Source organism: Methanoculleus taiwanensis (genome assembly GCF_004102725.1).
GTDB lineage: Archaea > Halobacteriota > Methanomicrobia > Methanomicrobiales > Methanoculleaceae > Methanoculleus_A > Methanoculleus_A taiwanensis.
In genome coordinates this window covers 804,034-860,861 of the sequence record NZ_LHQS01000001.1, presented here as the reverse complement: position 1 = coordinate 860,861, position 56,828 = coordinate 804,034, and the positions used below count along the sequence as shown (strand labels likewise).

Annotated in this window: 57 protein-coding genes (1 of these 57 running past the window's edge); 29 read left to right on the top strand and 28 right to left on the bottom strand. The window is 60.6% G+C overall.

Going from position 1 to position 56,828, the window contains the following annotated elements; all coding sequences use genetic code 11:
• Positions 1–54 precede the first annotated feature (54 nt).
• The 5 genes from ABH15_RS04390 to ABH15_RS04370 form a co-directional block, all read right to left on the bottom strand.
• Positions 55–861 carry an amino acid kinase family protein gene (locus ABH15_RS04390; RefSeq protein ID WP_128693130.1) on the bottom strand — a complete coding sequence of 269 codons (807 nt, stop codon included), beginning with the start codon at positions 859–861 and terminating at the stop codon, positions 55–57.
• Between the two features lie 34 nt (positions 862–895).
• Positions 896–2,014 (bottom strand): ABC transporter ATP-binding protein, encoded by a 1,119-nt coding sequence (locus ABH15_RS04385; RefSeq protein WP_128693129.1) that lies wholly within the window; start codon positions 2,012–2,014, stop codon positions 896–898.
• Between the two features lie 5 nt (positions 2,015–2,019).
• Complete coding sequence (locus ABH15_RS04380) at positions 2,020–2,724, bottom strand: ABC transporter permease (protein WP_128693128.1); 705 nt, start codon at positions 2,722–2,724, stop codon at positions 2,020–2,022.
• Positions 2,725–2,793: 69 nt separating this feature from the next.
• Complete coding sequence (locus ABH15_RS04375; protein WP_128693127.1) at positions 2,794–3,780, bottom strand: substrate-binding domain-containing protein; 987 nt, start codon at positions 3,778–3,780, stop codon at positions 2,794–2,796.
• Positions 3,781–4,079: 299 nt separating this feature from the next.
• Positions 4,080–5,030 carry a substrate-binding domain-containing protein gene (locus ABH15_RS04370; protein WP_241647999.1) on the bottom strand — a complete coding sequence of 317 codons (951 nt, stop codon included), beginning with the start codon at positions 5,028–5,030 and terminating at the stop codon, positions 4,080–4,082.
• A gap of 246 nt (positions 5,031–5,276) precedes the next feature.
• Here ABH15_RS04370 and hisD point away from each other — a divergent pair, with 246 nt between their 5' ends.
• Positions 5,277–6,524, top strand: a complete 1,248-nt coding sequence (gene hisD, locus ABH15_RS04365; protein WP_128693126.1) for a histidinol dehydrogenase — start codon at positions 5,277–5,279, stop codon at positions 6,522–6,524.
• A gap of 27 nt (positions 6,525–6,551) precedes the next feature.
• On the opposite strand, the gene ABH15_RS04360 is transcribed toward hisD, so the two are convergent.
• Entirely contained in the window at positions 6,552–7,847 is a 1,296-nt protein-coding gene (locus tag ABH15_RS04360; protein WP_128693125.1) for a HEAT repeat domain-containing protein, read from the bottom strand.
• A 177-nt stretch (positions 7,848–8,024) separates the two neighbouring features.
• On the opposite strand from ABH15_RS04360, the gene ABH15_RS04355 reads away from it, so the two are divergent.
• Positions 8,025–10,478, top strand: coding sequence for a heavy metal translocating P-type ATPase (locus ABH15_RS04355; protein ID WP_128693124.1), 2,454 nt, complete (start codon positions 8,025–8,027; stop codon positions 10,476–10,478).
• Positions 10,479–10,485: 7 nt separating this feature from the next.
• Entirely contained in the window at positions 10,486–10,632 is a 147-nt protein-coding gene (locus ABH15_RS04350) for a YHS domain-containing protein (protein ID WP_128693123.1), read from the top strand.
• A gap of 126 nt (positions 10,633–10,758) precedes the next feature.
• Here ABH15_RS04350 and ABH15_RS04345 read toward each other — a convergent pair whose 3' ends face one another.
• Both ABH15_RS04345 and ABH15_RS04340 read right to left on the bottom strand, forming a co-directional pair.
• Positions 10,759–11,466 (bottom strand): dolichyl-phosphate beta-glucosyltransferase, encoded by a 708-nt coding sequence (locus ABH15_RS04345; protein WP_128693122.1) that lies wholly within the window; start codon positions 11,464–11,466, stop codon positions 10,759–10,761.
• On the bottom strand, positions 11,460–11,975 hold the full coding sequence (locus ABH15_RS04340; RefSeq protein ID WP_128693121.1) for a DJ-1/PfpI family protein: 516 nt from the start codon (positions 11,973–11,975) through the stop codon (positions 11,460–11,462). Before ABH15_RS04340 ends, ABH15_RS04345 begins: the two co-directional genes overlap by 7 nt.
• A gap of 405 nt (positions 11,976–12,380) precedes the next feature.
• Between ABH15_RS04340 and ABH15_RS04335 the strand changes: the two genes are divergently transcribed.
• Entirely contained in the window at positions 12,381–15,353 is a 2,973-nt protein-coding gene (locus ABH15_RS04335) for a DUF7507 domain-containing protein (RefSeq protein WP_128693120.1), read from the top strand.
• 111 nt (positions 15,354–15,464) lie between these two features.
• Here ABH15_RS04335 and ABH15_RS04330 read toward each other — a convergent pair whose 3' ends face one another.
• Positions 15,465–15,695 (bottom strand): hypothetical protein, encoded by a 231-nt coding sequence (locus ABH15_RS04330; protein ID WP_128693119.1) that lies wholly within the window; start codon positions 15,693–15,695, stop codon positions 15,465–15,467.
• A gap of 105 nt (positions 15,696–15,800) precedes the next feature.
• Between ABH15_RS04330 and ABH15_RS04325 the strand changes: the two genes are divergently transcribed.
• From ABH15_RS04325 to ABH15_RS04295, 7 genes are all read left to right on the top strand, one after another.
• A complete protein-coding gene (locus tag ABH15_RS04325; RefSeq protein ID WP_128693118.1) occupies positions 15,801–16,208 on the top strand; it encodes a PaaI family thioesterase in 408 nt (135 codons plus the stop codon).
• 117 nt (positions 16,209–16,325) lie between these two features.
• Positions 16,326–17,915 carry a glutamine hydrolyzing CTP synthase gene (gene pyrG / locus ABH15_RS04320; protein ID WP_128693117.1) on the top strand — a complete coding sequence of 530 codons (1,590 nt, stop codon included), beginning with the start codon at positions 16,326–16,328 and terminating at the stop codon, positions 17,913–17,915.
• Positions 17,916–17,920: 5 nt separating this feature from the next.
• Positions 17,921–18,838, top strand: a complete 918-nt coding sequence (gene guaA / locus ABH15_RS04315; protein WP_128693116.1) for a glutamine-hydrolyzing GMP synthase — start codon at positions 17,921–17,923, stop codon at positions 18,836–18,838.
• 19 nt (positions 18,839–18,857) lie between these two features.
• Positions 18,858–19,976 carry an aspartate aminotransferase family protein gene (locus ABH15_RS04310; RefSeq protein ID WP_394342489.1) on the top strand — a complete coding sequence of 373 codons (1,119 nt, stop codon included), beginning with the start codon at positions 18,858–18,860 and terminating at the stop codon, positions 19,974–19,976.
• Complete coding sequence (locus ABH15_RS04305; protein ID WP_128693114.1) at positions 19,960–21,015, top strand: pyridoxal phosphate-dependent aminotransferase; 1,056 nt, start codon at positions 19,960–19,962, stop codon at positions 21,013–21,015. Before ABH15_RS04310 ends, ABH15_RS04305 begins: the two co-directional genes overlap by 17 nt.
• Complete coding sequence (locus ABH15_RS04300) at positions 21,012–21,524, top strand: adenylate kinase family protein (RefSeq protein ID WP_128693113.1); 513 nt, start codon at positions 21,012–21,014, stop codon at positions 21,522–21,524. Before ABH15_RS04305 ends, ABH15_RS04300 begins: the two co-directional genes overlap by 4 nt.
• Positions 21,521–22,123: a CDP-alcohol phosphatidyltransferase family protein gene (locus ABH15_RS04295; protein WP_128693112.1), complete on the top strand. Its 603-nt coding sequence runs from the start codon at positions 21,521–21,523 to the stop codon at positions 22,121–22,123. The genes ABH15_RS04300 and ABH15_RS04295 overlap by 4 nt, the downstream gene beginning before the upstream one ends.
• A gap of 318 nt (positions 22,124–22,441) precedes the next feature.
• Here ABH15_RS04295 and ABH15_RS04290 read toward each other — a convergent pair whose 3' ends face one another.
• The 8 genes from ABH15_RS04290 to cutA all read right to left on the bottom strand — a co-directional run bounded on the left by ABH15_RS04290 (position 22,442) and on the right by cutA (position 31,554).
• Positions 22,442–22,927, bottom strand: coding sequence for a TspO/MBR family protein (locus ABH15_RS04290; protein WP_128693111.1), 486 nt, complete (start codon positions 22,925–22,927; stop codon positions 22,442–22,444).
• Between the two features lie 47 nt (positions 22,928–22,974).
• Positions 22,975–26,196, bottom strand: coding sequence for a PAS domain S-box protein (locus ABH15_RS04285; protein ID WP_164913629.1), 3,222 nt, complete (start codon positions 26,194–26,196; stop codon positions 22,975–22,977).
• 366 nt (positions 26,197–26,562) lie between these two features.
• Complete coding sequence (locus ABH15_RS04280; protein WP_164913628.1) at positions 26,563–29,256, bottom strand: hybrid sensor histidine kinase/response regulator; 2,694 nt, start codon at positions 29,254–29,256, stop codon at positions 26,563–26,565.
• Between the two features lie 296 nt (positions 29,257–29,552).
• Positions 29,553–29,792, bottom strand: coding sequence for a hypothetical protein (locus ABH15_RS04275; RefSeq protein ID WP_128693108.1), 240 nt, complete (start codon positions 29,790–29,792; stop codon positions 29,553–29,555).
• On the bottom strand, positions 29,758–30,015 hold the full coding sequence (locus ABH15_RS04270; RefSeq protein WP_241647998.1) for a DUF1894 domain-containing protein: 258 nt from the start codon (positions 30,013–30,015) through the stop codon (positions 29,758–29,760). The genes ABH15_RS04275 and ABH15_RS04270 overlap by 35 nt, the downstream gene beginning before the upstream one ends.
• Entirely contained in the window at positions 30,012–30,491 is a 480-nt protein-coding gene (locus ABH15_RS04265; RefSeq protein ID WP_128693106.1) for a DUF1890 domain-containing protein, read from the bottom strand. Before ABH15_RS04265 ends, ABH15_RS04270 begins: the two co-directional genes overlap by 4 nt.
• Positions 30,488–31,237 carry a formate dehydrogenase accessory sulfurtransferase FdhD gene (gene fdhD, locus ABH15_RS04260; RefSeq protein ID WP_128693105.1) on the bottom strand — a complete coding sequence of 250 codons (750 nt, stop codon included), beginning with the start codon at positions 31,235–31,237 and terminating at the stop codon, positions 30,488–30,490. The genes ABH15_RS04265 and fdhD overlap by 4 nt, the downstream gene beginning before the upstream one ends.
• Positions 31,237–31,554, bottom strand: a complete 318-nt coding sequence (cutA, locus tag ABH15_RS04255) for a divalent-cation tolerance protein CutA (RefSeq protein WP_128693104.1) — start codon at positions 31,552–31,554, stop codon at positions 31,237–31,239. The genes fdhD and cutA overlap by 1 nt, the downstream gene beginning before the upstream one ends.
• A gap of 282 nt (positions 31,555–31,836) precedes the next feature.
• On the opposite strand from cutA, the gene ABH15_RS04250 reads away from it, so the two are divergent.
• The 5 genes from ABH15_RS04250 to ABH15_RS04230 all read left to right on the top strand — a co-directional run bounded on the left by ABH15_RS04250 (position 31,837) and on the right by ABH15_RS04230 (position 37,363).
• Positions 31,837–32,985: an LL-diaminopimelate aminotransferase gene (locus ABH15_RS04250; protein WP_128693103.1), complete on the top strand. Its 1,149-nt coding sequence runs from the start codon at positions 31,837–31,839 to the stop codon at positions 32,983–32,985.
• A complete protein-coding gene (gene lysA / locus ABH15_RS04245) occupies positions 32,982–34,274 on the top strand; it encodes a diaminopimelate decarboxylase (protein WP_128693102.1) in 1,293 nt (430 codons plus the stop codon). Before ABH15_RS04250 ends, lysA begins: the two co-directional genes overlap by 4 nt.
• A 16-nt stretch (positions 34,275–34,290) precedes the next feature.
• Positions 34,291–35,574 (top strand): OB-fold nucleic acid binding domain-containing protein, encoded by a 1,284-nt coding sequence (locus tag ABH15_RS04240; RefSeq protein WP_128693101.1) that lies wholly within the window; start codon positions 34,291–34,293, stop codon positions 35,572–35,574.
• Positions 35,575–35,690: 116 nt separating this feature from the next.
• Positions 35,691–36,665: a DNA repair and recombination protein RadA gene (radA, locus tag ABH15_RS04235; RefSeq protein WP_128693100.1), complete on the top strand. Its 975-nt coding sequence runs from the start codon at positions 35,691–35,693 to the stop codon at positions 36,663–36,665.
• Positions 36,659–37,363, top strand: a complete 705-nt coding sequence (locus ABH15_RS04230) for a phosphoglycolate phosphatase (RefSeq protein ID WP_128693099.1) — start codon at positions 36,659–36,661, stop codon at positions 37,361–37,363. Before radA ends, ABH15_RS04230 begins: the two co-directional genes overlap by 7 nt.
• On the opposite strand, the gene ABH15_RS04225 is transcribed toward ABH15_RS04230, so the two are convergent.
• The 3 genes from ABH15_RS04225 to ABH15_RS04215 form a co-directional block, all read right to left on the bottom strand.
• Entirely contained in the window at positions 37,339–37,596 is a 258-nt protein-coding gene (locus tag ABH15_RS04225) for a PRC-barrel domain-containing protein (protein ID WP_128693098.1), read from the bottom strand. The genes ABH15_RS04230 and ABH15_RS04225 overlap by 25 nt on opposite strands.
• A 77-nt stretch (positions 37,597–37,673) precedes the next feature.
• Complete coding sequence (locus tag ABH15_RS04220) at positions 37,674–37,883, bottom strand: histone family protein (protein ID WP_128693097.1); 210 nt, start codon at positions 37,881–37,883, stop codon at positions 37,674–37,676.
• Positions 37,884–38,028: 145 nt separating this feature from the next.
• Positions 38,029–38,907 carry a CBS domain-containing protein gene (locus ABH15_RS04215; RefSeq protein WP_128693096.1) on the bottom strand — a complete coding sequence of 293 codons (879 nt, stop codon included), beginning with the start codon at positions 38,905–38,907 and terminating at the stop codon, positions 38,029–38,031.
• Between the two features lie 47 nt (positions 38,908–38,954).
• On the opposite strand from ABH15_RS04215, the gene ABH15_RS04210 reads away from it, so the two are divergent.
• A complete protein-coding gene (locus ABH15_RS04210; RefSeq protein WP_128693095.1) occupies positions 38,955–39,920 on the top strand; it encodes an NOG1 family protein in 966 nt (321 codons plus the stop codon).
• On the opposite strand, the gene ABH15_RS04205 is transcribed toward ABH15_RS04210, so the two are convergent.
• Entirely contained in the window at positions 39,868–40,779 is a 912-nt protein-coding gene (locus ABH15_RS04205; protein ID WP_128693240.1) for a presenilin family intramembrane aspartyl protease PSH, read from the bottom strand. The genes ABH15_RS04210 and ABH15_RS04205 overlap by 53 nt on opposite strands.
• A 57-nt stretch (positions 40,780–40,836) precedes the next feature.
• On the opposite strand from ABH15_RS04205, the gene ABH15_RS04200 reads away from it, so the two are divergent.
• The 3 genes from ABH15_RS04200 (at position 40,837) to ABH15_RS04190 (ending at position 42,633) form a co-directional block, all read left to right on the top strand.
• Complete coding sequence (locus ABH15_RS04200) at positions 40,837–41,151, top strand: hypothetical protein (protein ID WP_128693094.1); 315 nt, start codon at positions 40,837–40,839, stop codon at positions 41,149–41,151.
• Positions 41,152–41,200: 49 nt separating this feature from the next.
• Entirely contained in the window at positions 41,201–42,202 is a 1,002-nt protein-coding gene (gene fen / locus ABH15_RS04195; RefSeq protein ID WP_128693093.1) for a flap endonuclease-1, read from the top strand.
• A 218-nt stretch (positions 42,203–42,420) separates the two neighbouring features.
• On the top strand, positions 42,421–42,633 hold the full coding sequence (locus tag ABH15_RS04190) for a DUF2180 family protein (protein ID WP_128693092.1): 213 nt from the start codon (positions 42,421–42,423) through the stop codon (positions 42,631–42,633).
• A 257-nt stretch (positions 42,634–42,890) separates the two neighbouring features.
• Here ABH15_RS04190 and ABH15_RS04185 read toward each other — a convergent pair whose 3' ends face one another.
• The 4 genes from ABH15_RS04185 to ABH15_RS04170 all read right to left on the bottom strand — a co-directional run bounded on the left by ABH15_RS04185 (position 42,891) and on the right by ABH15_RS04170 (position 45,428).
• Positions 42,891–43,205 (bottom strand): DUF2769 domain-containing protein, encoded by a 315-nt coding sequence (locus ABH15_RS04185; RefSeq protein WP_128693091.1) that lies wholly within the window; start codon positions 43,203–43,205, stop codon positions 42,891–42,893.
• 36 nt (positions 43,206–43,241) lie between these two features.
• Positions 43,242–43,577, bottom strand: a complete 336-nt coding sequence (locus ABH15_RS04180; protein WP_128693090.1) for a DUF2769 domain-containing protein — start codon at positions 43,575–43,577, stop codon at positions 43,242–43,244.
• Between the two features lie 62 nt (positions 43,578–43,639).
• Positions 43,640–45,247 (bottom strand): thiamine pyrophosphate-binding protein, encoded by a 1,608-nt coding sequence (locus tag ABH15_RS04175; protein WP_394342487.1) that lies wholly within the window; start codon positions 45,245–45,247, stop codon positions 43,640–43,642.
• Positions 45,234–45,428 carry a rubredoxin gene (locus ABH15_RS04170; protein WP_128693088.1) on the bottom strand — a complete coding sequence of 65 codons (195 nt, stop codon included), beginning with the start codon at positions 45,426–45,428 and terminating at the stop codon, positions 45,234–45,236. Before ABH15_RS04170 ends, ABH15_RS04175 begins: the two co-directional genes overlap by 14 nt.
• Positions 45,429–45,599: 171 nt before the next feature.
• Between ABH15_RS04170 and ABH15_RS04165 the strand changes: the two genes are divergently transcribed.
• The 6 genes from ABH15_RS04165 to ABH15_RS04140 all read left to right on the top strand — a co-directional run bounded on the left by ABH15_RS04165 (position 45,600) and on the right by ABH15_RS04140 (position 51,974).
• Positions 45,600–46,799, top strand: coding sequence for an NAD(P)-dependent malic enzyme (locus ABH15_RS04165; RefSeq protein ID WP_128693087.1), 1,200 nt, complete (start codon positions 45,600–45,602; stop codon positions 46,797–46,799).
• Positions 46,796–47,506 carry a deoxyribonuclease V gene (nfi, locus tag ABH15_RS04160; protein ID WP_128693086.1) on the top strand — a complete coding sequence of 237 codons (711 nt, stop codon included), beginning with the start codon at positions 46,796–46,798 and terminating at the stop codon, positions 47,504–47,506. The genes ABH15_RS04165 and nfi overlap by 4 nt, the downstream gene beginning before the upstream one ends.
• A 213-nt stretch (positions 47,507–47,719) precedes the next feature.
• Positions 47,720–48,925: an FprA family A-type flavoprotein gene (locus ABH15_RS04155; protein WP_128693085.1), complete on the top strand. Its 1,206-nt coding sequence runs from the start codon at positions 47,720–47,722 to the stop codon at positions 48,923–48,925.
• Entirely contained in the window at positions 48,922–49,323 is a 402-nt protein-coding gene (locus ABH15_RS04150; RefSeq protein ID WP_128693084.1) for a desulfoferrodoxin family protein, read from the top strand. Before ABH15_RS04155 ends, ABH15_RS04150 begins: the two co-directional genes overlap by 4 nt.
• 108 nt (positions 49,324–49,431) lie before the next feature.
• Positions 49,432–50,403, top strand: coding sequence for a phosphoribulokinase (locus tag ABH15_RS04145; protein WP_128693083.1), 972 nt, complete (start codon positions 49,432–49,434; stop codon positions 50,401–50,403).
• Between the two features lie 113 nt (positions 50,404–50,516).
• Positions 50,517–51,974 carry a TrkH family potassium uptake protein gene (locus ABH15_RS04140; RefSeq protein ID WP_128693082.1) on the top strand — a complete coding sequence of 486 codons (1,458 nt, stop codon included), beginning with the start codon at positions 50,517–50,519 and terminating at the stop codon, positions 51,972–51,974.
• A 142-nt stretch (positions 51,975–52,116) separates the two neighbouring features.
• Here ABH15_RS04140 and ABH15_RS04135 read toward each other — a convergent pair whose 3' ends face one another.
• From ABH15_RS04135 to ABH15_RS04125, 3 genes are all read right to left on the bottom strand, one after another.
• Positions 52,117–53,298: a hypothetical protein gene (locus tag ABH15_RS04135; protein WP_128693081.1), complete on the bottom strand. Its 1,182-nt coding sequence runs from the start codon at positions 53,296–53,298 to the stop codon at positions 52,117–52,119.
• A gap of 57 nt (positions 53,299–53,355) precedes the next feature.
• Entirely contained in the window at positions 53,356–54,024 is a 669-nt protein-coding gene (locus ABH15_RS04130) for a DUF4013 domain-containing protein (protein WP_164913626.1), read from the bottom strand.
• A 404-nt stretch (positions 54,025–54,428) separates the two neighbouring features.
• Positions 54,429–55,058, bottom strand: a complete 630-nt coding sequence (locus ABH15_RS04125; protein ID WP_128693079.1) for a hypothetical protein — start codon at positions 55,056–55,058, stop codon at positions 54,429–54,431.
• Positions 55,059–55,227: 169 nt separating this feature from the next.
• Here ABH15_RS04125 and ABH15_RS14060 point away from each other — a divergent pair, with 169 nt between their 5' ends.
• From ABH15_RS14060 to ABH15_RS04115, 3 genes are all read left to right on the top strand, one after another.
• Positions 55,228–55,356, top strand: coding sequence for a hypothetical protein (locus ABH15_RS14060; RefSeq protein ID WP_277749819.1), 129 nt, complete (start codon positions 55,228–55,230; stop codon positions 55,354–55,356).
• A 138-nt stretch (positions 55,357–55,494) separates the two neighbouring features.
• On the top strand, positions 55,495–56,313 hold the full coding sequence (gene cfbC, locus ABH15_RS04120; protein ID WP_128693078.1) for a Ni-sirohydrochlorin a,c-diamide reductive cyclase ATP-dependent reductase subunit: 819 nt from the start codon (positions 55,495–55,497) through the stop codon (positions 56,311–56,313).
• Positions 56,288–56,828, top strand: the 5' portion of a protein-coding gene (locus ABH15_RS04115; protein WP_241647997.1) for a nitrogenase component 1. It continues 518 nt past the right edge of the window; the window shows 541 of its 1,059 coding nt (coding positions 1–541); it begins with the start codon at positions 56,288–56,290; its stop codon lies beyond the right edge, outside the window. Before cfbC ends, ABH15_RS04115 begins: the two co-directional genes overlap by 26 nt.

The window sequence follows — 56,828 nt, the reverse complement described above, 5'->3', positions numbered from 1 at the left end:
AGATTACCTACAAGAGGGGGGGGAGAGTCCAACCTACCGCCACTCTCCGGAGCGTTACGCCCGGATGATCGTCCCGACATTCTCCCCATGGAGCGCTGCCGTCAGCAGGCCGGGCTTGTGCCCGTTGATGATCTGCACTTGCTTCACGTTCCTGGTATGGAGCAGCAGCTCGACGACCTTCTCCTCGAGGACGAGATCCTCCATCTGCATATCGAGAAGTTCCCGCGCCGGGATATCCCTGATAAGCTCCGCATCGGAGTTGACAAAGGGATTCTCCGTGTAGAGGCCGTCGACGTTCTTGACGAGGATGCAGCGTTTCGCCCCGACCACCTCTGCCGCGAGGAGCGCTCCGGTATCGGTGCGGTGCGGCGGGATCATCCCGATATCGGGGGGGTACTCGTAGAGCCCGTAGGGCGGCGTCCCGTGGGTCACCGGCAGCATCCCCATCCGTAGCAGCATCGGAATATCCAAAAGATCGGCGGTGTGAATCCGCATGCCGCCGTACTGCGAGAGCAGCACCGCCATCATGATCGCGTTCTGCTCGCTGATCTTGCTGGTCAGCTCCGCAAGGACACCCGTCGGCATCCCGAGGTCAAGACCGAGATCGAGGATATGCCGCACCCGCACGCCGCCGCCCGTGACGATGAGCATCTTGTATGTCTTCGAGAGCTCCCCGATCTCGTCGGCAAGCGGCCGTACCACATCTGCGCCGTAGTCGATGATGCCATGCCCGCCGATCTTGACGACGTTGAGCTCGGGAGCTATCCGGAGCTGCGGCCGCCCCTCATACCGCCGCATCAACCCGTGCCTCACCAGCGATTCTCCTTTCAGCTTCGACTCCATCTCTCGTCTTGGACTCATAACCATGCTCCAGGTGATAGATCTACATGTATCGTCATGATACTTTTCCCTCATCACCGGTACCCGGCTCCTCCGCGATGAGGTGCATGGCACTGGCCTTGAAGGAGACCCAGACCTCCTTTCCTGCCTCGAGGTCCATAGAATCCGCAGATCGGGCGGTCACGAGCGCTGTGACCGAAAATCCGCAGTCAACCGTCACGCCGACGAACGGCGCGGTCGATTCGATACCCGTAATGGCGCCGGAAAAGACGTTTCTGGCACTTGTCGTGGCTGGTTTCCCGACCCCTATCGTGACATCCTCTCCCCGGAAGACGACCCGCACCCCGGCACCCTTCCCGACCGGTGGCTGCTCGGCAACCTCAAGCCGGTTGCCCTGCACCTCGACCACCGTAAGATCGCCCTGACCGCCCGGGACAATCCTGCCGGAGAGGATGTTGTCGACGCCCACGAAACGCGCGATCTGGAGGTTCTCTGGATTGTTGAAGATCTCTTTCGGCCTTCCAACCTGCATGATCCTGCCCGCGATCATCACCCCGACCCGCTGCGAGAGCCGCTGACCCTGGAGCATATCATGGGTGTTTATGACGACTGTGGTTCCGACCTCCCGGTTCAGCCGGAGCACCATCTCCTCGATGGTGGCCGTGGAGGTCGGGTCGAGGTTTGCCGTCGGTTCGTCGAGGAAGAGGATCTCCGGTTCGGTGACGATCACCCGTGATAAGGCCACCCGCTGCTGCTCGCCGCCGGAGAGGTCACGGGCGGAACTTTTGATGTACCGGGAAAGGCCGACAGCTTCCAGCGTCTCCTTCACCCTCCGGTCGATCTCTGCCTTGCTCTCGCTGCGGTAGCGCATGCCCATGGCGACGTTGTCGTAGACACTGGCGTTGAAGACGATCGGTTTCTGGAAGAGCATCCCCATCCGGCGCCGGAGTTCGATCCACCGGTTCCGCCTCGCAAGGACGTCTTCACCGAAGAGCAGCAATTCCCCCGAGTTCGGTGCCTCTATCAGGTCGAGGATACGCAGAAACGTGCTCTTCCCGGAACCGCTCGGGCCGATGATGCCGAGCACCTCGCCCTCATTGACGGTGAGATTGACGTTGTTTAAGACGCGCTGGTCGCCGTAGGATTTTGTAATATCACGTGCTTCGATTATCACAGGCGTCACCTCCGCTGCACCACGCTCAGCACGATGTTCACCCCGAGCGCTACGACAAGCAGGATGATCCCGAGCGCAATCGAGAAAGGGAAGTTCCCCATCGAGGTGTTCAGGGCGATCGCCGTCGTCAGGACGCGGGTGAACCCCCGGATGTTGCCGCCGACGATCATCACCGTCCCCACCTCAGCGATAGCGCGCCCGAACCCGAGGAGGACGACCGAGATGATGGCAAACCGCGCCTCCTTGAGAACCGTCAGAACCGACTGGAGCGAGCTTGCGCCGAGCGAGATGATGGTATAGCGCATCTCCCGGTCGATGCTGGAGAGCGCCGAGACGGTAAGCCCCATGATGAGCGGGATGATCAGGATCGTCTGTGCAACGATCATACCTCCCGGAGTGAAGAGAAGATTGAGAAATCCGAACGGCCCCGAGCGTGAGAGCATCAGAAAGACGAAAAGTCCGATAATAACCGTGGGCATCGCAAAGAGTGTCTGCAGAATGTTGACGAGTGCCTGCTTGCCCCGGAACTCCTTGAAGTAGATGAGCGCCCCGAGCGGCAGCGCTACTATGGCGGCGAAAAAGGTTGCAGAGAGGGAGATATAGAGCGACCGCACCGTGATCTCCACCACTTCGGGGTTGCCCGATACGATGAGTTCGATCGCCTGGATGAATCCCTGCACGATAGTGCTCTCGGTGATCCCATCTACCATGAGGGTTCACCGGTACGGCAAGCATTTTCTCTCTCAGCCATTATGCCCCCGAGGTCTCCCCTTCTGCTGTTACGCAGTTACGTTTTCGGCACAGGTGCAGTTGAAGGGCGGCTCCGTGCACTGCGGTGCATACAGCGGCGTGAAGAGCGGTTGACCGAACTCTTCGACACCGAACTCACCGATGAACTGCTTCGTCTCGTCGGATGTGAGCCAGTTGATGAAGTTCACCGCCTCAGCATAGTTCACGCTCGGGCAGGTATCCGGGTTCACTGCCATGACACTGTAGCGGTTCAGCAGCTCATCGCCCTGCTCGACGATCGGCACCAGATCGAGGTTCTGCCGGAACGAAAGATACGTCCCCTCGTCGGTCAGGACGTAACCCTGCTCCTCGTTGGCAAGCGTCAGCGTCTCGCCCATGCTCCTGCCGGCCTCGATGTACCAAGTGCCGGAGTTCTGGATATCCTCGGTGTAGTTGTATCCAGCAGCCTCCCAGATCGCCTTCTCCTGGGAGTGTGTCCCGGAGTTGTCACCACGGGATACGAACGCTACACCTTCGGTGTTGTTCGTCCCGAGTTGATACAGCGTCTGGAAGGCCTCTTCAGGCTGTGCCCCCCGGATTCCGGCGGGATCATCCTCGGGCCCGACAATGATGAAGAAATTATAGGCGAAACAGCGGTGATCGATACCGTAGCCTCCGTCGATGAACTCCTCTTCGAGCGGCGGGGCATGCACGAGGACGACGTCCACATCACAGCGCTCTCCGAGTTCGAGCGCCTGCCCGGTGCCCTGTGCGGTGATCTGCAGGTCGACACCGGTCAGGTTCTCATACTGCTCTTCAAGTGCGGCGAGAAGCCCGGTGTTCTCAAGGCTCGTCGTCGTGGCAATACGGAGGGTCATGTCACCGCCGGCGGCCCCTGCCGTCCCGGTAGGTGTCGCATTCGTCGTCGCGTTCGGCGTTTCGTTTCCCGGCGCCGTCCCGGTGCATCCTGCAGACATGGCAGCGATGACAGCAAGTACGGCAATACCGGCCATAAGTAGCGTCAGTTTCGGCCTCATAGCAGTTGTCAGGGAAGATTGACCCAGTATATATAACTTTCCGCAGAGTTTTAGTCAGGGTTAAGATAATCTCCTTGCCCCTTTATGCCGGCAGGAAGCTTACTGATCTGCTCACGACAGTACCTGCGGAGATCATAGATTCCACCTTCCCAGGGGATGCGAAGGCCGTAAACAGCGTGCACCGGCTACGTTCCGGACAAAGGAGATGGAGTCACGGCCACGGGCGGCGACACCCGCCGCCCGCACCTTGCGGCACGGGTGGCGGGATCGGTCCGCATTCATTGACAGGGGGACAGCGTTTATACAGTCACATTCTCGGCACAGGTGCAGTTGAAGGGCGGCTCTGTGCACTCCGGCGGATACAGAGGCGTGAAGAGCGGCTGACCGAACTCCTCCATGCCATACTCACCGATGAACTGTTTGGTGTCGTTCGAGATGAGCCAGTTCGTGAAGTTCACCGCCTCGGGGTAGTTCACGCTCGGGCAGGTATCCGGGTTCACCTGCATGACGCTGTAGCGGTTCAGGAGATCGTCTCCTTCGGTAACGAGCTGCTCAAGATCGAGGTCCTGCTGGAATGAGAGGAACGTTCCGATGTCGGAGAGTGTGTAGGCACCTCTCTCGTTGGTGAGCGTCAGCGTCTCGCCCATCCCGCTTCCGGATTCAAGGTACCAATTGCCGGAGTCCCGGATATCATCGGTGTAGTTGTATCCGGCGGCTTCCCAGATCTGTATCTCCCGGGTGTTTGTTCCGGATTCATCACCACGGGACACGAACTGCACGCCCTCGGTCCCACCCGTGCCGGCCTGGTAGATCGCCTGGAACGCTTCGGTGGGAGTCATGTTCATGATGCCTGCCGGATCGTCCGGCGGCCCGACGATGATGAAGTTATTGTAGGCAAAACAGCGCTGGTTGACGCCGTAGCCCTCATCGATGAACTGCTGTTCAAGCGATGGTGCATGCACGAGGACGACGTCCACATCGCAGCGCTCTCCAAGTTCGAGTGCCTGCCCGGTGCCGGTCGAGGTGATCTGCACGTCGACGCCGCTCATGTTCTCGTACATAGCTTCGAGCTCGTCGAGCAGCCCGGTGTCGTAGAGGCTCGTCGTCGTTGCAATTCGCAGGACATCCGGATTCGCCGGTTCGGATGTCTGTTCGGTGCCGACCGGCTGGGCGCAGGCCCACGCCGTGCAACAGATCAGCACCAGCAATGCCACGATACCCACACGGGGCATCCATGATTTCGGAGTCATAGGGTCTGCCACTACCCCACCAATAGTATATTAATATTATTATAAAACAAGTTAAATAAATATGGAGTAGATATAACCGGGTTAACAAACCGGTATTCCACGCTATTCTCCAGGAGTCTCTTCTACAGTTCGCACAACGGATAACTGCCCCGGCTCCACACCCCATCCCGCCGTTCCCGTTCCGTCGTGCCCGGCACGCCGCTCTATCGAAACCGTAATAATCAGGGCCTGACAACCATCTCTCCCATGTGGAAGGCGCTGGATATCGATACGTGGATTGCCGGGCGGCGCTCGAGCCTCGACGCGGCGAAGGGATCGGCCTCCGAGATCATCGGGAGAGTACGGGCGGAGGGAGACGCGGCACTCTACGACCTTACGAAGAAGTTCGACGGCATCGACCTTGCCGAGATCGCGGTCACCGACGAAGAGCGTGAGGAGGCCTACGAACAGGTCGACACGCAGCTCGTCGAGAGCCTGATCGAGGCGGAAGCACGGATAACGGAGTTTCACGAGATGCAGCGCCCGGAGGATCTCTGGCTCCGGGAGGTCGAACCCGGGATCATCCTCGGCCAGAAGGTCTCGCCGCTCCGGCGGATCGGCGCCTACGTTCCGGGAGGGAGAGCCGCATACCCCTCGACCGCCCTGATGTGCACCGTCCCCGCCCGGGTTGCGGGCGTATCCGAGATCTGCTGCTGCACGCCACCGCCGACGAACCCCATTACCCTGGTGGCGCTCGATATCGCCGGAGTCGAGGAGATCTACCGCGTCGGCGGGGCACAGGCGATCGCGGCGATGGCGCTCGGCACCGAGACCATCCCGAAGGTCGAGAAGATCGTCGGGCCCGGAAACGTCTACGTGACCGCAGCGAAGATGCTCCTCCGCGAAGAGGCCGAGATCGACTTCCCGGCAGGTCCAAGCGAGATCGCGATCGTCGCCGACGGCACGGCGAACCCCGAGTTCATCGCCGCCGACATCCTGGCACAGGCGGAGCACGACCCCCGGGCGGCCTGCGTCCTCATCACCACCGACGCCGGCGTTGCCAAGGCCGTCGGGCACGCCGTCGAGCGGATGGCGGGAGCAGCGGAGCGTAAAGAGATCATTGCCAGAGCGCTCGAAAACTCCGGGTTCGTCGTCGTCAGCGACCTCGACGAGGCGATCGAGGCTGCAAGCGGCATCGCGCCCGAACACCTCTCCATCCAGGTGGCAGACCCGCTCGCCGTCCTCTCCCGTGTGCGGCACGCAGGTTCCATCTTCGTCGGCCCCTACGCAGCGGTCGCCTGCGGCGACTACGCCTCGGGGACAAACCACGTTCTTCCGACTGCCGGATACGCCCGTCAGTACTCGGGACTCGACGTCCGCCACTTCTGCACGACCTCGTCGGTGCAGGTCATCTCGCGTGAAGGGCTCGAGGCGATAGGGGATCTCGTCGAGACGATCGCCGACGCCGAGGGGCTCGCCGCTCACGCAGAATCAGTCCGGATCCGTCGCCAGTAATGGAAAAAAGAAGAATTATTGCCGGAATCAGCGGGATGTGGGTGGTGGCGGCGGTGCCTGCATGGTGCCCGACCGCGCCTGCATCCTGCTAATGGCATCCTCCGCAACGCTCCTGACATCAGGGTCAGCATCCTGTGTCAGCTGCCGGAGAGCATCGTGTCCACGGGTATCCCCGATGAACCCGAGCGCTCCTGCCGCGTACAGGCGCACCCATTTGTTCTCGTCCCCCATGGCGTTGATTAAGGGTTCCACGGCCGGAGAGCCGATCTGCACGAGGGCTCCACCCGCCGCACCTCTGACGTCGTCGTTCTCGTCATGAAGCGCCCTTATGAGCGGATCGACGGCAGCGGGATCCCTGATATCCCCGAGGACGCCGGCGGCGACGATCCGGGTATCGGGGTCGGGGTCACGGAGCAGATCCGAGAGCGGCGGAACCGCAAGGCTCCCCGTCATCTTCGAGAGCGCTCCGGACGCCTGGCACCGCACATCGTCGTTCTCATCCCGAAGAGCGCGAACGAGGGGTTCTACCGCCCGTTCATCTCCGATCTCCCCGAGGATTGCCGCCGCATAGACCCGCCGGATCTGAACCCCCCAGGTGCTGGCAGGCCCGACGCCCGGGATAGTCTCCCGCGCATGAAGCGCCTCATGCCCCCGCACATCCTCAGGGCCGCCGAGAATATCGTGCTGCGCCAGATCACCGTGCCGGAGACCCTTCCTGCTGCCGACATCGGCAGGTCCGCCGAACATCTGGTGCTGCGGGAGCGGCTCTTCACGGAACTCCGCCTTCGCCTTCCGCTCTACATCCGCAGGCCCGCCGAGGAGATCCTGCTGGGTCATGTCCCCCTTCCGGAGGCCCTTCTTCGGTCCGATATCCCCGGGCCCAGCATACATATCATGCTGGGGAAGGTTTTCACGGCGGAGCGATTCCCTATCTTCAGGCTCTACGTCCGCAGGGCCGCCGAAGATATCGTGCTGCGCCATACCCTCCCGGACTTCGCCGCGGCGCTCATACCTCTCGCTCCACCCGGGTTCTTCGAGCACCCGTATCAGCGGGTCGACCGCCGGACTCCCCAGCATCGCGAGTGAATCGGCGGCAGCCTCCCGCACACCCACCACCGGATCGCCGAGTGCCCCGATGAGGGGGTCGACCGCCGCCGGGTCTCCTATGGTGCCGAGCGCCAGGGCGGCACGCTGGCGGGTCAGCGCATCGGGACTCTCCAGCGCCTCGATCAAGCCGTCCACATTACCCTCCGATCGCAGCAGATCGACGTTATACCGCCTCCTCTCCTGCGCTTCCTCCGTAACCACATCTCGCCTCTGCATCAGTATCGCCTCCGCAACGGTCTCCCATTGCAGGCGAACAATATAATAATATTTTCTATAAAAATGGCAGAATAGTATCGCCCCCACCCCCCATAGAAGAGAGGAACCCGCGGCAGAACGTACAGCGGCGGCGTGGGGGGTGCACCTTTATGGGAACGGAGGACAAGGAGGATACATATGCCGGAGGAGCGAAAGCGAGCGGATCTCAAGATATCCGGAATGCATTGTGCATCCTGCGCTCTTAACGTCGAGAAAGCGCTCCGGGATCGCGATGATGTCTACGATGCCCGGGTAAACTTTGCGGAGGAGACCGCAACCGTCGAATATAATCCAGAGAAGACGAACCTCACCGAGATCGAACGGACGGTGGGCGAGGCCGGATACGGGGTCATCACGAGCAGGATCACGCTGAAGATCGGCGGCATGGTCTGTGCGAGCTGTGTGCAGGTGATCGAAGCCTCCTTACGCGATCTCGACGGTGTCCTCGATGTTCGGGTGAACCTCGCAACGGAGAACGCCCATATCACCTATACCCCCGCCACCGTCTCCGTCGCCGATATGAAGGCGGCGATCGAGGATGCAGGCTACCAGTACCTCGGCATCGAGGGGGAGGTTGCTGAAGATGCGGAAGAGCGTGCGCGGGAGAAGGATCTCCACGACAAACTGCTCCGGTTCTCCATCGGTTTTGCCGTGAGCATTCCCCTTTTCTTCGTGATGCTCCTCGGGCTTCCGGCGCTGGTCGATCTCCCGGTCTCGATAAACCTCATCATGCTCGTCATCACCGCTCCGGTCTTCGTCTACGTCAGTTACCCAATCTTCCACGCAGCCCTCGGGGCGCTCTCTCACCGGACGCTGAATATGGATGTGATGTACTCGATGGGTATCGGCGTCGCGTACGGCGCAAGCATCCTCGGCACCTTCGGTCTCGTCCTGACGCCGGCGTTCAACTTCTACGACACTGCGGTGATGCTCGCCTCGTTCCTCACCCTCGGCCGCTACCTGGAAGCGCGGGCGAAAGGCAGAACCTCGGATGCAATTAAAAAACTGGTCGGCCTGCAGCCGAAAACCGCAACGGTGATCCGGGACGGACGCGAGGAGGAGGTGGCGATAGACGACGTAGAGGTCGGCGACGTCCTGCTGGTCAGGCCCGGCGAGAAGGTGCCGGTCGACGGAGCGGTCGTGGGTGGCGAGAGCGCAGTCGACGAGTCGATGATCACGGGCGAGTCGATCCCCGTCTACAAACAGCCCGGAGACGAGGCCGTCGGCGGAACGCTGAACACGAGCGGAGTTCTCAGAGTGCAGGCGACACGAATCGGCCGCTATACGGCGCTCTCGCAGATCATCAGGCTGGTGAAGGATGCCCAGGGATCAAAGCCGCCGGTCCAGCGGATCGCCGACACGGCGGTGAGTTACTTCATCCCGGTCGTCCTCACGATCGCTATCGCCGCGTTCGCCGCCTGGTATGTCGCCCTCGACGCGACGCTCCTCTTCTCGCTCACCGTGCTCATCTCGATCCTCGTCGTCGCCTGCCCCTGTGCGCTCGGCCTTGCAACCCCGACGGCCGTCACCGTCGGGATCGGACGGGGAGCGGAGATCGGCGTGCTGATCAGGAACGGTGAGGCGCTCGAAGTCTCCGAGCACCTGACGACGATCGTCTTTGACAAGACCGGGACGCTCACCCGGGGAAAACCCGACGTCACCGATGTTGTAGCGGCCGGTATGGACGAAGAGAGGCTCATCGGCCTTGCCGCGAGCGTCGAGAGGAACTCGCAGCACCCGCTCGCCGAGGCTATCGTCAGAAAGGCTGATGCCATCGGTATCCCCCTCGGCGAGGCGACGAACTTTGCCACCTTCGGCGGCCGGGGCGTCAGTGCTGCCGTGGACGGGACGCTCGTGCTCATCGGGAACCCCGCATTTCTGGAGGAGCGGAACGTCTCCCTCGCACCGTCGAGCGCTGATGCGATCGGCCGCCTGCAGGACGAGGGGAAGACCGCCGTCCTCGTCGCCGGAGACGGGAAACTCGCGGGCATCATCGGGATCGCCGATACCCTCAAGCCGACGAGCGAGGCCGCCGTCGCCGACCTGAAGAGGATGGGGCTCTCCGTGATGATGATCACCGGCGACAACGCCCGGACGGCGAACGCCATCGCCCGGCAGATCGGGATCGATACGGTGCTCGCCGACGTGCTGCCGGAGGATAAAGCACGCGAGGTGCAGAGACTCCAGGAGAAGGGAGAGAGCGTGGCCTTCGTCGGGGACGGGATCAACGATGCGCCCGCGCTCGCCCGGGCGGACGTCGGCATCGCCATCGGAAGCGGCACGGATGTCGCCATCGAGAGCGGGGATATCGTGCTGATCAAGGACGATCTTACGGACGCCGTGGCCGCAGTCCAGCTCTCGCGGAAGGTGATGGGCCGGATCAAGCAGAATATCTTCTGGGCGTTCGCCTATAATGCCCTCTTAATCCCGGTCGCCGCAGGCGTCCTCTACCCGCTCTTCGGGATCATGTTCCAGCCCGAGCTCGCGGCACTTGCGATGGCCTTGAGCTCCGTCACCGTGGTCTCGCTCTCGCTGCTGCTCAAAGCATATATACCACCGGCGAAGAGAGGAGTCCTGCCACGCGGAGGATGAATGAATCATGGCAGTCGATCCGGTATGCAAGATGGACGTCGACGAAGCGTCCGCAACGTTCACGTCCGAATACCAGGGGAAGAAGTACTACTTCTGCGCTCCCGGGTGTAAGAAGCTCTTCGAGAAAAACCCGGAGAAGTACCTACAGGGGTGAAATCCCCTCCTCCGGCTCCGGAACGGCAGAGAGATATACTCAAAAAGCAAGAGTATTTTGAGAAACGGCGAGAGATCATGCCCGATTTTTATATAGCAGCATACGGTTTACGTGATCGTCCCGGGATCACCCGAGCCGGAGACGCAGCATTCCGGTGAGCATCCCGAAGACATCGGATCCACCGACCTTCGATGCGTCCTTATTCTCCCAGACAATCGAGATCTCGTCGACAGAGAAACCCTTCTGCCGCAGCCGCCAGAGCAGTTCGACATCGAACTCAAATCCCGTCGCCCGGAGATCGGGGAAAACAGCCTCGAGCGCCTCTCGCCGGAAGACCTTCGCGCCGCACTGGGTATCGCGATACTCGAGCCCGAAGAGCACCTTCACGATCAGGTTGAAGAGGCGGCTCTGCACCCGCCGCGTGAGGCTCTGTTTCACCACGAGGACTGCGCCCGGAACCCACCGGGAGCCGATCGCACCATCCGCCTTCCCGAGGCGGTCGAAGAGGCAGACCATCTGATCGATCGCCGTCGACCCGTCGGCATCCATGTACCCGACGTATCTCCCCCCGGAAGCCTTCATCCCGGCAAGCACCCCCCCGCCTTTTCCGAGGCGGTGATCGAAGACAAGGCAGCGGATACGAAGCTGCGGCCGCTCGCCTGCAAACGCACGGATGATATCGGCGGTCGAGTCCGTCCCGTCGCAGACGAATATCAGTTCTCCCGCAAAAGACGAGACGTCGGAGAGGAGGTTTTGTATTCGCGCCTCCTCGTTGTAAGCAGGGATCACCAGCGTACAATCCCACGGATGCACCTGCGCCGAGTCGCTTAGCATGCCAGCTTCGATAAGATCACGTCGGCAAATTCCGCAGCGGCTGCGGGCCCGTTCGCGGTAACATACTGCATATCGGCGGCGACCGGAATGTCAAGGAGATTGGCGCCACCCTTCTCCATCTCCCTGACGGATTCGACGCTCCGGTAGACCGTCGCCCGGCGTCCGGCGAGCAGTCCGGCCCGTGCCAGAACGACGGGAGATAGGCAGATTGCAGCGACGACTTTACCCTGCGCCGAAAATTCCTGTACAAGGGAGATGAGGCGATCATTGTCCCAGAGGTACTCCGGCGACCCGATACCACCCACCACGACAATGCCTGCATAGGCATCCGGATCAACACAGTCTATCGTCAGGGTGGCCTCTGCGGTGCCCCCCAGCATCCCCGTGCACGTTCCGGATGCCGTCGAGGCGATGTCATAGTCGACCCCGGATTCCTCAAAGACGCGGACCGGCTCTTCGAGTTCTTCGTCACGGTAACGCTCCGGCGCGACGACGAGCAGCAGCTTCATAAGTACGTATTGTTCACAGTTCGCCAATAAGAGTGTTGGTGTACTCGCCGGGCTCTCCGGAATACCTCTGCCAATCAGCCGCCAGACTCGCGATCCAGCCATGTATTGCCGCTCTTTTCCGCGGGTAGACCGCATGAAGGCGCTCCGGCCAGGATCGACCTTTTCATCCCCGAACCTGGGGGGGGCACTCCACGTGCAGTACCCGGAACTGCCAGTGGAATGCCCGGCGAACATCTGCGGATCATATCCATAAAAACATTATTATAATAAGTATGAGATGTTCCGTTGCATCCATTTATCAGACATTCTGAGCCGGTAAAGGCAATCCATATGACATCCACCGATCTTCCGGTGCCCAAACACTGCCGGCTTGCCTGACTGCTCGGAGATTCGGAGGTGCATATTATGGAATGGGAACGACGATACACGTATCTGATTTTTGTCATGCTCTGCCTCTCCATTCCGATCGCCGCGACAGCCGCGGTCGATCTTACGGTTGTCTGGAACAGGACATACGACGGGGCTGACGGTAACGAATCCGCGCATGCCATCATGGAACACCCGAACGGGTCAGGATACCTCTTCGCCGGAGAAACCGACTCGTACGGAGACGGCCTGACAGATGCCTGGGTCGTCAACATCACTACAGAAGGCAACGAGACCTGGAACATGACCTACGGCAGAGGGGAGAATGACACTGCCCGTGCCATAATCCCCGCTCTCAACGGCACGTCACTCTTTGCAGGCACCTACACCTTCATCACCAACAGTACCAGGAGAGATACCGATGCCTGGGCAGTCGCGATCAACGGGTCCGGCGGTGAGATCTGGAACCAGAAATACGGCGGGGGAGAGGTCAACGCTACGGCCAATTCGGTTGCCGGGGCACCCGACGGAGGATACCTCCTTGCCGGTTCGATCGAGCCCTATGGGACGGGGCTTTCCGATGCCCTGGTCGTGAAGGTGAACGAGACCGGCGGAGAAGTGTGGAACAGAACCTACGGACGATCTGAAACAAACGAAACCGCCAACGCCATCGTGACCGTGCCCGGCGGCGGCTACGCCGTTGCAGGCGCGAGCGCATCCGCGGGGTCAGGTGGGACCGATGCCTGGATCATCATGATAGATGCGAACGGCAGCGAAGTATGGAACAGAACCTACGGTGGAACCGGAGACGATGAAGCCCGGTCGCTCGCCGTCACGACGGAGGGCGATCTCCTCGTGGCCGGGACGTCCGCAGTAACGAGTGACCAGAACCGCACCGATACCGACGCTTTCGTCCTCCGGCTCGCCGATAACGGCAGCAGCGCCTGGAATGTGACCTATGGAACACCCGACGACAATACCTCGGCGAACGCCGTGATCACGACAGACGACGGCGGAGTCCTCTTTGCCGGTGAGCGAGGAACGCAGGGAGCGGTAAATGCCGATGCACTGCTCGTCAAACTCGACGTCGACGGCAGGGAGAGCTGGAACTGGACCTACGGCGGCATCTTCAGAGATCGGGCGAATGCTGTCCTGCAGACCGCAACGGACGAATACGTCTTCGCCGGGACGTTCACGACGGCCACGGCGCCGTCGAACACAACCGATGCCTGGGTCGTGAAACTCCGTGCGGTCGTGCCGCCGACACCGACGACGCCAATTCCAACAACGCCGGCACCAACACCGACAACACCAACACCGACGGCTCCGCTCCGTCCCGGCATCAATCTCACCAAATACACTAACGGCATCGACGCAAAAGTCCCGCCGGGACCGAACGTCACTGTCGGAGACATAGTGGCGTGGACCTATTACGTCACGAACAACGGGACCGCTCCGCTGCTGAACGTCTCAGTGACCGATGACCGAATCGGTTCGATCAGCGGGCCGGATGCCGGGGATGCGAACACCAACGGCATTCTCGATCCGGGGGAAACCTGGATGTACGGGAGAAACGGCACGGCGGTGAACACGGCGACGCTACCCGGCGGATACTATGAGAACAACGCCACAGTCACGGCAGAAGATGCAAACAAAGCCCAGGCCAATGCAACCGACGTGAGCCACTACACAAGCGCCGCCATCAACTTCACCAAGTTCACCGAAGGTCAGGACGCAGAGACGCCGCCCGGACCATATGTCTTCGCCGGAGGCCCGGTGACATGGACATACCAGATCATAAACGACGGGGCCGTGCCTCTCACGAACGTCCAGGTGACCGACGACCAGCTCGGGCCGGTCAGACCAATTGCAGGCCCGCCTTTTGAGATCAACGGCAACTACGACGACCTGCTCGATCCCGGAGAGACGTGGATCTTCGAGATCAAGGGCGTAGCCGTAGACACATCGACGCTGCCCAGCGGATACTACGAGAACAACGCCACGGTCACGGCGGACAATCCGGACGGGAATCCGGTAACGGCGAGCGACGTGAGCCACTACACCAACGCGGCCGGACCAGGTGCAATCAACATCACCAAGTACACCAACGGCGAGGATGCCAAAGAACCGCCGGGGCCGGCCATCTACCCCGACGACGAGATAACCTGGACCTACGAGGTTACGAACCACGCGACCGTTCCGCTCGCGAACGTTCAGGTGACCGACGACGGGGTAGGTCCTATCACAGGACCCCCGACCGGCGATACGGACAATGACGGTGAACTCGATCCGGGCGAGACATGGACATACACCATAATCGCCAAGGCTGCAATAGTAATAGGCCTGCCGGGCGACTACTACGAAAACATCGCCACGGTCACAGCAGACGATCCGACCGGGCAGCAGGTGACCGCAACCGACATGAGCCACTATACCAACCCGCCGGCAGAGGGCACGATCGCCGTCACCAAGTACACCAACGGCGAAGATGCCAGTAACCCGCCATACCCGGAGATCGCGGCCGGAGACCCCGTCGCGTGGACTTACGAGGTCACGAACCCCGGGACGGTGCCGCTCATAAACGTCCAGGTGACCGACGATCAGGCCGGCCCGATCGCAGGACCGAACACCGGCGATAACGGCAACGGTCAACTCGACCCCGGCGAGACATGGACGTACACTGCAGACAATGCGGCACAGGACCTCCAGGGCGGCGTCTATGAAAACACCGCCACGGCCACGGCAAACGATCCGACCGGGCACCAGGTGACCGCAACCGGCGTGAGCCACTACGTCAACCCGGCCGCACCAACAACCGCACCGACGACGTTACCAACAACTACAGCAACAACTCCACCGACGACACCACCAACAACTACAGCAACAACTCCACCGACGACACCACCAACAACTACAGCAACAACTCCACCGACGACACCACCGACGACTCCACCAACAACCACAGCAACAACTCCACCGACGACACCTCCAACGACCCCACCGACGATCTGACCGGTATGCTCCGCGGATCTCCTCCGGGAACCGCGAGCGTAATGGAGAGCAACGTCTGAAGAAAAAGGGGGGAAGTAACACAGGAAGGGGAAGGAATCCCCCACCCATTTTTCACTGATGCTTCTCGACGTGCTGACGGAGCGCCGTTCCGGGCCGGTACTTCTCCGCCATCGCAAGCGCCACTCCCCGGAGCGCCGCGTGCTCTTCCAGGCAGGTCGCCGGAGGGGCTTCTTTTCGCAGAATCGATGACGTGTTCTCGGTTATCTGGATCAACTCCGTAGCGATCACGGCGTTGAGCCAGACAAGATCGCGGAGCATCTCCCTGATCTCGTCCTGTTCCATACAGGATGAAAGGAAAGAGCGCCTCATCAGCATTTCGATCCTCCGCAAGGCCAATGGCAACGCTTATTGAGCGAGATCGCGAATTACCCGGGAGAGAGGTAACCGATGGAGTATCTTGATGCACTTGCCGCGCAGGGGAGAGACGCCAACCCCTTCTTCCGGCTGATGGAGATCGAGGTCGGGACGTACGGAGACGGCGGCGCGGATCTCTCGATGCGGATCCGGCCCGATATGCTGAACGGCGCCGGGTGGCTCCAGGGAGGCGTCTTCGTTGCTCTCGCCGACGAAGCGATGGCGCTCGCCCTCTGCACCGTCCTCGAGGAGGGCGAGGGGATTGCCACCATATCGGAGAATACCAGCTTCTTGCGGGGGGTCTCGAGCGGCACCATCACCGCAACCGCCCGCGTTATCCGAAAAGGACGCCGGGTCGCCTTCACGGAGGGCGAGATCACAAGCACGGACGGAACGCTGCTTTCGCGAACAACCGCATCGTTCGCCGTCGTGAAAGCGTGAACCAGAACAGGTGCCGGACCGCCACCACTCATTTCAGGGGCAATACCTTTGTCTATACCGCGCGTATATTATTTAAGCTGAAGCAGGAAGCGATCCAGCTTGCAGGAGTAGGACATTTTGAAGTACATTGTGGTTACTGGCGGCGTAATGAGCGGCCTTGGTAAGGGCATCACCACCGCATCGGTCGGCCGGTTGCTCAAGAACCGCGGGTATCGGGTAACCGCGGTGAAGATCGACCCCTATCTCAATATCGATGCCGGCACCATGAACCCGGCCCAGCACGGAGAGGTCTTCGTGCTCAGCGACGGAGGCGAGGTCGACCTCGACCTCGGCAACTACGAACGATTCCTGGATATCAACTTAAAATCGATTCACAACATCACGACGGGAAAGGTCTACCGGGACGTCATCGAGAAAGAGCGGCGCGGTGACTACCTGGGAGCGACCGTCCAGATCATCCCGCATATCACCGACGAGATCAAGCACTGCATCAGAGAGGCAGCGCACGAGGAACTCACGCCCGGAGAGACGGCGGATATCTGTCTCGTGGAGGCCGGCGGCACCGTCGGCGATATCGAGAGCATGCCGTTCCTCGAGGCCATCCGGCAGATGCACGGTGAACTCCCGCGAGAAGACATGGTGCTGATTCACGTCACGCTCGTCCCGGTCGATACGATGGGCGACCTCAAGACCAAGCCCACCCAGCACTCGGTCAAGGCGCTGCGGGAACTCGGGCTCCACCCCGACATCATCGTCGGGCGGTGCAAGCAGGTGATCGGATCTCACGCGAAGAAGAAGATCTCCGCTTTCACCGACGTCCCCGCACGGGCGGTCATCAGTGCGAAAGACGCCCCCGACATCTACCAGGTTCCGATGGAACTCGAGAAAGAAGGGCTCGCAGACGTTCTGACCGAGTACCTCAACCTCGAGAACCGCGAACCCGACGCAGGGTGGTACCATACCGTCTCGCAGGAGTATACGAACCGGATCACCGTCGCCATCGTGAGCAAGTACGGTATCGAGGACGTATACATCTCCATCAAGGAATCGCTCAAGCACGCGGGAAGAGCGCTCTCGACAGAGGTGAACATCCGCTGGCTCGATGCCGAGACCTGCGATCAGAAAGATCTCGCCGATATCGACGGGATTCTCGTCCCGGGCGGGTTCGGCAAGAGAGGTATCGAAGGAAAGATCCGGGCAATCCGGTATGCGCGGGAGAACAACATCCCGTATCTCGGTCTCTGCCTCGGATTCCAGCTCGCAGTGATCGAGTATACGAGGAGCGTCGTCGGGATCGAAGACGCTACGAGCGAGGAGATGGGGCCGGGAAGCCACGTCATCGCCATCCTCCCCGAGCAGGAGGATGTGGTCGATCTCGGCGGGACGATGCGCCTTGGCGACTGCACCGTCAACCTCAAAGAGGGGACCCAGATCTTCGACCTCTACGGCAGCCGGGAGGTCGTGGAGCGGCACCGCCATCGTTACGAAGTGAACCCTGAGTTCATCGGGAGGCTTGAAGAGGCAGGCCTCGTCTTCTCGGGCACCTGTGGAAACCGGATGGAGGTCTGTGAGATTCGGGATCACCCCTTCTTCCTCGCCACTCAGTTCCACCCCGAGTTCAAGTCGAGCCCGACACACCCCTCGCCACCCTACCTCGGGTTCGTCGGCGCGTGCCGGAAGAATAAGATAACGACCCAGACAAGGTGAAAATCATGGTCAATGTCCAGAAATTTATTGAAAAAGCAATAGTCCAGATACAGAAAGAGGCAGGCGACGACAAGGTCGTCATGGCGCTCTCGGGCGGCGTCGACAGTTCGGTCTGCGCTGCGCTCGCAGCACGCGCCATCGGCGACCGCCTCGTGCCGATCTACGTAGACACCGGTCTCATGCGCAAGGGCGAGACCGACCGGATCCGGACGCTCTTTGGAGACTTAAACCTCCACATCGTCGATGCTGCGGACGAGTTCTTCGCCGTCCTTGCAGGGCTCACCGATCCCGAGGAGAAGCGAAAGGCGATCGGGGAAATGTTCGTTCGGGTCTTCGAGCGCGAAGCAAAGCGGACGGGGGCATCCCACCTCCTGCAGGGAACCATCTACCCCGACCGGATCGAGAGCGAAGGCGGCATCAAGAGCCACCACAACGTCGGCGGCATGCCCCTCCATATGGAGTTCAAATCGGTCATCGAACCGATAGCGGACCTCTACAAGGACGAAGTGCGCGAGGTTGCAGGCGGCCTTGATCTCCCGCTCGAGATCCAGCACAGGATGCCGTTCCCGGGTCCCGGGCTCGCCGTGCGGGTCATCGGCGAGGTTACCCGCGAGAAGGTCGAGGCCGTCCGGGAAGCAAACGCCATCGTCGAGGAGTACCTGGTCGAGGAGTTCCGCCCCTGGCAGTGCTTCGCCGCACTCGTCGGGCAGGGAACCGGAGTGAAAGGGGATGTCCGGCTTCACGGCTGGATCGTCGCCGTCCGTGCGGTCTTCTCGCGCGACGGGATGACCGCCGACCCGCTCCTCCTGCCCTACGAGGTGCTCACGAGCATGGCATCGCGGATAACCTCCGAGATTCCGGGTGTCGCCCGCGTCGTCTACGACGTGACGCCGAAACCCCCGGCGACGATCGAGTACGAGTGAGGCGATTGAGATGGAAGATATGGATACCAGGGCTCTTGACGCAAAATACTACATGCCGGCCTTCGGCAGGACGATGAAGATAGTCCGCGGCCGGGGTTCATGCGTCTGGGACGATGCGGGAAACGAGTATATCGACTGTGTGGCAGGGATAGCGGTCTGCAGCACCGGCCACTGCCACCCGGCGGTGGTGGAGGCCATCCGCTGGCAGGCAGGAGAACTCATCCACTGCTCGAACCTCTACTACGTCCCGAACCAGGCCGAACTTGCAGAGAAACTCGTGGAGATTACAGGTCTTGGAAAAGCGTTCTTCAGCAACTCCGGTGCCGAAGCGAATGAAGGGGCCATCAAGCTCGCCCGGGTCAGGACGGGGAAGAAGGAGTTCGTCGCATTCACCCACGGATTCCACGGAAGGACGTGCGGGTCGCTCGCCGTCACCCATAAACCGGCGATCCGCGAACCGTTCGCGCCGCTCGAACCGGCCTGCACCTTCGTCGAGTACGGCGACCTCGACGGTGTCGCGGAAGCGGTGAACAGCACCACCGCCGGCGTCTTCGTCGAACCCATCCAGGGCGAAGCCGGCGTCATCATCCCGCCCGACAGCTTCTTTAAAGGCATCCGGGAGATCTGCGACGATGCCGGCGCACTGATGATCGTCGACGAGGTCCAGACCGGTATCGGCAGGACGGGAGAATGGCTCGGCATCCAGCACACCGGGGTTACACCCGATATCGTCACCCTTGCAAAGGGCCTTGCAAGCGGATTTCCGATCGGCGCACTCGTCGCCCGCGAGGGGCTCGAGTTCCAGAAGAGCGAGCACGGGAGCACCTTTGCAGGCGGGCCGCTTGCCTGTGCTGCGGCGCTCGCCACACTCGGCGTCGTCGAAGAGATCCTCCCGGATATACCGCGCAAGGGTGAACGGTTCCGCCGGGGGCTCGCCGCCCACAATCCGCGTGTCCGCGGGCTGATGATCGGCATCTCCGTCGGCGAGCGCTGCCCGGAGGTTCAGCAGCGGTGTGCGGCAGAGGGCGTCCTCGTAAACTGCGCCGCCGACGGCAACCTCCGGCTTGTCCCGCCGCTCGTCATCACCGACGACGAGATCGACCGCGTGGCCGGAGTCCTGAATGCAGCACTTGATTAGGGCGCGTTTCGCCCGGCAGGGATACGCGTACGCGAAAAAGGCGGATGAGGTTGCACGGGAGCATGGGTTCGACCGGGTCGCCCGGCTTGCGAGCAACGAAAACCCCCGTCCACCCTCTCCCCTCGCCGTCGAGGCTGCTCACGCAGCCCTCCGGGCCGGGAACCGGTATCCGGATGAGCGGATGGACGCACTCTCGCAGGCGCTCCGCCGCTACCACGGAGATTTCCGGTTCGTGACCGGCGCCGGGATGGACGGTGTCATCGAGACCGTCATCAGGACGATCGTCGAGCCCGGCGAGCGGGTGGTCGTTGCAACCCCGACCTTCTCTTTTTACGGCATTGCGGCAGGCGCTCACGGTGCTGTTGTCGAGAACATCCCACGAAACGCCGACTTCTCGGTGGATACCGGCGCGTTCGCCGATGCCTGCCGGGGAGCAAAGCTCGCCTTCCTCTGCTCGCCGAACAATCCGACGGGAACAACGACACCGCCCTCGGCGGTCCGAGAGATCCTCGATGCGATCGACGGCATGCTCTTCCTCGACAACGCCTACGTCGACTTCTCCGAAACCGATTACCGGCCGCTCATGCGGGAGTACGACAACCTCATCCTCGGGAGGACGATGTCGAAGATCTTTTCGCTCGCCGGCCTCCGGGTCGGTTACGCCTTCGTGCCGGCGTGGTTCGAGCCGTTCTACCTGCGGGCGGCGACACCGTTCGCACTCAACGCCGTCTCGGCGGCAGCGGCGATCGGAGCGCTCGGCGATAGCGAGCATATCACCACGACCCGCGACCATGTCAGCCGGTGGCGGGAACGGTTCCTCACGGAGACACCATTCCCGGCACTGCCCTCCGACGCGAACTTCGTCATGCTGGATGTCGCCCCCCATACGGGAGACGAGGTCGTCGACCTCCTCGCGGCGAAGGGCGTGCTCGTCCGGTCGTGCACGAGCTTCCCGGGGCTCGGCGATCACTATATCCGCGTCAGCATCGGTGACGACTGGGAGAACGATCGATTCCTCAAGGCAGTCGGATCACTATGATGGTCGGTATCACCGGGACGCCCGGCACGGGAAAATCGGCTATCGCCAGCGAGCTCCTGCGGCGCGGGCACCGTGTCGTCCGGATCGGAGAGACTATAAGGGAGTACGTCCTCGAAGAGGACCGGGAGCGGGACACACTCGTCATCGACGTCGAGCGCTGGGCGGAGGAATTTACGCCGGTCGACGGGATAGTCGAGGGGCACCTCGCCCACCTTCTTCCCTGCGACCGGATCGTCGTGCTCCGCTGCCGCCCGGACATCCTTGCCGCACGGCTCTCACCCCGGGGCTACAGCCCCGCGAAGATCCGTGAGAATGCCGAGGCGGAAGCCCTCGACGTCATCCTGATAGAGACACTCGAAGAATACCCCGAAGATGCCGTCTACGAACTCGATACGACGGAGCAGTCCGTGGAAGAGTGTGCGGATAAAATCGAGCAGTTTATGAAAGGGAAACTGCCACCATCCTACGGAAATATCGACTGGACTATCTATCTGGACACCGGCTTATGACGCTCGATCAGTTCCGACCGAAGGTGCAGGGCATCTTTCAGCCCATGGTGGATATATCGAAGAAGCTCGGGCTGACACCGAATACCTATACCGTTGCATCCCTGGCCTTCTCGGCTGCTGCCGGCATCGCATTCTGGGCAGGCGGGATCGCCCTCGGCATCCTGATGGTCGGCCTGAATGCTCTCTTCGACGCGCTCGACGGCGCTCTCGCCCGAGACCTCGGAATAGCCAGCCTCCGCGGCGATTTCCTCGACCACGTCATCGACCGGTATGCCGATATCTTCATCATCACCGGCATCTTCGCCGGTGGTGCGGCATCCTGGCAGATCGGCGTCTTCGCCCTGACCGGCGTCCTGATGGCGTCGTACCTCGGAACCCAGGCGCAGGCGGTCGGTGTCGGCCGGTACTACGGCGGCATCCTCGGGAGGGCCGACCGCCTGGTGCTGATCATCCTCGCCGGCATTCTGACACTCCTGCTGCCGGAGATCATCTACGGCCTCAATTACCTCGGCTGGCTCCTCGTCATCTTCGGCGTCCTCGGACACTACACGGCGTTGCAGCGGTTCGCCCATACCTGGCGACAGATCGACAAGGAATGAGCCCCGGAGATCACGACCCCGTCCGGAAACAGTCGGGGAAAGTCTCCGGGTAAACCCTCTTCTTCCAGAGTTCGGGACGGCGGCGGCATACCGCCGCTTTCATCCCGCATTTTTTCCGTTCATTCTACCGGAAGGCGCTTATCAATGTCTCATGGAGATACCCATTGGTCTGGAGGTGTCCTGGCATCCCGATATAGCGGAACAGGAAAAGTCCGTCCTGCCGCCAAGGTACGGCATCGCGGGAGGAGAAGTGTATACCCTGAAGGAACCGGAAGGTCGCGGGTGGCTGCCCATCCGCCCGCGATCTCGCCCCCACTCCTACGGGTTCAGAACGTAGATGCCGTAGTTGAGATAGGCGGCAAAGCTCACCCAGAGTATGTAGGGGAGGAGCAGAAGCGCTGCAGGCACTGATACCCTGGAGAAACTCCATATCGAGAGTGCGATAGCAATCCAGAGGACGATGATCTCAATCAGGGCAAAAAACGGCATCTGAAGTCCGAAGAAGAAATACGACCAGAGGACATTGAGAACAAGCTGGATACCGAAGATCGAGATGGCGAGTTTCACGTCTTTTCTCTCCCATCCCCGCAGCCAGACCAGATAAAGCGCGATACCCATCAGGATGAAGAGAACCGTCCAGACCGGACCGAAGAGGAACGACGGCGGCGTGAGGGCGGGTTTTTCCAGTGCGGCATACCAGGTCGGAATCGCCGGAGTGGTGAATATCGTCCCAATAAGGCCGGCAGCCTGGCATACGGCTATTGCGACAATGAATTTGACAATCTTAACAAAGGGAATGCTCACGACATCATTAAAGATACCAGGATTTATAAATCTTTTGAGATTAAACCTTATCGTCCGACAATCGGATTCTCTTCGTCGGACAGGTCCGCTTTTCGCAGAGAGAAACTGAATGTCGCCCCCGCTTCGGGCTGCCCCTCCACCCGATCCCGGACGAGGATTCGCCCGCCGTAGCGCTCGATGAGCATCCGGGAGATGTAGAGACCGAGACCCTCACCACTTGCCGGGTTGTTCCCCCGCTCGAACCGGTGAAAGATGGATCGTTTCAGATCGTCCGGTATCCCGGGGCCGGTATCCTCTATCGTGACGATGACATTCTCGTCCTCCTCATCCACCAGGATACGGACTTCGACCTCCGGCCCTCCGAACTTGACGCTATTGCCGATCAGATTGGTGAAGACTTCAGGCAGGAGATCATCCGCCTCGACATAGATCGAAGAACCCTCATAGACGAACCGGAGATCGGGAAACTGGCTCACCTCCTCCCTGATGACGGAGTCAAGATGCACCGGCTTTACATCGACCTCCTCCTGGTGAAGGCGGCGGATGGTCGAGACGTTGGCTAAAATCCCGATACTCTTCCGTATGCTCCCCCGCAGCCTCTTCACGTAAAGCCCCATCTCCCCCTCGAGCCCATCGCTCAGGATATCGCAGTAGAGGCTCGCGACGTTCCCGGCGTTCTTGATGTCGTGGGTCATGATATCCAGGTAGAGGTTCGCCTCGTGGTTCGCGGCTTCGAGGCGCTTATGGAGCATCCCCTTCAGGATGCCGGAACCGACCTCCCGCCCGATCGTCTCGAGGAGGAGCCGTTTTTCCCGCGGCAGCACTTCCCCGCGCCTGCTCCCGACATAGAGTCCGCCCACGATCGCCGACTCCGCAACGAGAGGGATACAGGCGAGCGAAGAAACCTCGAGCTCCTGCAACAGCATCAGTTCAGCTGAACAGGCGGTCGGTCTCGCGTCCTTCACAAGGTATCGGGGCTGGCCGGCGACGAAGACGTAATTGAACGGCCAGTGGTGGATGCGTATAACATGATTCTCCGCGAGGAACGGTGCGGGGACACCCCGGCTGCACGCGGCATACCCCCTCTTCCGATCTTCGTCCGTGAGATAGGCGATACCGGCATCAAAACCGAGCAGATCCATCGTCTTTGCAAGAGCGCTCTCCAGGATCTCCTGGCTCGAAGACGACTGCGACGAGGCGCTGATAATCTGGTTGAGGGCATATAGCTGCTTGTTACGGGAACGAAGTGCTTCCTCAACCCTTTTGCGATCGGAGATGTCGACGACGTACGCGACGAAGCAGAGGGAGTTGCCATACTCGTCGGTCACGACGTTCGCCGACATCTGCGCGTCGAAGGGCGCTCCGTCCTTCCGGACTCCCGCGATCTCTCCAACCCAGGTACCGTCCCGCCGGAGCGCGGAGAAAACCTGATCCGCTCTTTGCTCATGCTGCCAGAACGTGGCCACCGGTCGCCCGAGCACCTCGTCTTCCGGATCGTAGCCCCAGAGACGCAGGAATGCCTGGTTGACGTATTCGACCACTCCTTCGAGATCGATGAGCAGGATGGCGCTGACGGAGGACACGATAGCCATCTCCTTGATCTTAAGTTCGGCCTCCGCCCGCATGCGATCCGTAATGTCCCTGCAGACACCCTGAACCCCGGTCGTTACCCCGCCGCTCCCCAGGGGAGAGGCATTGATCTCGATGACGCAGGGCATGCCGTCCCGCCGGACGATCGTGAGGGTGAGCCCTTCGACCGGGAGCCCGCGCCGGAGCGTGTTCTCTGCGTCCTCAAGGTGCCTCTTCGACGAGGGCAGGATAAGATCCTCGAAGGAGTGCCCGATCAGATCCTCCGGCGTGTATCCGGTGATCCGCTCGATCGCCGGCGAGACGTAGGTCAGCACGCATGCCTCGTTGCAGGTGAAGAGCACGTCGAAACTGCGCTGGACGATCTCCCGGAACTTCTCCTCGCTCGCCTTCAACGCCGCCTCGAGCCGTCGGAGCTCCGTCATATCTACCAGCGAGACGGCGTAGCGCTGCATTCCCGGCAGTGCCGCTACGGAGAGGACAACATCACGGAGGGCCCCCTCGGCGTCGATGATCGAGACGGGATAGTCACGCGGAGCATATGCAGGATTTTCCCTGCAGAGCCGGAGATACTCCCGGATAACGCCTCGGTTGCTCCCGGAGAAGAACCTGTCCCAGAGCGTGCAACCCTCAAGCTCGCGACGGGCAAAACCGAACCGGCGTTCGCACTCTGCATTTACTGCAGCGATCGTTCCGTCCTCCCCGACGATCAGAAGTGCTGCTCCCGGAATCTCGAGGAGTGTCCGGCAGAAATTCTCGGAGGAACAGAACCGGGCCCGGGGATTTTGCTCTCCGGCGGCATCCATGCCGGAGGCGACGATGTATGCAGGATCACCGTCCCCGCCGGAAAGCAGCTGCACCGACACCTGCAAAAGATAATCCGATCCATCCCGCTTCCGGCCGGTTATCTCCCCCTGCCAGATACCATCCCTGAAGAGAGCATCCCGAAGTGTTGCAGCAGAATCACCGTCACCGAGGAACCCGGATATTCGCTCTCCGACGAGACACTCGGGGCCGGCAACCCCGAAGAACGCGCATGCCGCCCGGTTCGCGTAGGTGACTCTCCCGTCAACCCCGGCTATCACCACCGCATTCATCGACGCTTCGAGAGCCGCATCCCGGATCAGGAGTTCGAGATCACGGTTTTTTCCCTCGGTGATATCCCGAAAGAGCCAGATTAAGCAGGCAGAAGAGTCCCGGCCGTCGGAACAGAGCGTTACCGTTGCGCGGGCAGACCGGACGGCTCCCCCCTGCCGGAGATCGAGCTCCCATGCAGGCACGGCCTCGCCCACCAGGACCCGGCGATGCCGTGCAGCGAATGATGCGGCGTCCCCAGGTGCGACAAAACGATCGATCCGCTGGCCGAGAAGTATGCCGGGCGCAGATCCGAGCAGGATCGCCGCCGCAGGGTTTGCCTCCAGGATGCTGCCGTCGGGATCGGTTACGAGGCATGCATCGGAGATGATGTGGAAGAGATCGGCCGCACGGCTCTCTCTCCTGCCGGCCTTTGCACCTGCCGCCATCAGATCCTCCCGCTCGCGATACAGTTCTTTCAACGCTGCGGAGAGATGGTGTATCATATCGAGCAGCAGACCCGGCCGTTCCGGATAGATGCGGGTATACCTGTCGAGATCGTCGAGGCATCGCCGGGCAGCCTCGATCTCCTTATCCAGTTGCTGCATACGCTTACGTCTCCATGCTGCCTGGGGCATCACGGAAAAGGCAGTGCTCCGGCAACTCCCGGCAATATGCCCGGTCTGCTGCCGTCGCAACGTTCCGTGTCCAAAAGGGGGAAACTATACAAACAGGGGCACCCGAACGACCCCGTGTCCGTTTCGACCGTCACGCTCCTCCCCACTGCACCAGCCTGAGAAAGAGTCTTAAATCGGGACTAATAGCCTTATGGGATTAGAAAAATCCAGTACCATTGGATCGCGCCCGTAGAGAAGCCCATTTGTGCCATCGCACCCGTGAACCAGAAGATCTCATCCGAGGGGAGAAATTCTCCCCGCGCGCCCCTCGCATGAGAGATAGCGGACCCGGGGCTGTTACTCCTCGTCCCCGGGCGGGTATTCGTCGTCCTCCACCTCATCGTCACCCGTCGGGACGACCTCCTGCAGGGTGAACCGGAACGCTGCACCGAGGTCGGGCCTTCCGTCAACCCTGTCGTCGACCCAGACCTTCCCGCCGTAGCGCTCGATGAGGGACTTTGCAATGTAGAGACCGAGCCCTTCACCGCTGCCGTGACTTCTCCCCCGCTCGAACCGGTGGAATATCGTTTCTTTCATCGCGTCCGGTACGCCGGGACCGGTATCCTCAATCGAGACGAGCAGACTCTCCCCGTCGTAATCGTCGACACGGACGACTATCTCGACGTCCGACCCGCCGAACTTGATACTGTTGCCGATGAGGTTTCCGAAGACCTCGCCGATGAGATCGTCCGCCCAGACCTCACGATGCGAACCTTCGTAGGCGATCGCAACACCGGGGAAGATCCGGCGCTCTTCACGGATCACCCGGTCAAGATCGACGGCCCTGAGTTCGGCAGGGGTCTGGTGAATCCTCCGGATGGTGGAGACACTCCGCAGGATCCCGATACTCTTTCTGATGCTCCCCTGAAGCTTCTTCGCGTACAGCGCACCCTCACCGTCGAGCATATCGATGAGAAGATCGGCGTATAATGTGGAGACGTTCTCGGCGTTCCTGATATCATGGGTCATGATATCGAGGTAGAGGTTCGCCTCGCGGTTCGCCGCCTCGAGACGCTTATGGAGCATCCCCTTCAGGATGCCGGAACCGATCTCCTTTCCAATCGCCTCAAGCAGCGCCTTCTCTTCCGCCGATAATGCAGGTTCGGTCTTACTCCCGAGATAGAGCGCTCCGACGACGACGGACTCGGCGATGAGCGGTATGCAGGCAAGCGATACGGCACCAAGATCCTCGAGGATAGCCGACTCGATGGAACTGAGATTCTCGCTGCTCTCGATATACCGTGCCTGCCCTGCGATGAAGATGAAGTTGAACGGCCAGTGATGCACCTTGACGATCCGATGCCGGGAGAGGACGGAGGCGGGGATATTCTCCTGGTACTGGAGAAGTCCCCGCTTTCGTTCGGCATCGAGCATGTAGACGATGCCGATGTCAAACTCCATCAGTTCGAGCGTACGCCGCATCCCGGTCTCGAGGAGCTCGGAGAGCGAGAGCGACGAGGCGGACGAGCCGATGATCCGGTTCAGGACCATGAGTTGTTTGTTGCGCGTGAGGATCTCGCGCTCGGCACGTTTCCGCTCGGAGATATCGATCAGCGAGACCATGATGATGATAGGCTCTCCGAAATCGTCGGTTACGGTGTTCGACGAAATCTGGGCATCGAACGTCGAGCCGTCCCGCCGCTTCCCGACGAGCTCGCCCGTCCACTGCCCCTCGCCCCAGACGGCCTCCGAGACCTCTTCCGCCTCGGATGCATCCTCCCAGAAAGAAGAGAGCGCCCTTCCGACCACCTCGTCCGGTGACGCGTACCCCCAGAGTTCGAGGAAGGCCGGATTCGCATAGGTCAGGTTCCCGTCAAGGTCGGCAAACGCGATGGGACTGACTGAGGAGGCGATGGCCTTCTCCATACCCCGCATCTGCTGTTCGGCGTTCTTGCGTTCGGTGATGTCGACGACCCCGGCAAGAGAGCCCCGGAAGAGGCCGTCGCCGTCGATAAGGGGTGCGGCCGTCATGAGCGCGGTTCGCCGGACTCCGTCGCTCCTGATAAGGGTGCATTCGTACTGCTCCCGAAGGCCTGCCCTGCGACGGTGCAGAGATGCGGCTATCACCTGACGGCTGGCCTCGTCGACAAAATCAAACACTGGCCTCCCGATAATCGCAGCCTCCGGATAGCCGAGTATCTCGACCATCCGCGGATTGACGAACGTCGTCGTCGCCGCCTCGTTGATGACCCAGATACCCTCGTTCAGGCCGTCCACTAAAAGACGATACTGCTCCTCGTTCCCCGGAAGCATCTCTCCGGCACCGCTTCGTCCGGGAACCTCAAGAACCGCGGCGCAGAACCCGAGATGTTTCCCGGACGCATCGGTGATCGGAGATGCGGTGATACGCGCAACGATAGAGGAGCCGTCACGGCAGATCAGCGGCGCCTCGAACGTTCCGGATTCCCCGTCGTTCAGGCACCGGAAGCAGTCGCCGAGCGCCCCGGCCGGGCTGCCGATGAGGTCTCCCGGAGCATACCCGAGGATAGCCACCAGGCGGGCGTTGATCTCCGTGATCCCGCCCTGAAGATCTATCGAGATGACCCCTTCGTGCAGGGAATCGAGGAGGCGGCGGTGCTGCGCCTCAAGATGCCGCACCGTATCTTCAAGTCGCTTCCGCTCCTGTGCATGCCGGAGAAGGCGGGTCAGGAACTCCGCATCGATCGTCTCTTTCACAAGGTAATCAAGGGCTCCGTTCTGTACGGTGCGGGCGGCCAGATCCAGATCGTCATGGCCTGAAAGAACGATCACCGGGGTATCCGGAGCCGCATTCCTGAGCGAAAGAAATGTCTCGACCCCTCCGCTATCCGGGAGCATCAGGTCGAGCAGGACAAGATCAAATGCATCATGGGAGAGAGCAGCAAGTCCGGCCGCAAGCCTGCCGGACTCCACGACCTCGAACCGGCTGCCCCGTTCGCAGAGTTTCTCCCGAATACGCCGGGCGTCCGCGGGATCATCTTCGATCAGCAGTACCTTCACCATATCGTCCATGCTTTCACCCTGCAAACCGGGTATCATTGACCGGTTCTGCGACATACGAGTTTGACTATACGGAGGGGAAAGAGACCATCTCACCTTCCGTGCCCGGAGTGGCCGGAGCCACCGCAGGCGTGACGTTGAGCAGGTTTCCGGGCGTTCTTCCGCGCAAAGCCGTTCCGATCTGCGTCCTCCCGTTATCAGAGCCCGATGCGGGCATATCGGGGAGAGAGAGCAGCCTATCCTGGATCTCGGCAGCAGATTCCACCATACCGCCCGGAGAGAACCGGCTGTACTATACCATTGTCACATCATTTATACTTCCGTCTTCCGGAAAGACCACTCCTGCAGCCGTCACCCCCACAGGGAGGATATCGGGTCATCCAATCCGGAGGGCACTTCTTTGCGGTTCCGAGCGGGTGCGCAAGCACCCCGAGCGCCAGACGGGTGACGGTGACCTGGTTGAGCGCCTCCGCCGCCCAGATCGGGTTGACGCCCCCGATGAAAAAAAGAGGATTATCGCCGCCGGGCACGAAGTCTCGCGATCTCATCTCCGCCCGGAACCTTCACGACGAAGGTTCCGTGGCAGGGCTTGGTGTACGGGAAGATGACATCGTCCCCGTCGATCCCGACGAGCAGCGGCGGAACCCCGATAAGGTGGACGTCGAAGATCTTGTAGCCCGGCTCCACTTCATAGTGCTCTCTGATATGCTTCTTGACGTACTCCCGCGCCTCCATGAACGAACAGCGCGAAAGGAGTATATCGGGTTTCATTGCTTCGAGGCAGCCACCCATCGTATCACCTCATCGATCTTTTTCTTCATCGGCATAGGGTTATGCGTGGCTTTCACCGTCACCTGTTCGCAGGGGAACGTGATCGCCGCGGCGACCTCCTCCGGGTGCTCCCCGAAGAGCAGGACGTAGAGCCGCGCCTTCGACAGATACGCCATGGTACCTGCGTAGGCGATACCGGAGTCGTTGTGCGCGAAGACGAAGCAGTAGTCGACGTCCCGCTTCTTCTCCGCAAACTCACCGATAACCGTATCGAGATCCTCGAGCGTCCCGGCGTAGTGCCGCTCCGGGTCGGCGACCTCCAGGAGCTTTCGCGCCGCGGTCGTTCCCGCTATTATCGGCCGGATGCCGTTCTGCTGTAACATGTATGCGCAGTACAGGGCGACGCTCGTCTGTACCGGCACCTGCGGGCACCCGAGCAGGATCAGTGCCGTTTCGCCAGCTTTTTCCTCCATCATGGAACCCCCTGCCTCATCCGTTCAAGGACGTCCGGCACACGCTCCGGGTGCGTATAGATGGTGAACCGGTCGCCCCGCGAGAAGCAGATCAGCGTGATTCCGGCCCGGTCGGCCGCACGTATCCCCCGGTTTGTGGACGCCGCCCGCGAGATGATGATAGGGATGCCGGCATTCGCAACCTTCGCCACCATCCCTGCAGGCTGCCTCCCGGTACAGCCGACGACGCACTGCGACCGGTCAAGCCCGCCCCGTGCTGCATAGCCAACCACTTTATCGAGGGTATTGTGCCGCCCGACGTCGCATGCGCGGGTGACGAGATCGCCTTCGCAGAAGAGCACCGAGCAGTGGACGCCGCCCGTACGCCGCCAGGTCTCGGACTCTATCGCTCCCGTCACGGCACGGACGCCGTCCGGGGTTATCTCGATCGACGAGTCGACCGTCTTCGCCTCGCCCATGACCCGGAACCCACCCGAAGACTCGAGCTCGAGGCTGATATCCTTCCTCGGCACGGCGGAGACGGAGATATCGTTCCCGGTGACGCTCACCGACTCTATCTCATCGGAGAGCCCCTCGCAGATGATAAAGCCTGCACCGAGGTCTTCAAGACGGTCAGGGCTCGCAACCAGCGTCGTGAGGTACTGCCCGTTAAAGAAGAGGCGGAAGTGATCCTCGATGATGACGTCGTCGCGGATCTCCGCTACCGTATCCCCTTTCACCTGAATGCCGGAAGAGCAGGAGAGATCCATCAGCCCGTCTCCTCCCGTATCCAGTCGAGGTACGGCGCATACCCGCCTACGATGGGGAGGGCAATGATCTCCGGAACCTCGTAACTGTGCATCTCGCGAATCCGGGCGATCAGCGGATCGATCAGGTCGTAACGGGTCTTGATGATGAGGAGCTGTTCGGGCTCGCTACAGACATCTCCTCGCCACCGGAAGCATGAATCAACCGTGGTGATATTCACGCATGCCGCCAGTCGTGCGTCGACCAGAGCCTCTGCAATCGCCTTCGCATCGGCCGCAGGAGCGGTGCAGAAGATCACCACGTACTCGGGGGGAGCCATAACACTCAATCTCTTTCATCGTCCGTATTTAAAATCGTCGCGACACCGACCGCGGAAGCGGATCCGCACGGGATGCCTGATAAGGGCGTTCGGCCCTTCCCGGGCTATCGCAGTGGCAGCGTTTTCCAAACGGGCGCGGAAGGAACCTGAAAAATCCGGAGCAGCCGAAGGGCGCCGGATCAGGCCCTCTGCTCCCGCCCGGCCATGCCGCCCTGCCCACCCTGAAAATGCAGACAAAAACGCACAAAACTTACATAGGGATTCGTGTGCAATGATCTTGTGATGTACTCGCAACGCATGGATCACCTTCCACCCTACCTTTTCGCCCGGATCGATGAGCTCAAAGGAGAGAAGATCCGACAGGGTGTCGACGTTATTGACCTCGGTGTCGGAGACCCCGATCTCCCGACACCGGAGCATATCGTCGATGCGCTCTGCACGGCGGCACGCGATCCGAAGAACCACCATTACCCGTCCTACACCGGTATGCTCGCCTACCGTGAGGCCGTGGCGGAGTGGTACTCCGGCAGATTCGGCGTCGATCTTGCCCCGAAGACCGAAGTACTCGCACTCATCGGATCCAAGGAAGGGATAGCCCACATTCCCGAGGCATTCGTCAATCCCGGCGACTATGTGCTCGCCGCAGACCCCGGTTACCCGGTCTACAAAACCTCAACCCTCTTTGCCGAAGGGAAGATTCACGCAATGCCGCTCACCGCCGAGAACGGCTTCCTCCCGGTGCTCGACGATATCCCTGCAGACGTCGCTACACAGGCGAAACTGATCTTCATCAACTACCCGAACAACCCGACGGCGGCGATAGCGCCGAAGTCCTTCTTTGCGGAAGTCGTCGATTTCGCCCGCGACAACGGGATCGTCGTCGTCCACGACAACGCCTACTCCGAGATAACCTTCGACGGCTACACCGCCCCCTCGTTCCTCGAGGTCGACGGCGCCATGGAGGTCGGTATCGAGATGCACTCGCTCTCGAAGACCTACAATATGACGGGGTGGCGTATCGGGATGGCCTGCGGAAACCCCGAGATCATCGCCGGTCTTGGGCGAGTGAAGACCAATATCGACTCGGGCGCCTTCGATGCCATCCAGCACGCAGGGATCACCGCCCTCACCGGCCCGCAGGACTGCGTCAGGGATGCATGCAGGATCTACGAGGAAAGAAGGGACGTCCTCGTAAAAGGCCTCTCTGAGATGGGCTTTGAGGTCTCGTCCCCGAAAGCGACCTTCTACGTCTGGATGGCCGTCGACGACAGCATGAAGTTCGCCGCAGAGCTCCTCGACCAGGCAGGCATCGTCGCGACACCCGGCGTCGGGTTCGGCACCCACGGCGACGGCTACGTCAGATTCGCCATCACCAGATCCGTAGAGCGGATCGAGGAGGCAGTCGGACGGATGCGGGAGATGAACCTATGATACTCCCGTCCCACCTCACCGTCAGAAACGGTCGCCTCGCCATCGGCGGGCACGACACGGTCGAGCTTGCGAAAGCGTACGGGACGCCGCTCTACGTCACCGATGAGGACCGGATCCGGGAGAACTATCGCCGTCTTGCCGATGCGCTCGGCGGATACTATGACAGGATACAGGTGCTCTACGCGGCAAAGGCAAACGGCAACCTCGCACTATTCCGTATCTTCGCCGACCTGAACGCCGGTGCCGACGTCTTCTCCGCCGGCGAACTATCCCTCGCTCTCTCGGCCGGCATGAACCCCGGGCTCCTCCTCTTCAACGGGAGCTCGAAGAGCGCCGCCGATCTCGCCCTCGCGGTCGAGAAGGGCGTGCGGGTCTCGGTCGACTCGCTCGACGAACTCCGGCAGCTGAACGCCGCCGCAGAGGCTGCGGGAAAGACCGTCGAGATCGCCTTCCGGGTCAACCCGGCACTCGAGGTTCCCACCCACCCGAAGATCGCAACGGGTCTTGCGACGAGCAAGTTCGGCATCCCTGCCGGGCAGATCCTCGACGCCTACCGCGAGGCGCTCGCCTGCAGCAACATCGAGCCCGTCGGGATCCACTGCCACATCGGCTCCCAGATCCTCGAGGTCGAACCCTTCGCCCGTGAGATGGAGGTCGTCATCGATCTCGCCCGCGAGCTCTCAAAGATGGGAGTGACCCTCAAATTCATCGACATCGGAGGAGGGCTCGGCGTCCCCTACCACCGTGAGACCGACCATGCGCCGACGCCGCAGGACTATGCCGATGCCGTCATGCCGATCTTCCTTGCAGGAATCCGCGATATCGGCATACAGCCCGAGCTCTGGGTCGAGCCGGGGAGATCGCTCGTCGCCGACTCAACGATCCTCCTGACACGGATAAACTCCATCAAAGAGGCGCACAAGACCTTCGCGAACGTCGATGCCGGGTTTAACCTGCTGGTGCGGCCGGCAATGTACGATTCGTACCATACGGTCGTTGCGGCGAATAAAGCGGATGCCCCTCCGGAGCGGGAGTACACCATTGCGGGCCCTATCTGCGAGACCGGCGATCTCCTCGCGAAAGACCGGATGCTGCCCACCCTTACGGCCGGCGATCTCATCGCCGTCCTCGATACGGGGGCGTACGGCTTTGCCATGTCGTCGCAGTACAACAGCAGGCCGCGCTCTGCCGAGGTGATCGTCCGGGGATCCGAGGCAACGCTCATGCGCCGGGCGGAATCTATCGACGATCTGACGGCACCGATGCAGCGGCCGGCATGGCAGCAGTAGTCAGGAGAGCGGTCGCATGCGGTTCCACTACCTCCTTGTTGACGATCTCATCGATCGCGAAGCGTTCGAGCGGCAGGTGGAGGAGCGGATAACCGCATCCGGCGATCTTCTTGATGAGCAGACCGCGGCCATGCTCGTCGTCCGGGATATGGGCCGTGCTCACGTGAGGGTCCAGGCTCTCGCACCGGAGTCAAGCCTGGTCTGTTTCTTCGGAAAAGTGCTCTCTATCGGAAAACCCCGCGAGTTCGAGCGGCAGGACGGCACCAAAGGCCTCGTCGCCAACCTGCTCGTCGGTGACGAGACAGGGAGGGCTCGCGTTGTCCTCTGGGATGAAAAAGCCGAGGCTGCAGGCGAGATCGCCGTTGGCGACGTCCTCGAGATACTCGGCCGGCCAAAAGGGGGGACACCCGCAGAGGTTCACGCCACCGCGCTGCAGAAAGCCGCCTGTGAGATAACCTGCACCGGGGCGGCGGGCGAAGCGGATGCCCGATCATCCTCCCGGAGTGAGGATCTGCTCGTCCGGCTGATCGCCGTAAAACCGCTGCGAACGTTCACCCGGCGCGACGGCAGCCCAGGGGAGATGGTCGAGGCGGTGATCGGGGATGCCGCCGGCGTCGGCCGTCTGGTCGCCTGGGTGCCCTCCCTCCTCGAGGGGTTCGAACCGGGCAGCGCGGTCAGGATCACCGGGGCGACGGTCAAGACGGGAGAACAGGGCACGGAGTACAGCCTCGGCGAATCAGCAACCGTGACGGCGGATACCGCCGAGATCGACGTCCCGACCACACCCATAGCAGAAGTGCAGGACGGAGGAATCTATTCGGTGGTCGGACGCGTCGCGACCATCCAGCCTCCACGCGGGTTCACCACGCGGGACGGCAGGGCATCCTTCGTCCGGAACCTGACCATCGCTGATGCAACCGGCGAGGTAGCCCTCGTCCTCTGGGGAGAAGAGGCGCAGAGACACCTCGTCGCCGGGGACGTTCTCGAGGTATACAACGCGACCGCACGCCCCGGCCGGTACGGGGGTCTCGAACTCAACCTCGGCAGGGGAAGTGCTCTTCTCGTCAGGAGCGGAAAGGAAGAAGAGGTCGACCTTACCGGGACGGTTATCCAAACCGACCTCGGTCTCTGTCTCGATACTGCAGACGGGTGCTACCTTCTCGATCTGCCGCTCCCCGTCGGATTCGACGTCCGGGTCAGGGGCGCTCTTCACCGAAAAAGGATTACCGTCAGGGAATACGAACCCGTTATGCCGGATCTGAAGAGTCTTGCAGACCGGGCGGAGCGGCTCGGCTCGTAACCCGGATACGGGAATTTTCACTTTCACCCCGCAAGGCCATCGACCTTTATGGTTCCTTACAAATAGTATACGTAGCACAGCAGAAAGACTACACAAGAGATCAAGTGAGGAAACATATGACAGAGATTGATCTTGAAGATTTACCGGGTGTCGGACCCACCACCGCCGACAAGCTCCGCGAAGCTGGATATGGAACCGTCGAGGGGATCGCCACGGCAACCACCTCCGACCTTGCGGAGGCTGCCGAGATCGGGGAGTCGACCGCAAAGAAACTGATCCAGGCAGCCCGGAAGATGGCCGATATCGGCACGTTCAAAACAGGGCGGGACATCCTCGACAAGCGAAAAGACGTCCGGAAACTCAGCACCCTTGTTCCCGAGTTCGACGAACTGATGGGAGGCGGTATCGAGACCCAGGCGATCACGGAAGTGTACGGCGAGTTCGGTTCCGGGAAGAGTCAGCTCGTCCACCAGCTCGCAGTCAACGTCCAGCTTCCCGACGACCTCGGCGGCCTTAACGGAAGCGCCGTTTACATCGATACCGAGAATACATTCCGCCCGGAGCGTATCGAACAGATGCTGAGCGGCCTCGATGTCGATGCCGACCTCGGCACACTCGATGAGGTTCTCAGCAGGATCCACGTGGCACGGGCGCACAGTTCCGACCACCAGATGCTGCTGATCGACTCCGCACGGGAGCTCGCAAACGAACTGCGCACGTCCGATCATCCGGTGAAGCTCTTCGTCATCGATTCGTTGACGTCGCTCTTCCGGTCGGAGTACGCAGGGAGAGGAACGCTTGCTGCACGGCAGCAGAAGCTGAACCGGCATATGCACGACCTTCTCAAACTGATCGACGAACACAACGCCGTCGGGCTCGTAACAAACCAGGTTATGTCGAATCCCGCTGTTCTCTTCGGCGACCCGACAAAGCCGATCGGCGGCAACATCGTCGGACATACCGCAACGTTCCGGCTCTATCTCCGGAAGAGCAAAGCAGGCAAACGTGTCGCCCGTCTCGTAGACAGCCCGAACCTTCCCGAAGGAGAGGCTGCGTTCATGGTTGAAATGGCAGGGCTCAAACCGTGCTAAAAGCGCTCGTCACCGACGTCGACGGCACCATCACCGACTCGCGCCGGAGGATCAACACCGCGGCCGTCGAGTGCATCCGCACCCTCGTCGACGGCGGTGTCGAAGTGGTAATAGCAAGCGGCAACACCGTCTGCTTCATGGACGGGCTCTGCAAGATGGTGGGGACAAACGGCACCATCATCGGTGAGAACGGAGGGGTCTATCGCCGTTACTTCGACGGCACCCTCCAGGTCGCCGGCGACCAGCAGGTCTGCCGGGACGCCTTCACCGTTCTGCAGGATCATTTTTCAGCGAAGGGAACCGGCCTTGAACTCTACAGCCCCGACTACCGGTTCGCCGACGTCGCCTTTGCGCGGAACGTCGATGTCGACGAGGTCAGGCAGGTTGTCCGCAACCACGGCTTCCCGGTCAGGGTTCTCGATACCGGATTTGCCGTTCATCTCCAGGTTCTCGGCGTGAACAAGGGCACCGCTCTTCACGAGCTTGCCGGCATGATGGGGCTCTCCCCGGCCGAGATCATGGCCGTCGGAGACTCGGAGAACGATATCGAGATGATCCGGGCAGCAGGCGTCGGCGTCGCCGTTGCGAACTCCACGGGGACAACCCGCACCGCCGCCGACTACGTATCGGAAGCGAGATACGGGGACGGATTTGTAGAAGCGGTAAAAAAGTATTACGCCGATTTCTTCAGCAGGTAGCGGTCGACCACTATATAATCCTTAATATCTTTTACAGCCTCGAAGGGAACGAACATCTTGTCGCCGTCCATCCGGTAGCCGTCCGTTTTGAAAGAGTCATCCGGTTTGACGATAAGATCCACAACCTGGCCCGTCCCGAGGTCCACCATAATATTCTTGATGGTGCCGATGAGCATTCCATCGTTGCTCATCACTCTCTTTTTGGCTAAGACACGGCAGAAGGTTTTGCTCATACCAAAGATGAGGATGTTGTACTATATAAACTGTTCCAAAATGCCGGAATCAGAAAATAAAGAAAGAATCGGGTTTATTATTTCAGAGTCTCAGCGGCCATCCGGACATCGGTCGCCTTGACCGTCTTCCTCCCCGCGTGCCCGGCAAGTTTGATCGCTTCTTTGGCGATTCTCGAGGCATAGGCCTCCATCAGTTTTGCGAGTTCCTCGTTTGCATCGGAGCTGACGCGTTCAGCGCCGGATTTTTTTACGATTCTGCCAACAGGTGCCAGTGGTAAATCAGTCATGATCTCATATCCCCCTTTTCGCTCGAGCTCTTCGAAATGTACTCTTTCGGAGAACTCGGTTTACAGAACCAACATATGAATACTCATATAAATACTTATCCGTCCCCTGCGGGGTTCACGGCCGGTTTTCCCCTATGAGAGGGTATCAAAGTGAGGGAAACACCCGGATGATGTCTGACTGAGTGACGATACCCACGGGTCTGCCGTCCTCCATGACGATCAGCCGCCCTATCTCACGTTCCTTGAACCGGCCTACGAGCTCGAATATCCGGATGTTCGATGGCGCCTTCACCACATCGGTCGTCATCACCGCCGTAACGGCCGTATCCATCGCCATCCCTTCGTCAAGTCCCCGGATGATATCGCTTATCGTAACGATGCCCGCAAGATCGGCACCGTTCATGACCGGTGCTCCATGGATATGGTGCGCGTTGAAGAGGCGTATCGCGTCGGAGAACGTCTCGTCGTGGGAAAGCGTAAGAAGCGGCGTGCTCATAAACGTCTTGATGGGCTGCTTTGGCAGCGAGATCATCTCGGATATGCTGATCAGAAGCGCCGGCAGGTTCTCATCCATACCATATACCTCGCCCCGGACGAGCAGTTTATTGACGGGCGTCGGGCCGATGGTGATGAGGTCGCCGACCTTGAAGTGTTTCACGCTCCCGATGATCTTCACGACCGCGTGGCAGAGGTCGGGGTGGCAGAGCGTCGTAAAATCGAGTTCGGCAACCCGCACTCCCCGCACCGTCTCCCCGCCGCGAGAGATCGGCACATCTGACTGGTGCTCGTAGTTGACGAGGTTGAGCTCCCGGTACGCCATGGCGGTCGGGGTATATCCCCCCTTCGGCCCGGGCACCCCTTCGACGAGGCCGAGCGCTTTTAATGCTTGCATCTGATTGCGAACAGTCCCGGGATTTCGCTTGAGAACCTCCGCGATCTCCTCACCTTTTATAGAGTGAGACGACTGATGATATAGAGTAATGAGAGTTATCAGGATATCTTTCTGAATGAGGGATAAATCCATAATTATCAGTTATATTACGTAATTAAATACATTAGGTTGTGCATTGCGTGGAGTTTGAAACAATACCGACCGTACCCACTGCGGAAGAGATACTCGACCGCAGTTTCCGCCGGGCAGCGGCAAAAAAGAAACTGAAGACCAATAAAGACAAGGCGAACGAAGAGTTTGTCAGATCGGTAGCAAGCGCCGTCCACGACAAACTCGACACCGTTGTCAGATCGTTCCCGACCTTCGATCGTCTCCCCCCCTTCTATCGCGACATTGCGGACATTCTCTTCAGCGTCGACCACCTGAAAAAGTCACTCGGCGCCGTTACATGGGCAGGCGAACAGGTGCGCACCGTTGGAACCCAGCATGCACGCGCCATGCGTCCTGCTCTGGATACGGGGCAGGTGCGAAGGCAGGCGGTTGCGCGGATCGCCTCGATCGTTCACCAGGTCGAGGACGATCTATTGTTCCTCAATGAAGCGAGGAACATCCTCCGGAAGATCCCCCACGTCACCGAGGAGGAGTTCACGGTGGTCGTCGCCGGATACCCGAACGTAGGAAAATCATCGTTCATCAGGCTCATCTCCTCCGCAGAACCCGAGGTCGCCGCATACCCCTTCACCACGAAGGGGATCATCGTCGGCCACCGGATACTCGGGAACCGGGATAGGATGCAGCTCATCGATACCCCCGGCGTGCTCGAGCGCCCCGCCGCCGAGCGGAACCAGATCGAGCAGCAGGCAGTGAGCGCTCTCGTCAACGTCGCCGACGCCGTCCTCTTCGTCCTGGACGCAAGCGAACAGTGCGGCTACTCGATCGAGGATCAGAAAGCGCTCCTCGACGAGGTCGGCGGCATGGTGGATGTGCCGGTCATCGCCGTCGTGAACAAGGCCGATATCCTGAAGGTTGAGGGATACCCGACCATGTCCACCGTGACCGGTGAGGGAGTCGAGGAGGTGCTCGAAGCCCTGCTCAAACACCGAAGCACGCCGAAAGTGTCCCCGCCAGAATACATCCAAGAATAAAACCGGCGATGGCTCCCCCGTTCAGCGGGGGAAGGCCTGCCTGCGGTTTCCCCTGGTTGACGAAGAAGAGCAGCACCGCGAGGCCCGCAAGCGATCCTATCATCGCGCCGAGCGTCGGAAGGGAGAGCACCCAGACAACCGGCGGCGCGGCGACGAAGACATACGAGGAGACCACGAGGATGGAGGGCATGATCAGATCTCCCATTCCCATGACGAACGCTCCCCGCTCTCCTTTATCCTTTCCGATATCAAGACCCTCCTTTCGGAACGAATAGTCCCTCCTCTTCGGGACGACGACGAGGATCGGTGTCTTCATCTCAAGAACGCCTTCGGCGAGCGTTATCATGTGCTTAGTCTTGTAGACCGAGATCGCATCGTATACGGCAAGCAGGACGAGGAGCACCAGCACCGGCAGAACCGCGAGCGATATCCCGAAGATGGAGGCGATACCGGCCGATATCAGCACCCCGAGGACGTCGATGACGTACCACTCGGGGTAGAGGTAGAGGAGCGCCGTCGCTCCGCCGGCAAGGAGCAGCGTCGCCACCGCCGCAACATCCGAGATGCCGAAAAACCACAGGCCGAGCGCCCCGAAGATATAGGTGAAGGTCAGAAATATCGAGAACGCGATAAAGAGACCGATGATGCGTTTCCCCCCCTTTTTTATGAGGATTAAAAGAACGAGCGTAAACGCAAGCAGCATGCCGATGAATATCAGGGGATTTGTTACCGAGGTCGGATCCTCGAAAGCCGCAAGCCCTGCCTCCTGCATGGGGATGGAGAGTACTATTGCGATCAACTGAACAAACAGGAGCATCAGGGGCATCCCGATAAACGGTAACCAGTCACGTATCTGCATCATACTTCTCCGTTACTTATAGGTAGGTTAATTAATTCATTTTCATCATCTAAAAGTATGGATATTCGTGAACTCATCACGGACATTATTCTGACCATCGTGATGGTGATCTCCACCGTCGTTCTGGTGATGCGGTTCTGGCAGGATCTGATCCTTGCGGTGGCGGCGACCTTCATGATGCTCTCGCTCGGCGGGTTGATCATCTCCCTCGGCATGAAGATCATCAGCCTCGAACAGAATGTCATCAACCGAGAACGCACCATGCGGGTAAACCTCGAAGAGATGGCAACGACGATGAACGCCAAATATGATAACACCGTCGCTCATATGGAGGATATCGTCGACGGACTCTCACGGCGGATGTACCGCTGACCCCGATCACCAACATTTATACACACATCCCGGCTCATTGGTAGGGTATATGGGTGTTGCACTCCGCGATCTTGCTGCCGACTGCAGGGAAACGGTCGACCTGGACGCGCTTTCCGGTATCGCCGCTATCGATGCGCATAACGCGCTGTACCAGTTCCTCTCGATCATCCGCCAGCCAGACGGCACGCCGCTGATGAGCGCCGACGGGCAGATAACCTCGCACCTGACGGGACTCCTCTTTCGGACCGCAAACCTTGTCGAGAAGGGGCTGCGGCCGGTCTACGTCTTCGACGGCACACCCCCGACGTTCAAGCAGGAGACGATCGATCAGCGCCGGGAAGTCAGAACCCGCGCAGGAAATGCCTGGAAAGAGGCGCTCCGGGTCGGCGATATAGCCGAAGCGTACAAGCAGGCAAGTGCTTCCGCTCGCGTCGACGCCTCAATCATCGGGACCGCGCAGGAGCTCTTAACACTCCTCGGCATCCCCTGGGTGCAGGCGCCGAGCGAGGGTGAAGCGCAGGCAGCCTATATGGCACGAAAGGGGAGTGTCCGGTTCGCCGTCTCGCAGGACTACGACTCGCTCCTCTTCGGCTCGCCGGTGCTCGTCCGGAACCTCACCGTAAGCGGGCGGCGAAAGATGCGGGGGCGGACGATAACAGTCAGTCCGGAGCGAATTGTCCTTGACGCCTTCCTCGACTGCCTCGGCATCACCCGGGAAGGCCTCGTCGAGATCGGCATCCTGGTCGGCACCGACTACCACCCCGGGATAAAGGGTGTCGGCGGAAAGACCGCACTCAAACTGGTCAGGGGCGGCGAATTTGAGTCCGTCATCGCCGAAAGGTTGCCGGAGTTCGATCCTGCACCCATCAAAGAGTTTTTCTTAAACCCTCCGGTATCCGACGACTACCACCTCGCCTGGTCGCCGCCGGATACCGCCGGCGTCATCGAGATGCTCTCCGGGCGGTTCGACTTTTCCCCGGAGCGCGTTGAGGGAGCTCTTGAGAAGTTCTCGGTGAAGGCACGCCAGAAGACGCTGGATCAGTGGTTCTAGAAGACGGTCGGACGGCGTTCTGTAAAAACCGGTACCTATCGGTAAGATTCGGGGACAGACTCCCCACCCCACCGAAATATATATCCACGATGGTCGCCGCTACACATGTGCTCCCATCGAGCCGTGCGTGCCCCGTTTTTAGAGAGGGACATGAAAAACCAATCCTTCAGCATACAAAACGGTCTTCTGCACTGCCGGTGGAACAGGAGGGGTAATGGATGCGGTGTTATGTATGTGCCACGGAAGGGGCGGTGAGCGATGCAGCTGCCGTCTGCGTCGTCTGCGGAGTGGGTCTGTGTATGGAGCATACCGTCCGGGATAACGTCGAACTCTGGGAGGGGGGCTACCCGTTCCCGGCCAGAGAGATGAAACGGCAGGTGCCGCGGGCTCTCTGCCCGGAATGTTATGAGGCATTCGGCGGACAGAAGTGATCTTGAGCAGGAGAGGAGGAAACAGAAGGGGGGCTCTCCCCCCGAATCTTTTTACCCGGCAACCGGAGGGATACACCGGCGCCGGACAACCCGTAAGAGCATATCAGAGCCCTTCTCCCGTCGGCACCGGCTCCTCGGCGATACGACCTCCGGGAGTTCTTCCCGGTCTACTCATCAGAGCCGATCGTCGGGCAGTTCTCACCGCCTTTCTCTATGACTACGTAAGCGAGGGGTAACCCTCTGCATTTTTAGAAGCGCTAATGCTGGATCCCCCATACGTCGTGCTCATAGCGCTGCGCCTTCTCCGAGCCCCGCGTACAGAAGAAGGCGTAACGGAGTCCCATCTCGTCGTGAACCGGGCAGTCGGGACAGAGGCATTCTCTCTCCGCCTCGATGCAGATGAAACTCTTCCCGTTGAAGCAGAAGAGCTTCTCCTGGTTCCGCTTTGCGCATTCAGTATGTGTCGGGCACCCGGGGCACCGGCACTGGAGGTTGAGCGACGCAATCATGCGCATCCGCTCGTTCCTGTCCCGCTCGGCTAAATCCCGCCCCAGCTCTTCAAATTTCGGCATACTCATCCCTCCTCTAGAACCTGTGCACCGTCCCGCTCACCGCTCCGGCGTCCCGTAGCCCTGCACCGTCTCCGAGTCTCGCGTGCAGAAGGAACGGTGAGAAAGACCCATCTCGGCATGAACCGGGCAGTCGGGGCAGAGGCACCCGTGCTCGCCCTGGATACAGACCGTGCTTCCTCCCTCGGCGCAGAAGAACTTCTCGGCGGCCTGCTCGGCACAGACGTTGTACGTCGGGCATCCCGGACAGATGCAGATCTCCCGAAGAGCCTTGAGAGCGTCCTGTCGTTCCTGCTCCTCCCGGGCGGCAAGACCGGGAGCGGCACGCCGTATCTTCGCCGCAAGGATCGCGATCTCCTCATCTGCAGTACTCATGAAAGCACCATCATCTCACCAACGGTATATCACCGTTTCCACACCGCCCCGGATGGCGGCGGTCACTCAAACCGTTTCGGATCCGTCTCGATATCCACGACGAACGGCCGGTCGGCCTCTATCGCTTCGGTGAGCGCGCCCCGGAGGTCTGCCGGCCGGGTGACACGGCGACCGGCGCCGCCACAGAGCCCGGCGTAGGCGGCGAAGTCCGGATTGAGGAGATCGGTCGCATAGGGCGGATAGTGTGCCTCTTTCTGCTCCTGTGTGATCATGGCGAGCTCGTGGTTGTTCAGGACAACCACCACCATGGGAAGGTTGTACTTGACGGCAGTGAGCAGCTCCCCCATCACCATGGCAAAACCGCCGTCACCGGTGATGCAGACGACGGTCCTGTCGGGGTAGGCGAGCTTCCCCGCGATAGCCCCGGGAAGCCCAAACCCCATCGTGCCAAGGTAACCCGACATCGCGAAGCGCTGATTCTTCATTCGGAAGTTCCGGCCGAACCACCACCCGTTCTCCCCGACGTCGATGGTGATCACCGCATCCTCGGGAAGGGTCTCCGAGAGGATCTTCATGATATACGGCGGGCGAAGGGGAACGGCATCCGGATCGGCCTCGCGGTCGAGCGTCTCCGCCCACTCCCGTTTCATGCCGGCGATCCTCTGCAGAACCGCTCCGCTCTCCCGCTCCCGGACGCGGCGGACGAGATCCGGGAGGACATGCTCGACGCTTCCCCAGAGCGCAGCGGCGAACGGGTGGCGCCCTATCCGGAGCGGATCGATCTCGACCTGCACCGTGGGTATATCCCTGGGAAGGCCGGTATACTGCGAGAACCCGACCCCGCAGGTGATCAGGAGATCGGCGTCCTTCACCGCCTCTGCCGCCTGTGGGGGCCCTATATGCCCATGAATCCCGATAACCCACTCATTATCCTCCGGAATGATGCCTTTGGCACGGAACGTGGTGACGATCGGCGCTCCGATCTTCCGGGCAAGGTCGAGGACATACCCTGCAGCCTTCATGGCACCCCATCCGGCAACGATAACGGGACGCTCCGCCCGGTCGATAACCTCCGCCGCCCGGCGGGCGGCGTCGCCGGCAGGAACGATCGCCCCGTCCGAGAGGCAGGCCTCCCGCCTGCAGGAAGAGGCCGAAAGGCTCTCCTTCTGAATGTCGCTCGGCACGGAGAGCTGGGCGACGCCGTGATCGATGATCGCGTGGCGCAGGGCTCGCGTCAGGAGTTCGACCGCCGTCGACCGGTCGGAGATGGTGTTGTTGAAGACCGTCACCGGCCGGAAGAACGCGTCCTGATCGATCTCCTGAAATCCACCCGGCCCGACGTACTGTGTCTTCACCTGCCCGTTCAGCGCAAGGACCGAAGCGCGATCCTCTTTGGCGTCATAAAGGCCCGTCGCAAGGTTTGTGGCGCCGGGACCCGCTATCGTCAGGCAGACGGCAACCCCGCCGGTGAGTTTGTTGTACGCCGACGCCGCCATCGCCGCCGTCTCCTCGTGCCGGACGACGATATACCGGAGGTCGTCACGCCTCCTGATCGCGTCGACGAGCGGCAGCGACGACTCCCCGGGCATGCCGAAGATCAGGCGGATACCCCACGCCGCGAGCTCGGCCGCCATGAGATCGGCGACCGTAGTCGATTCAGAGTTCGTCATTTTCATTCACATCCTCTTCTCCCTCACTGCGCACGAACGCCTCCTTGCCGACCCGGCAGCCCGGACACTGCCAGTCATCGGGAAGGTCGTGGAAAACGGTTCCTGGGGGAATCCCGGTCGCCGGATCCCCCATCTCCTCGTCGTACACATAATCACAGACACTGCAGACCCACCTGGCCACGCTTCTCACCCCGCATCCCGGTCAGGCGGGATACCATGGCTCAGAGCATAAAAAGATTCCGCAGTATCGAAACGCGGCACAGCCCGTCCTCCGAACGTCCGGCCATCCCGCCCGGCAGCCCGAAGCGGAAGTTACGGAAAGGTAGATGTAGCTGACCGGTAAGTCAGCGACATGGACGACGAACTCTACCGCGAGTCACTCGCACTGCACCGGAAGTTCCGTGGAAAACTCGCAGTTCGTTCCAAAGTGCCCCTTCGAACCATGCACGACCTTGCTTTAGCCTATACTCCCGGGGTAGCGGCGGTCTGCCGGGAGATCCGGAGAGACCCGGCGCGAGCCTATGACTATACGATGAAGGCAAACACCGTGGCAATCGTGACGGACGGCACGGCGGTGCTCGGTCTCGGGAATATCGGGCCTTCCGCTGCAATTCCGGTGATGGAGGGAAAAGCGATACTCTTTTCTGAGTTCGCCGGGATCGATGCCGTCCCGATCTGTTTTGAAGGCTCTCCCGCCGATATCGTCGAGGGCGTCAGAAAGATCGCCACGGTCTTCGGCGGGATCAACCTCGAAGACATCGCCGCACCGAACTGTTTTGAGGTTGAAGAGGCACTCGGAGATCTCGGTATCCCGGTGATGCACGACGACCAGCACGGGACGGCGATCGTGGTGCTCGCCGCACTCATGAACGCCGCCCGGGTCACCGGCAGGAACTTCGATGACCTCACCATCGCGGTAAGCGGTGCGGGGGCGGCGGGGTACGCCATCGTCAGGCTGCTCCGGTGCCTAGGGATGGAGGGGAGCAGCTGCAACCCCGTCCGGGAGATTATCGTCGCCGATACGCGAGGAATCATCCACCGGGGGCGGAGCGATCTCCTGCAGAACACGCACAAGTACATCCTCGCCCACGAAACCAACACAGAGAACCGGCAGGGGACGCTCGCCGACGCCATGCGGGAGGCGGATGTCTTCATCGGGGTTTCTGCAGGCGGGATCGTCACTGAGCCGATGGTGCAGGCTATGGCCCAGGATCCGATCGTCTTCGCTCTGGCAAACCCCGTCCCGGAGATCATGCCGGATGCCGCCGAACGTGTGGGAGCTGCAGTGGTCGGCACCGGCCGCTCGGACTATCCAAACCAGATCAACAACGTTCTCGCATTTCCCGGCGTCTTCCGGGGGGCGCTCGACGCCCGGGCGACGGTGATCAACGACGCGATGAAACTCGCTGCCGCCCGCGCCCTCGCCGGGTTCGTGACCCGGCCGACCCGGGAGCGGATCCTCCCGAGCATCCTCGACAAAAGGGTGACAAAAGAGGTTGCCGAAGCGGTGTATGAGGCGGCGGTGGCGAGCGGCGCGGGGAGGCGGGTATGAAGATACCTGCCGCCCACTCATTCGACTGCACACCGAAGGAGGCGATCCTTCTCCAGGAGAGACTTCGAAGACAGGTCATCCCGCACGGCGATCCCGGGGTTATCCACCTGATCGCCGGTGCCGATGCATCGTATGCAAAGGGAGAGGACGTCATCTACGCCGCCGTCGTCGTCCTCACGTTCCCGGAGCTTACCCCGGTCGAGTACGCCTGGGCAGAGGCAGAGACAACCTTTCCCTATATCCCCGGTCTCCTGACGTTCCGGGAGGGACCGGCACTCCTCGAGGCGTTCCGGAAGGTTCAGTCGGAACCGGAGGTGATCCTCTTCGACGGTCAGGGAATCGCCCACCCCCGCAGCCTCGGGATAGCAAGCCATATGGGGGTGCTTCTCGACCGGCCGACGGTCGGCGTCGCAAAGAGACTGCTCACCGGAACGGTGGACGAACCTGCCCGGGACCGGGGGGCGACGAGCCCGATCACGAGCAGGGATGAGGTGATCGGAATGGCGGTGCGGACGAAGAGCCGGGTCAAACCGGTCTACGTCTCCGTCGGTCACCGGATTGACCTCAAACCGGCGGTACGTCTCGTCCTCGCCGCCGATCGTGGGTACCGCCTCCCCGAGCCGACGCGGCAGGCGCACCTCTTCTCAAACACCGTCCGGAGGCACGGCGGCGGGAGCGTTAAAGCGGTACAGACGACACTTCTCTGATCTGCCATCGCCGAAACGGTTATCCGGGATCAGACCGGACAGGGGAGTATTGCGAGCGGTTCGGATCGTTCTGCCGCCGGACGACCGGGTGCGGGGCAGATCCGGACACGCTCGCCAGTGCAGAATCTGGAGGTCAGACGAGATGCCAGTATATCGACACAACCCACGCAGAACCTTCGCGGAGAACACCCGTCCACCGAAGGAGACCTGATCATGCCGGCACGTGAGATTCTCCCCGGGTGCTTCTCTGTCGGGGCAATAGACTGGGACAGAGAACTCTTCGACGAACTCATCCCGCTCCCGAACGGGACAAGTTACAACGCCTATATCGTCCGTGGCAGCGAGAAGACGGCCCTGATCGATACGGTCGATCCGACGAAGATGGAGGAGCTCTTCGCGAACCTGGACGGCCTTCAGATCACCTCGATCGATTACATCATCGTCAACCACGCCGAGCAGGATCATTCCGGATCGATCCCGGCGATACTCGAGCGTTACGGGGGCGCGGAGGTGATCACGAACGGGAAGGCTCGTGACCTTCTGGCGGAACTGCTGCATATCCCGAAGGAGAAGATCCGCGTCATCAAGGATGACGACACGCTCTCCCTCGGCGACCGGACGCTCAGATTTTTCATTACGCCCTGGGTTCACTGGCCCGATACGCAGCTCACCTACCTCGAGGAGGATCGCCTCCTCTTCTCCTGCGACCTCTTCGGTGCTCACTACGCCACGAGCAATCTCTACGCAGACGATACGACCGCCCTCTATCCTGCTGCGAAGCGCTACTACGCAGAGATCATGATGCCGTTTCGAAAGAGCATTCAGGGGTACCTCGAGAGGCTTGATTCGATCGAGATCGATATCATCGCGCCGAGCCACGGGCCGCTCTACGACCAGCCGTCACGGATCCTCGACGCCTACCGCGACTGGACGGGCGATGCCGTCAAGAACGAGGTCGTCCTTCCTTTCGTCTCGATGCACGGGAGCACCCGGATGATGATCGATCACCTTATCGGGGCGCTTATAGCACGGGGCGTCACCGTCAAACCCTTTAACCTGACGAAGACCGACCTCGGCGACCTTGCCATGGCGATCGTCGATGCCGCCACCATCGTCATCGGGACGCCGACGGTCATCTTCGGCCCCCACCCCGAGGTCATCTCCGCCGCCTACATCACGAATCTCCTCCGCCCGAAGACCCGGTATGCCGCGGTCATCGGGTCGTACGGGTGGGGAGGGAAAGCCGTCGACCGGATCACCGGAATGCTCGACCGTCTCAAAGTCGAACTCATCGAACCGGTGATGATTCTGGGAATGCCCGGTGAGGAAGCGTTCGCCGCACTCGATCGACTCGCCGACGAAATCGTTAAAAGGCATAAGGACGACCCCCTCGTCAGAGAAGGAGGCAATGCACCATGAGCAGACTGCTGGAGTTATACAAGTGCCCATCCACAGGAGACGTGGTGAAGGTATCGCATTCCGGAGACAGCCCCGAAGCCACCATATGCACCGGCGAGGCGACCTGCGAGTGGCAGCGCCTCCCGGAGAAGACGGATGAGAAAGGGCTTACGGAGAAGCATGTTCCGGTGATCGAGAAGGCCGACCAGGGCATCAGGGTGAAGATCGGTTCGACGCCCCACCCCATGCAACCCGAACACCACATCGAGTGGGTCGAGGTCAGAAAAAGCCCGTACCTCTCTATCCAGAAACTCGACCCGACAGGGCCGCCCGAGGCAACGTTTCCCTGGATCGACGATACAAACGTCAAGGCGCGGATCTACTGCAACGTCCACGATCTCTGGACGAACAGGCGGTAAAAGAGCGAAAGGAGATCGATTTACCGAACCATTTTTTCGTGCGGATCACTTCCGTGTTCCCGCTACCGAAATCTTAACGATAGACTACCGTCCAACCCATAATTCACAATGCCGCCCGCGAATTTCAGGGATACCATCGCAGCATCGCCCTATATCTTCATCATCGGGGTCGCAGGAGACAGCGGTTCCGGAAAGACGACATTCACCAGGACAATACGCCAGATCTTCGGGGAGGAACTCGTATCCACTATCACGCTCGACGATTACCACTCGCTCGACCGGCGGGAGCGCTCAGAGCTCGGGGTCACCCCGCTTGTCCCGGAGGCGAACCGGTTCAAGCTTCTTGAAGAGCATGTCACGGCGCTGAAAGCCGGAGAAACGATTCAAAAACCGGTGTACAACCATGACGACGGCACCTTCAAAGACCCCGTCCCCTTCTCACCCACCAAGATTGTTATCCTCGAAGGGCTGCACCCCTTCTTCACGCCCCGCCTCCGGGAACTCATCGACTTCAAACTCTACGTCGATCCCGACCCCGAGGTCAAGCGTGCCTGGAAGATAAAACGCGACGTTGAACGGCGGGGCTACCGGCCGGAGGCGGTCGTCCAGGAGATGATCCGGCGCAGACCCGATTACGAGCGATACGTTGCCCCGCAGTGCGCATTCGCCGATGCGATCATCAGGATCTCGTACTCGAAGTACGGGCGGGCGGTGAGCGAGGAACGGAACATCTACCAGGTATCGCTCTGTCAGAGCAGGCTTGATCGGAGCATCCGGGATATCGATCTCTCGATCGATCTCTTCTCACTCCTCTCGCTCTCGGAGAGAAACTTCCTCCTCGAATATTCCGTCGACGAGCTCTACGGCCGGCCCATGGGGGCGCTCACGCTCGACGGCGAACTCAACGGCGACGTCATCGGGAAACTTGAGGAGAACATCGAGGATCAGACCGAGATTCACCCGCTCAATTTCGCCGCCGACGATGCGTACCTGACGGCGGGCGAGGCGGTTCAGCTCATTCTCGCCTGGCAGATCATCAACCGCAGGATCTTCATCGAGGCATCGCCCGATCGTGCCTGAACCGCGGGACTGCAGGAACGGGGTGGAAGTATCCCCTCTCTCCGCCTGTTCCCGCCGGTTTTCGTTAGTCTTACAAGAAAAGAGATAATACGCGATAGAGCGTTGTTTTATCGATGGACAGGGTCGAGCAGTTCTCCATCATCGCACCCGATATCGGCAATATCTTCCGATTTATCAGCATCGGTACAGCGGTGCCGCTCCTTATCACGCTGATCTATCAGGAGTGGAACATGCTGCTCCCGATGGCATCGGTTCCGATCACCCTCTTTCTCCTCGGCACGCTGCTCACGAAGGTTCCCCACCGGGAACGGGAACCGCCCCTCTCCGCGGCCCTCATGGCGGTCGCTATCATCTGGCTGATCTGTGCCGTCGTCGGGGCGCTGCCGTTCACGCTCGGGGTCGGCATGCCCTACCTCGACAGCGTCTTTGAGGCGATGTCGGGGTGGACGGATACCGGCCTGACCCTCGTCCCCGATGTCGACGGTCTGCCAAAGACGCTGCTCTTCTGGCGGTCGCTGATGCAGTGGCTCGGCGGTATCGGGATCGTCGCATTCACCATCGCCATGGCGAGCAGGACGGGCCTGACACAGTTCCGGCTCTACCGGTCGGAAGGACGGAGCGAGGCGCTGATGCCGAGCGTTGTCGCGACGGGGTTTGAGATGTGGAAGATCTACCTCGTCCTGACGGCCGCCTCGGTCGGGCTGATCCTCCTCTCCGGGATACCGGTCTGGGACGCGGTCAATATCGCGCTCGTCGGGATCGCCACCGGCGGGTTCTCCGTCCATTCGGCGGGGATCCCGTACTACGACAACCCGCTTCTTGAGATCCTCATCATCCCCGTCATGATCGCCGGCGCCCTGCCGTTCAAGCTCTACTACTATATGTACAACAAAAAAGGCGTGAAGTTCTTCGCCGACTCGCAAGCACGTCTGCTCTTCATCCTCATCGCGCTCGGTATCGCAGTCATCACCTGGGATCTCGTCACCCTCACCTTCGCCGATACCCCGACGGCGATCCGCCAGGCGCTCTTCATGTCGGTCGCGGCCGCGACGAGCACCGGTTTTCAGGTCACCTCGCCGAACGAGTGGGCAAGCGTCACGGTGCTCTTCCTCTCGATGCTGATGGTGATCGGCGGGGCGTCCGGGAGCACCGCCGGAGGTATCAAACTCTCCCGCGTCGTCCTCGGCACGCAGAGCCTGCTCTGGTGGTTCCGGCGGATGTTCGTCTCGGGGAAGGTGCTCGTCCCGTTCAAGTACGAAGGCAAGGTCATCCCGAAGAACATCGCCGACCTCGAGGTCTCGCGGAACATGCTGATCATCATGCTCTACTTCCTGACGATCTTCATCGCCACCGTCGTCGTGATGCACCTGCAGCCGACCGGGTTCGAGTCGAGCAACGTCATCTTCGAGGTCGTCTCGGCGATGTGCAACAACGGGATCAGCACCGGGTTCGTCTCCCCCGACATGTCAGGCTCGGCAAAGGTGCTCTTCATCATGATCATGTGGATCGGGCGCCTTGAGATCATCCCGGTGATCATGCTCTTCCTTGGGATATTCAAGCGGTTCGACTGAGGCGGGCGGCCGGGGCGCACCGCTTTTTGCTATCGGGATTGTCGTCGGCGTCTCTCAGAAAAAGCTGGTGCATCCGGCCAATAGGTAATTCAGAATAGCACCGTGCCTGGAAGGGATTGGAACCGATCCCTCACAGCAGCCCTTACCCCTGGTGGATCTCCACCACCGTGCAGTCCAGAATTGCACCTTCCTGCACCGCGGTCCGCAGAGCCGAGAGGATCTCCTCCGCAACGGCACGGACCTTCGGGTCGAGATCCCGGAGCCGGAGAAGCCGTTCGCACTCCTCGACAAGCGGCGGCGCCTCCTGCTGCTCTTCGAGGGTATAGGTGTCCATCAATGCCTCGAGCGCCGGATACCCGCCAAGGGAGCTGACGTATGCAGTGAACGCCTCGAACTCCGCGTAGCACCCGAACGATCCCAGCGTCCAGACCTTCGGCGGATCCAGCTGGGTCAGTACCATGACGATCATACCTTCGGGATCCTTCTCCCGGCCGGTGACCGGTGCCGCGATCGGCTGCTTCGCTTCCTTCCCGGAGGACGGGACGAACGATGCCGGATCGGCCTCGTAGACCTCGGCGAACTGCTTCTTGAGGTGGAAGTAGTAGAGGAGGCCACTGAGACGATCACGGTACATCTTCAGGCTTTTGAGGTAGGTTTCGATCCCCTCCTGCGCCGCTTTCAGGCGGTCGGCGGTGGGATCGAGTTTGAACTCGCAGAGGGGTACGAGCGCTTTCGGGAGAGCATACTCGACCTTCTGCCAGACCTCAATGCCCATCTTCCGGGTCTGGACGAAGAGCGGGATAACCTGCGTGAGCAGCGGAAGCGCCTCCCCGTACCGCCCGAGGCAGATCAGGGCGTAGCCGTGCCAGAGGTATCCGACGGCGACCTCCTGATAGCCCTTGACCCCTATCATCCCGCCGACGTAGTCGGGTGGAAGATCGCTGTTCTCCGCCGCCCACGTAACGAGCCGGTGAACCTGATCCGGGTTCTTCTCTGCAAGAAGGAGATAAATCGCATTCTCTATCTCTCCTTTTGCTATCATCACGAGAAAACTTAGATCGCTCTTATCTTCTTCTTTGAACCCTTTGATGTCGAACCGGGATTTTTTGATGGCCGTTCCGAAAAGGGAGAGGTTGGAGAACATCCGTCCGGCAAGGTCGGTCTCTCCGGAATACAGATAGATGGATCCGAGTTTTCGGTAACAGTGGATCTGGTCAGAACTGCGTTGTTCCGGCACCCTGTCATACGCTCCCGAATCTTTCAGGAGTGTTTCGCACTTCTCCCGCTCCTCCAGCAAATACTTGTGAAACGCGTTGCCTGCCATGCTCTTCACCTGTTTTCTCAACCTGCAAATCAAAACGGAGTTAGTCGGGGAACCCGATCACGCCGCCGCACTCTCGTAGACGAGGGTGTTGTAGCGGTACTGGAAGATGTAGATCCCCGGATAGAGCACGAGCAGGAAGATGGGGAGAAGAACAAAACCGAGAAAACCTATCACGACCCCGAGAATACTCGTGACGGTGGTGACGAGAAAGACCAGGACCGTTGTGACAAGCATAAGGACGATCTGCAGGATAACCTGGGAGAGGATATACGATCCCCACCCGATCGCGCGGATGTGGCCGAGGATCGCGGAGATGTTGAACGCTTCCCGGAGCGACTCCTCCCGCGAGAACCGCACCGCCGCCATCTGCGCTACGAGCCAGACGAGGAGGAAGAGAACGCCTGCCGCGATAGCGGAAACGAGATAGACGGGGCTCCCGATCCCACCGAGGATGCCGGCACCTGCTATCAGGGCGAGCGCGATGAGGATTATGAACCCGACGTACACGAGGTAGACGACGAGCAGTTTCAAGCCGTCGACAAAGAGCCTCCCCCAGCCGCTGAGTTCCGGCGCCGGCGTATCGCCCCGCATGATCCGGACGAAGTACCCGTACATGAGCGGGAAGATAATAATACAGGCAACGAGCTGGAGCCACCGTACCCACCGCCCCCAGAGGGCGTCGCTCGTGAAATCAAACGAATCCTGGAGTATTCTTTCGTACTGCATTGACATTCTATCGCCTTTGATCCTTCAGATTCATTTTTCCCGGTCAGACCTGCCCGTGGGATCGCCGTTCTGCGTGGGTTCTTCCCGTGCCGGGAGCCGAATGAACGCCGCCCCACCAGGATTCAATCGAATATCGGGAGGCTCACAGACACTCGAGAGGCAATCAGACCCGTAAGAATCATTGAACGGTCGAGAATATAACTCAATTCTGCTGGATAGATTCAGAAGTACTGGAAAAATCCAATGTGGCTGGCATTTCACAGCGTAATAATCGATTGGCCGTTCTTCCCGGAATGGGCAACGGTCATGCATAATTTACCGGAGCAGAGCATGCCTCCCGGCATCGGGGAGAGCCCGGGAAAAAGAAAAGAGTCCCCAAATGAGAAAAGAGCGTGAAAAAAGCCTCACGCCGGCTCGGAGGTGCGGTACAGGTCGTCGACGACCGCCGCATCCCCTCCCGTCTCGACGAGCAGGTCGATGTAGGCATAGAGCTCGGGGTTCTCCGACTCAAGGAGCTCGGGGGATGTGTAATAGAGCATGAAGGCATTTGCAAAGACGGTTGCCCCGGTGACCTCGCCCGGCAGGGTGCAGATCCGGTCGAGATACGATCCGGATGCCGGTGTGAGCGACGCGAGGAGATCGCTCTTTGCAAGCCCCTTCCGGTGGTAGACCCGGAATCCGACCTGCTGGACGAGCGTCTCGTCCGCCCGCTCGGGATTTAAGTCCGATCGGAGGTATATCGCATCCTCCTCGAGACTGTAGACACCGTTCACAAAACCCTCGAGGGATGAGTTTTTGTACGGCTCAAACTTGTCGCTCCGGCTGTCGATGTAGACGGTCACGTTCTCCAGAAACGCTTCCTCGATCTTGGTGCTCTCCTGCATTACCAGCGCTTCGGCAAGTGTTGCTCCGGTGCCGTTTCCATCCCTGTTCTCCAGTCGGAATCCAGCTACCGGGCTGACCGAAAACGCCGAACAGATGGCGATCATGGCGATGACAACGGCAATCAGTCGTGAACGGTAGTGTGGGTCCATATACGCAGTTCCCCTGTGGTGTACGTAGGTTTTTAACTCGCCCATTATATACCTTCTGGATAATATATAGCGATTTATATGACTCTGAATATTAAACTGAGTTCTCACAGTTGCCCGTCCCCTAAAAGGAATCATCTGACCTGGTTTGACGAAGGACAAAGCTATTTATGTGAGAGAGTACGTTTTGACGCTCCGCTCCGCAGCACCGGCAGAAGCGCAAGACGGTTCCGGGCAGAAGGTCTCCGCCCGCCGCACCCGGCGTGGCCGCCGGGAGCCCGAGCAGACGGTGATAGAGTAAAAAGGGTCAGATATACGCCCGTATCGGAACAGCAGGCCGGAGACGCCGCATACTCCGGGTCATGCATATCCACTTGTCTTTACGAAAATCCAGATTAATTATTTGAGGAGAGCGAGCGCATTACAGATGGGTTCTCAGATGAAACAGATCGCCCTCTACGGGAAAGGTGGCATCGGCAAATCCACTACGTCGGCTAACCTTTCGGCAGCACTGGCTAAAAGCGGCCTTGAGATCCTGCAGATCGGCTGTGATCCGAAGCACGACAGCACCCGCATGCTGATGCACGGAACGTGGATTCCGACCGTGCTCGACCTCATCCGTGAGCGGGGAGATGCAAATCTCACCGTGGACGACGTCGTCTACCCCGGGTTCTCGGGCGTGCGCTGCGTTGAGGCGGGCGGACCCGAACCCGGGATCGGGTGCGCAGGGCGCGGGATCATCGCAACCTTCCAGCTCCTGGAACGGCTTGGCGCTCTCGACGGCGACGTGATCGTCTACGACGTCCTCGGCGACGTCGTCTGCGGGGGTTTTGCCATGCCGATGCGGGAGAACTACGCCGAGGAGGTCTACCTCGTCACCTCAGGCGAACTGATGTCGATCTATGCGGCAAACAATATCGCGAAAGCAATCGCCCGCCTCTCGAAGAGGGTCAGAAACGGCTGCAGGCTCGGCGGCGTCATCTGCAACGCGAAGAATATCGAAGGGGAACGCGATCTCGTGGAAGAGTTCGCCCGGCGGATCAACTCTTCCCTGATAGCGTACATCCCACGCGACCGGATCGTCCAGCTCGCCGAGCTGAATAAGCAGACGGTCATCGAGTATGCCCCCGACTCCGCCCAGGCGGACGTCTACCGGCAGCTCGCAGACGAGATCTACAGGAATACCCGGACGAGCATTCCGACCCCCTTCGACATGGATGAACTCGAAGCCTTTGCCCTCGAATCTGTTCAGGTTTGAAGGGTGCACCCTGACCGGCGCTCTTGCCGTGGTGACGGAGATACGCGACGCGGTCTGCATCATCCACGGCCCTGCCGGATGCACCCACCACAATTTTTCCCTCCTCCATGCAACGCTGCTCGGAAACGATACGGTCGCCGTCCCCCGTCTCCTCTCGACAGGCCTTTCCGAGAACGAGATCATCTTCGGCGGCGAAGACGCGCTTCTGCGGTGCATCGATAAAGCCCACGGACTCTCGCCGTCCCCGTCGTCGCTCTTCGTCCTCTCCACCTGTATCGTCGACACCATCGGCGACGACGTCCAGGCCGTCTGCGCACACGAGTGGAACCTTCCGGTCGTTCCCATCCGGACGGCCGGATTCCTCGGCGGAACCTTCCAGACAGGCGTCTCAAACGCACTGCTCGCCGCCGCAACCCTTGCCGTACCCTGCTCTCGCAAGAGCGATGGGGTGACGCTCATCGGGGAGAAGAACCTTGAAGCGGATGTCGACGAGAACTACGCCGAGCTGATGCGCC

Coding starts and splice junctions, on each gene's coding strand:
- ABH15_RS04390 (WP_128693130.1), bottom strand. CDS start 861: ATGAGTCCAAGACGAGAGATGGAGTCGAAGCTGAAAGGAGAATCGCTG.
- ABH15_RS04380 (WP_128693128.1), bottom strand. CDS start 2,724: ATGGTAGATGGGATCACCGAGAGCACTATCGTGCAGGGATTCATCCAG.
- ABH15_RS04375 (WP_128693127.1), bottom strand. CDS start 3,780: ATGAGGCCGAAACTGACGCTACTTATGGCCGGTATTGCCGTACTTGCT.
- ABH15_RS04370 (WP_241647999.1), bottom strand. CDS start 5,030: ATGACTCCGAAATCATGGATGCCCCGTGTGGGTATCGTGGCATTGCTG.
- hisD (WP_128693126.1), top strand. CDS start 5,277: ATGTGGAAGGCGCTGGATATCGATACGTGGATTGCCGGGCGGCGCTCG.
- ABH15_RS04360 (WP_128693125.1), bottom strand. CDS start 7,847: ATGCAGAGGCGAGATGTGGTTACGGAGGAAGCGCAGGAGAGGAGGCGG.
- ABH15_RS04355 (WP_128693124.1), top strand. CDS start 8,025: ATGCCGGAGGAGCGAAAGCGAGCGGATCTCAAGATATCCGGAATGCAT.
- ABH15_RS04350 (WP_128693123.1), top strand. CDS start 10,486: ATGGCAGTCGATCCGGTATGCAAGATGGACGTCGACGAAGCGTCCGCA.
- ABH15_RS04345 (WP_128693122.1), bottom strand. CDS start 11,466: ATGCTAAGCGACTCGGCGCAGGTGCATCCGTGGGATTGTACGCTGGTG.
- ABH15_RS04340 (WP_128693121.1), bottom strand. CDS start 11,975: ATGAAGCTGCTGCTCGTCGTCGCGCCGGAGCGTTACCGTGACGAAGAA.
- ABH15_RS04335 (WP_128693120.1), top strand. CDS start 12,381: ATGGAATGGGAACGACGATACACGTATCTGATTTTTGTCATGCTCTGC.
- ABH15_RS04330 (WP_128693119.1), bottom strand. CDS start 15,695: ATGGAACAGGACGAGATCAGGGAGATGCTCCGCGATCTTGTCTGGCTC.
- ABH15_RS04325 (WP_128693118.1), top strand. CDS start 15,801: ATGGAGTATCTTGATGCACTTGCCGCGCAGGGGAGAGACGCCAACCCC.
- guaA (WP_128693116.1), top strand. CDS start 17,921: ATGGTCAATGTCCAGAAATTTATTGAAAAAGCAATAGTCCAGATACAG.
- ABH15_RS04310 (WP_394342489.1), top strand. CDS start 18,858: ATGGATACCAGGGCTCTTGACGCAAAATACTACATGCCGGCCTTCGGC.
- ABH15_RS04305 (WP_128693114.1), top strand. CDS start 19,960: ATGCAGCACTTGATTAGGGCGCGTTTCGCCCGGCAGGGATACGCGTAC.
- ABH15_RS04300 (WP_128693113.1), top strand. CDS start 21,012: ATGATGGTCGGTATCACCGGGACGCCCGGCACGGGAAAATCGGCTATC.
- ABH15_RS04295 (WP_128693112.1), top strand. CDS start 21,521: ATGACGCTCGATCAGTTCCGACCGAAGGTGCAGGGCATCTTTCAGCCC.
- ABH15_RS04285 (WP_164913629.1), bottom strand. CDS start 26,196: ATGCAGCAACTGGATAAGGAGATCGAGGCTGCCCGGCGATGCCTCGAC.
- ABH15_RS04280 (WP_164913628.1), bottom strand. CDS start 29,256: ATGGACGATATGGTGAAGGTACTGCTGATCGAAGATGATCCCGCGGAC.
- ABH15_RS04275 (WP_128693108.1), bottom strand. CDS start 29,792: ATGAGATCGCGAGACTTCGTGCCCGGCGGCGATAATCCTCTTTTTTTC.
- ABH15_RS04270 (WP_241647998.1), bottom strand. CDS start 30,015: ATGAAACCCGATATACTCCTTTCGCGCTGTTCGTTCATGGAGGCGCGG.
- ABH15_RS04265 (WP_128693106.1), bottom strand. CDS start 30,491: ATGATGGAGGAAAAAGCTGGCGAAACGGCACTGATCCTGCTCGGGTGC.
- fdhD (WP_128693105.1), bottom strand. CDS start 31,237: ATGGATCTCTCCTGCTCTTCCGGCATTCAGGTGAAAGGGGATACGGTA.
- cutA (WP_128693104.1), bottom strand. CDS start 31,554: ATGGCTCCCCCCGAGTACGTGGTGATCTTCTGCACCGCTCCTGCGGCC.
- ABH15_RS04250 (WP_128693103.1), top strand. CDS start 31,837: ATGTACTCGCAACGCATGGATCACCTTCCACCCTACCTTTTCGCCCGG.
- lysA (WP_128693102.1), top strand. CDS start 32,982: ATGATACTCCCGTCCCACCTCACCGTCAGAAACGGTCGCCTCGCCATC.
- ABH15_RS04240 (WP_128693101.1), top strand. CDS start 34,291: ATGCGGTTCCACTACCTCCTTGTTGACGATCTCATCGATCGCGAAGCG.
- radA (WP_128693100.1), top strand. CDS start 35,691: ATGACAGAGATTGATCTTGAAGATTTACCGGGTGTCGGACCCACCACC.
- ABH15_RS04225 (WP_128693098.1), bottom strand. CDS start 37,596: ATGAGCAAAACCTTCTGCCGTGTCTTAGCCAAAAAGAGAGTGATGAGC.
- ABH15_RS04220 (WP_128693097.1), bottom strand. CDS start 37,883: ATGACTGATTTACCACTGGCACCTGTTGGCAGAATCGTAAAAAAATCC.
- ABH15_RS04215 (WP_128693096.1), bottom strand. CDS start 38,907: ATGGATTTATCCCTCATTCAGAAAGATATCCTGATAACTCTCATTACT.
- ABH15_RS04205 (WP_128693240.1), bottom strand. CDS start 40,779: ATGCAGATACGTGACTGGTTACCGTTTATCGGGATGCCCCTGATGCTC.
- ABH15_RS04200 (WP_128693094.1), top strand. CDS start 40,837: ATGGATATTCGTGAACTCATCACGGACATTATTCTGACCATCGTGATG.
- fen (WP_128693093.1), top strand. CDS start 41,201: ATGGGTGTTGCACTCCGCGATCTTGCTGCCGACTGCAGGGAAACGGTC.
- ABH15_RS04190 (WP_128693092.1), top strand. CDS start 42,421: ATGCGGTGTTATGTATGTGCCACGGAAGGGGCGGTGAGCGATGCAGCT.
- ABH15_RS04185 (WP_128693091.1), bottom strand. CDS start 43,205: ATGCCGAAATTTGAAGAGCTGGGGCGGGATTTAGCCGAGCGGGACAGG.
- ABH15_RS04180 (WP_128693090.1), bottom strand. CDS start 43,577: ATGAGTACTGCAGATGAGGAGATCGCGATCCTTGCGGCGAAGATACGG.
- ABH15_RS04175 (WP_394342487.1), bottom strand. CDS start 45,247: ATGACGAACTCTGAATCGACTACGGTCGCCGATCTCATGGCGGCCGAG.
- ABH15_RS04165 (WP_128693087.1), top strand. CDS start 45,600: ATGGACGACGAACTCTACCGCGAGTCACTCGCACTGCACCGGAAGTTC.
- nfi (WP_128693086.1), top strand. CDS start 46,796: ATGAAGATACCTGCCGCCCACTCATTCGACTGCACACCGAAGGAGGCG.
- ABH15_RS04155 (WP_128693085.1), top strand. CDS start 47,720: ATGCCGGCACGTGAGATTCTCCCCGGGTGCTTCTCTGTCGGGGCAATA.
- ABH15_RS04150 (WP_128693084.1), top strand. CDS start 48,922: ATGAGCAGACTGCTGGAGTTATACAAGTGCCCATCCACAGGAGACGTG.
- ABH15_RS04145 (WP_128693083.1), top strand. CDS start 49,432: ATGCCGCCCGCGAATTTCAGGGATACCATCGCAGCATCGCCCTATATC.
- ABH15_RS04140 (WP_128693082.1), top strand. CDS start 50,517: ATGGACAGGGTCGAGCAGTTCTCCATCATCGCACCCGATATCGGCAAT.
- ABH15_RS04135 (WP_128693081.1), bottom strand. CDS start 53,298: ATGGCAGGCAACGCGTTTCACAAGTATTTGCTGGAGGAGCGGGAGAAG.
- ABH15_RS04130 (WP_164913626.1), bottom strand. CDS start 54,024: ATGCAGTACGAAAGAATACTCCAGGATTCGTTTGATTTCACGAGCGAC.
- ABH15_RS04125 (WP_128693079.1), bottom strand. CDS start 55,058: ATGGACCCACACTACCGTTCACGACTGATTGCCGTTGTCATCGCCATG.
- cfbC (WP_128693078.1), top strand. CDS start 55,495: ATGAAACAGATCGCCCTCTACGGGAAAGGTGGCATCGGCAAATCCACT.